This window comes from Vibrio penaeicida, assembly GCF_019977755.1.
In the GTDB taxonomy this organism is placed as follows: Bacteria; Pseudomonadota; Gammaproteobacteria; order Enterobacterales; family Vibrionaceae; genus Vibrio; species Vibrio penaeicida.
In genome coordinates this window covers 3685606-3743276 of the sequence record NZ_AP025144.1, presented here as the reverse complement: position 1 = coordinate 3743276, position 57671 = coordinate 3685606, and the positions used below count along the sequence as shown (strand labels likewise).

Annotated in this window: 39 protein-coding genes and 1 pseudogene (2 of these 40 only partly in view); 29 read left to right on the top strand and 11 right to left on the bottom strand. The window is 44.5% G+C overall.

The genetic code is table 11. From position 1 onward, the window contains the following. The 4 genes from LDO37_RS16815 to LDO37_RS16800 all read right to left on the bottom strand — a co-directional run. Positions 1-3885, bottom strand: the 5' portion of a protein-coding gene (locus LDO37_RS16815; protein WP_126609903.1) for a type I polyketide synthase. It extends 312 nt beyond the left edge of the window; only the first 3885 of its 4197 coding nucleotides appear in the window; the start codon lies at positions 3883-3885; the stop codon falls past the left edge of the window. A gap of 285 nt (positions 3886-4170) precedes the next feature. Beyond that, positions 4171-5901, bottom strand: a complete 1731-nt coding sequence (locus tag LDO37_RS16810; RefSeq protein WP_126609902.1) for an ABC transporter ATP-binding protein — start codon at positions 5899-5901, stop codon at positions 4171-4173. Next, positions 5901-7679 carry an ABC transporter ATP-binding protein gene (locus LDO37_RS16805; protein ID WP_185829941.1) on the bottom strand — a complete coding sequence of 593 codons (1779 nt, stop codon included), beginning with the start codon at positions 7677-7679 and terminating at the stop codon, positions 5901-5903. Before LDO37_RS16805 ends, LDO37_RS16810 begins: the two co-directional genes overlap by 1 nt. Before the next feature lie 224 nt (positions 7680-7903). Beyond that, complete coding sequence (locus tag LDO37_RS16800) at positions 7904-10042, bottom strand: TonB-dependent receptor (RefSeq protein WP_126609900.1); 2139 nt, start codon at positions 10040-10042, stop codon at positions 7904-7906. Between the two features lie 1082 nt (positions 10043-11124). Here LDO37_RS16800 and LDO37_RS16795 point away from each other — a divergent pair. The 15 genes from LDO37_RS16795 to rplI all read left to right on the top strand — a co-directional run bounded on the left by LDO37_RS16795 (position 11125) and on the right by rplI (position 36529). Further along, on the top strand, positions 11125-12108 hold the full coding sequence (locus LDO37_RS16795; protein ID WP_126610170.1) for a helix-turn-helix domain-containing protein: 984 nt from the start codon (positions 11125-11127) through the stop codon (positions 12106-12108). A gap of 31 nt (positions 12109-12139) precedes the next feature. Then, positions 12140-14023, top strand: a complete 1884-nt coding sequence (locus LDO37_RS16790) for a PfaD family polyunsaturated fatty acid/polyketide biosynthesis protein (protein ID WP_126610171.1) — start codon at positions 12140-12142, stop codon at positions 14021-14023. 5 nt (positions 14024-14028) lie between these two features. Next, on the top strand, positions 14029-22782 hold the full coding sequence (locus LDO37_RS16785) for a non-ribosomal peptide synthetase/type I polyketide synthase (RefSeq protein WP_126610172.1): 8754 nt from the start codon (positions 14029-14031) through the stop codon (positions 22780-22782). After that, a complete protein-coding gene (locus tag LDO37_RS16780) occupies positions 22782-26153 on the top strand; it encodes a non-ribosomal peptide synthetase (RefSeq protein ID WP_126610173.1) in 3372 nt (1123 codons plus the stop codon). The genes LDO37_RS16785 and LDO37_RS16780 overlap by 1 nt, the downstream gene beginning before the upstream one ends. After that, positions 26150-26920: a thioesterase II family protein gene (locus tag LDO37_RS16775; RefSeq protein ID WP_126610174.1), complete on the top strand. Its 771-nt coding sequence runs from the start codon at positions 26150-26152 to the stop codon at positions 26918-26920. Before LDO37_RS16780 ends, LDO37_RS16775 begins: the two co-directional genes overlap by 4 nt. Positions 26921-27286: 366 nt before the next feature. Then, positions 27287-28927, top strand: coding sequence for a chitinase (locus tag LDO37_RS16770; RefSeq protein WP_126610175.1), 1641 nt, complete (start codon positions 27287-27289; stop codon positions 28925-28927). A 212-nt stretch (positions 28928-29139) separates the two neighbouring features. Further along, a complete protein-coding gene (locus LDO37_RS16765) occupies positions 29140-29718 on the top strand; it encodes an aminodeoxychorismate/anthranilate synthase component II (RefSeq protein WP_126610176.1) in 579 nt (192 codons plus the stop codon). A gap of 349 nt (positions 29719-30067) precedes the next feature. After that, positions 30068-31282: an aspartate aminotransferase family protein gene (locus tag LDO37_RS16760; protein ID WP_104400150.1), complete on the top strand. Its 1215-nt coding sequence runs from the start codon at positions 30068-30070 to the stop codon at positions 31280-31282. Positions 31283-31376: 94 nt separating this feature from the next. Next, a complete protein-coding gene (astA, locus tag LDO37_RS16755; RefSeq protein WP_126610177.1) occupies positions 31377-32396 on the top strand; it encodes an arginine N-succinyltransferase in 1020 nt (339 codons plus the stop codon). 27 nt (positions 32397-32423) lie between these two features. Continuing rightward, a complete protein-coding gene (astD, locus tag LDO37_RS16750) occupies positions 32424-33884 on the top strand; it encodes a succinylglutamate-semialdehyde dehydrogenase (protein ID WP_126610178.1) in 1461 nt (486 codons plus the stop codon). 135 nt (positions 33885-34019) lie between these two features. After that, positions 34020-34811, top strand: coding sequence for a DUF1338 domain-containing protein (locus tag LDO37_RS16745; protein WP_126610179.1), 792 nt, complete (start codon positions 34020-34022; stop codon positions 34809-34811). A 260-nt stretch (positions 34812-35071) separates the two neighbouring features. Beyond that, a complete protein-coding gene (gene rpsF / locus LDO37_RS16740; RefSeq protein ID WP_126610180.1) occupies positions 35072-35488 on the top strand; it encodes a 30S ribosomal protein S6 in 417 nt (138 codons plus the stop codon). Positions 35489-35496: 8 nt separating this feature from the next. Next, positions 35497-35799 (top strand): primosomal replication protein N, encoded by a 303-nt coding sequence (gene priB, locus LDO37_RS16735; RefSeq protein WP_101114160.1) that lies wholly within the window; start codon positions 35497-35499, stop codon positions 35797-35799. A 16-nt stretch (positions 35800-35815) separates the two neighbouring features. After that, entirely contained in the window at positions 35816-36043 is a 228-nt protein-coding gene (gene rpsR, locus LDO37_RS16730; protein ID WP_000090471.1) for a 30S ribosomal protein S18, read from the top strand. 33 nt (positions 36044-36076) lie between these two features. Next, the gene (rplI, locus tag LDO37_RS16725) at positions 36077-36529 is read left to right on the top strand and encodes a 50S ribosomal protein L9 (RefSeq protein WP_104400154.1); all 453 of its coding nucleotides are present in this window, start codon (positions 36077-36079) and stop codon (positions 36527-36529) included. A gap of 77 nt (positions 36530-36606) precedes the next feature. Here the strand turns inward: rplI and LDO37_RS16720 are convergent, their stop codons facing one another. Next, positions 36607-37365 (bottom strand): DUF481 domain-containing protein, encoded by a 759-nt coding sequence (locus LDO37_RS16720; RefSeq protein WP_126610181.1) that lies wholly within the window; start codon positions 37363-37365, stop codon positions 36607-36609. 249 nt (positions 37366-37614) lie between these two features. Here LDO37_RS16720 and LDO37_RS16715 point away from each other — a divergent pair, with 249 nt between their 5' ends. From LDO37_RS16715 to LDO37_RS16705, 3 genes are read left to right on the top strand one after another with little or no spacing between them, the layout of a single operon-like run. After that, positions 37615-39018, top strand: a complete 1404-nt coding sequence (locus LDO37_RS16715) for a replicative DNA helicase (protein ID WP_104400165.1) — start codon at positions 37615-37617, stop codon at positions 39016-39018. A gap of 18 nt (positions 39019-39036) precedes the next feature. Then, positions 39037-40113: an alanine racemase gene (alr, locus tag LDO37_RS16710; protein WP_221768604.1), complete on the top strand. Its 1077-nt coding sequence runs from the start codon at positions 39037-39039 to the stop codon at positions 40111-40113. A gap of 3 nt (positions 40114-40116) precedes the next feature. Beyond that, positions 40117-41331 (top strand): BamA/TamA family outer membrane protein, encoded by a 1215-nt coding sequence (locus tag LDO37_RS16705; protein WP_185829953.1) that lies wholly within the window; start codon positions 40117-40119, stop codon positions 41329-41331. A gap of 87 nt (positions 41332-41418) precedes the next feature. Here LDO37_RS16705 and LDO37_RS16700 read toward each other — a convergent pair whose 3' ends face one another. Next, on the bottom strand, positions 41419-41844 hold the full coding sequence (locus LDO37_RS16700; RefSeq protein ID WP_126610183.1) for a secondary thiamine-phosphate synthase enzyme YjbQ: 426 nt from the start codon (positions 41842-41844) through the stop codon (positions 41419-41421). Between the two features lie 284 nt (positions 41845-42128). Between LDO37_RS16700 and pgi the strand changes: the two genes are divergently transcribed. Next, positions 42129-43781: a glucose-6-phosphate isomerase gene (gene pgi / locus LDO37_RS16695; protein WP_126610184.1), complete on the top strand. Its 1653-nt coding sequence runs from the start codon at positions 42129-42131 to the stop codon at positions 43779-43781. 127 nt (positions 43782-43908) lie between these two features. On the opposite strand, the gene LDO37_RS16690 is transcribed toward pgi, so the two are convergent. Together LDO37_RS16690 and zur are read right to left on the bottom strand one after the other, a co-directional pair. After that, complete coding sequence (locus LDO37_RS16690) at positions 43909-44370, bottom strand: chemotaxis protein CheX (protein ID WP_101114171.1); 462 nt, start codon at positions 44368-44370, stop codon at positions 43909-43911. A 13-nt stretch (positions 44371-44383) separates the two neighbouring features. After that, positions 44384-44842, bottom strand: a complete 459-nt coding sequence (gene zur, locus LDO37_RS16685) for a zinc uptake transcriptional repressor Zur (RefSeq protein WP_101114173.1) — start codon at positions 44840-44842, stop codon at positions 44384-44386. A gap of 367 nt (positions 44843-45209) precedes the next feature. On the opposite strand from zur, the gene LDO37_RS16680 reads away from it, so the two are divergent. The 4 genes from LDO37_RS16680 to LDO37_RS16665 all read left to right on the top strand — a co-directional run bounded on the left by LDO37_RS16680 (position 45210) and on the right by LDO37_RS16665 (position 46782). Continuing rightward, a complete protein-coding gene (locus tag LDO37_RS16680; protein ID WP_126610185.1) occupies positions 45210-45617 on the top strand; it encodes a structural protein P5 in 408 nt (135 codons plus the stop codon). Between the two features lie 42 nt (positions 45618-45659). Further along, complete coding sequence (locus tag LDO37_RS16675; protein WP_126610186.1) at positions 45660-45878, top strand: hypothetical protein; 219 nt, start codon at positions 45660-45662, stop codon at positions 45876-45878. A gap of 2 nt (positions 45879-45880) precedes the next feature. Next, positions 45881-46042, top strand: coding sequence for a hypothetical protein (locus tag LDO37_RS16670; RefSeq protein ID WP_185829954.1), 162 nt, complete (start codon positions 45881-45883; stop codon positions 46040-46042). A gap of 371 nt (positions 46043-46413) precedes the next feature. After that, on the top strand, positions 46414-46782 hold the full coding sequence (locus LDO37_RS16665; RefSeq protein ID WP_126610187.1) for a hypothetical protein: 369 nt from the start codon (positions 46414-46416) through the stop codon (positions 46780-46782). Positions 46783-47012: 230 nt separating this feature from the next. Here the strand turns inward: LDO37_RS16665 and LDO37_RS16660 are convergent. Together LDO37_RS16660 and LDO37_RS16655 are read right to left on the bottom strand one after the other, a co-directional pair. Beyond that, a pseudogene (locus tag LDO37_RS16660) lies at positions 47013-48079 on the bottom strand (site-specific integrase). A gap of 336 nt (positions 48080-48415) precedes the next feature. After that, complete coding sequence (locus LDO37_RS16655) at positions 48416-48673, bottom strand: pyocin activator PrtN family protein (RefSeq protein ID WP_224056062.1); 258 nt, start codon at positions 48671-48673, stop codon at positions 48416-48418. Between the two features lie 1236 nt (positions 48674-49909). Between LDO37_RS16655 and LDO37_RS16650 the strand changes: the two genes are divergently transcribed. The 3 genes from LDO37_RS16650 to LDO37_RS16640 all read left to right on the top strand — a co-directional run bounded on the left by LDO37_RS16650 (position 49910) and on the right by LDO37_RS16640 (position 51928). After that, positions 49910-50482: a hypothetical protein gene (locus LDO37_RS16650; RefSeq protein ID WP_126609653.1), complete on the top strand. Its 573-nt coding sequence runs from the start codon at positions 49910-49912 to the stop codon at positions 50480-50482. A 23-nt stretch (positions 50483-50505) separates the two neighbouring features. Further along, positions 50506-51477: a hypothetical protein gene (locus LDO37_RS16645; RefSeq protein WP_185829923.1), complete on the top strand. Its 972-nt coding sequence runs from the start codon at positions 50506-50508 to the stop codon at positions 51475-51477. An 82-nt stretch (positions 51478-51559) separates the two neighbouring features. Beyond that, on the top strand, positions 51560-51928 hold the full coding sequence (locus LDO37_RS16640) for a hypothetical protein (protein WP_126609651.1): 369 nt from the start codon (positions 51560-51562) through the stop codon (positions 51926-51928). A 114-nt stretch (positions 51929-52042) separates the two neighbouring features. Here LDO37_RS16640 and LDO37_RS16635 read toward each other — a convergent pair whose 3' ends face one another. Next, entirely contained in the window at positions 52043-53464 is a 1422-nt protein-coding gene (locus LDO37_RS16635; protein WP_126609650.1) for a zincin-like metallopeptidase domain-containing protein, read from the bottom strand. A gap of 274 nt (positions 53465-53738) precedes the next feature. Between LDO37_RS16635 and LDO37_RS16630 the strand changes: the two genes are divergently transcribed. The 3 genes in view from LDO37_RS16630 to LDO37_RS16620 are tightly spaced (at most 2 nt apart) and all read left to right on the top strand, a layout consistent with a single transcriptional unit that may run on beyond the window. After that, positions 53739-55328 (top strand): type I restriction-modification system subunit M, encoded by a 1590-nt coding sequence (locus LDO37_RS16630; protein ID WP_126609649.1) that lies wholly within the window; start codon positions 53739-53741, stop codon positions 55326-55328. Next, positions 55312-56583 carry a restriction endonuclease subunit S gene (locus LDO37_RS16625; protein ID WP_126609648.1) on the top strand — a complete coding sequence of 424 codons (1272 nt, stop codon included), beginning with the start codon at positions 55312-55314 and terminating at the stop codon, positions 56581-56583. The genes LDO37_RS16630 and LDO37_RS16625 overlap by 17 nt, the downstream gene beginning before the upstream one ends. A gap of 2 nt (positions 56584-56585) precedes the next feature. Continuing rightward, positions 56586-57671, top strand: partial view of a type I restriction endonuclease subunit R gene (locus LDO37_RS16620; protein ID WP_126609647.1) — the 5' portion only. It continues 2082 nt past the right edge of the window; 1086 of the gene's 3168 nt are visible here — the first part of the coding sequence; its start codon is at positions 56586-56588; the stop codon falls past the right edge of the window.

Here is a 57671-nt window from a genome sequence, read left to right as displayed (position 1 = left end):
GGCTATTTTGATGCTTTCTTTTGAAGCGCTGGGTTCAGCATCCGCATTGGTTAAACGCTCAGTTGAACTATCAGATGCTTCTTGCAGCAGCAAATCTAGAGAGTTTGGGGTCACAATGGCGTGTGAGATCCCTGAAGAAAGGACATCCCATAAGCTGGACAAGCCTTTTTGAACGGAAATGGCTTTCTTGCGATTTGATGTGAAAAGATCGTCGTTGTCATTCAATCCTCCCACTTGATCCCAGAAGTCCCATGCAATGACGTGCATCGGTATCTGAGAGCGTTGCTGTGCCAACATTTCGCAGTACAAATTGGAGGCGATGTAATCTGAACCACCGTATCCCGAAACTTCGGTGATGATAGAGCCGAAAATCGCCAAGAATTCTGGTTGATGTTTTTCAAATGCAGAGGCGAGTGCATCAGTACCTTGAACTTTCGCGTGGTGGTTCGGGCCCAAGTCGGTATCTGTTGTATCCGCAACCGTCTGCGACACATACCGACCCGCTAAGTTAAAGATACCGCCTACTTTATTGCCTTCTTGATCGAGCTGGCTGGCAAGTGCTGTCATGGCATTGACGTCATCGACATTGGCGGCGTGCAAACGTATCGTTGAGCCTGCAGCGATAATGCCTGCGAGATCGGCGTCTTGCTCAGGTGAATCGACCAATTCTGCTGAAATGTTTCTGCTGACCAAAACAAGGTGGACACCAAGCGGTGCGATGGTACGTGCAAGGCTACGCCCCAGAGCACCAAGCCCTCCAACGATGATGTAAGTTTTGCCCGCCGTGATTACGCCACCCGCGTCAGCGTTAGGTAGCGACAATGATGTAACTTGTCTGCGCCATAAAACCCCATCTCGTAAGCCGAGTGAATCGGCTTGCAGTCTCTCGTGGCGATTGCTGGCAGAGATTGCTCTTATTAGCTCTTGTTCATTTGGCGCATCGTTACAATCCAACCAAATGGCTTTAACTTTCGCGATTTCGAACGGCAAGCTACGAAGAATGCCGAGCGCTATTGATTGCTCTGCACATTGGGCTTCTTCTGAATGGACACTCGCCAGATTACGGGTAACCAAAGTGATGCTTTGGATGTTGTCGTTTGGCAGTAATTCTTGTGCAAGTTGGCGCAAGGTGTTTTCAGTATTTGGGTTCCAAGACAGCACCAAATGGCTTTTGCCAAGTGTGTTCAATTGACCCGATAGATTTTTGATATCAAGTGGTTTCTCGTCATCATCTATCCAAATAAGTGAGGTATCCCTCGCTTCATCACATTTGAACTCGTGAACTCGATGCCACTGGGGAACGTGCGTCCAACAGTTTGATTCGGTGCTTGCTGGTCCTTTGGAAACCGGTAAACAGTGCTCGACTTTAGAGAATGGGTAGCCGGGAAGAGGCACTTTGTTCCATACCTCAGAGCCAGTATTAAAGAGCGTTTCTATTGGAGCGCCGTTTACCCAAAGTTGAGTAATCGCAGTGAGGCAATCATTAGTTTGTGACTGCGCTGTGAGCATTAATGGCAGAGCGCCCGGAATATTACCGGGTCCAACCGCAAGGCGTTGCGCGTTTGGATAATCACGTTCGATAGCCTCAAGGTTATCCGCAAAAAGCACGGTGTGGCGAAGATGTTCTCGCCAGTATTGAGGCGTTGAAATCTTGGCTGGGTCGGCAAGATCTCCAGTCAAATTGCTGTATACAGGAATCGTCGGTTCGTTCAATGAGATGTGATTGAACAAGGATTCAAAGTCGCCAAGAATGGGCTCAAGAAGGTGTGAATGAAAACCATGAGACACCGACAGGCGGCGGAAGCGCCATCCTTGCTGATGTGCTGTTTCCTCAAAATGTTCAAGAGCGCTTTCTGTACCTGAGACAACCACTTGATTGGCTCCGTTGACGACTGCTAAGGAGAGATCGGGTGCGAGCTGTGCTTTGACACCTTCCGTTGAGGCATTGATTGCCAGCATGCCAGCATTCGGCAGTGATGCGACCAATCTGCCGCGAGCGGCAACCAAAGTCAGTGCATCTTTCAAGGAGAAAATGCCAGCGACGGTAGCCGCGACGTACTCTCCAATACTGTGTCCAAGCAATGCAACTGGATTTAGTCCACCCCCAATCAGCCATTGTGCGCTGGCATATTCAACGGCAAACAGAGCGACTTGTGTATTTTCGGTTGAGGAAAGCGTATTCAGGTCAGAATCAAAAATGAGGGGGCGAATGTCTTCATGCCCTTGGGAAATCAATATTTCAGCCGCTTCATCCAGAGTAGCTTTGAAGGTAGGGGCGTTTTGATACAGGTTTAACCCCATTCCAACAAATTGCGTTCCCTGACCAGGAAAGACAAATACGGCTTCGCTGCTTTTTCCGGTTTTGTTTACCGTGATCTGGTTTTTTAGCTTATTTGCTGCTTCTTCTGAATCCGAAGCGATGATTGCACAGCGTTCTGAGAAAGCGGTACGCCCCCACAATAAGCTCTTCGAAACATCCGATAAATTGTATTCTGTCGATGCCAGCTTTTCTGCCAACTCGTTTCTCATCGTGTCTAATGCGACGTCTGTTTTGGCCGAAAGAGGGATGATTGTGGCGTCTTGGTTTTGCTGGTTTTCGGCTTTTTGAGCAGGGCTTCGCGCCAAAATTTGATGCACATTGGTGCCACCAAACCCGAAAGAGCTCAGTGCCGCGAAGTCGTGGGTTTCTCCTGATACCGCAGTCGGTGTGAGCGATAAATGTGTACCACTCATGCCTAATTCTGGGTTTTCCCCATATTCTTTCAATCGAAGTGTTGGCGGGATAACCTGACGTTCTAATACGCCAATCACTTTGGTTAAGCCAGCAAGTCCGGCGGCGGCATTTAAGTGCCCCACATTCCCTTTAACAGAGCCAACATGGCAGTGGGTATTACGGTTGCCGTAGACGCGTCGTATTGATTCCGTCTCAATGGGGTCACCAAGTGGTGTGCCTGTGCCATGAGCTTCAATATAGGTGACGTTGTCAGAACTTACGCCACTTAAATCTAACGCTTCTTGAAGAACATCGGATTGTCCAGACACACTTGGTGCTGTAAAAGCGGCGCGGGCTGCACCATCATTGTTAGCGGCGCTGCCAGCAATAGTGGCGTAGATATAGTCGTGATCAGCCAGTGCGTCTTCTAAACGTTTTAGTACGAATACGGCTGCGCCATTGCCGCCGACAATCCCATTAGCGGATTGGCTGAAGGGCGACATGGTTGCATTAGGCGACATCACGCCGCCCGAGTCTGGGAAATAGCCGTCTTCTAAGCTCACGGATATCGAGGCTGCACCAGCCAAGGCCATATTAACTTCACCTTGCAAGAGAGCTTGAGTGGCCTGATGCACGCAAAGCAACCCGCTGGAACAGGCGCTTTGAGTCACAATGGCTGGACCGGTCAAGTTCAGCAAGTGGGCGACTCGAGTGGCGAGGTAATCTTTGTCGTTGCCAATTATCATGGCGAACATTTCGGCGGCGCTGTCGCTGAAGTCTCGCATGCCGACGTGTCTTAATACGTAATCGTTAAAACCACACGCAGCGTATACCCCTGTACGATCATCGGAAGAGCGATCACCATACCCTGCGTTTTCTAGAGCGTGCCATGCACATTCTAGAAAGACCCTATGCTGAGGGTCCATCAACGCCGCTTCGTTAGGAGAAAATCCAAAGAAATCAGCATCGAAAGCAAAACGTTCAGGCATAGAAAAACACGCTTTTATTACGTCATTCTCAGAGGTTTTTCTGACCAAGCCGTCGTTAGCCGATTCCAACATATTCCAGAAGACATCAACGTCTTTCGCTCCGGGGAAACGGGCGGATAACCCAATAATCGCTATTTGATCTAGGTTATCGGACAGGTTGTCGTTGGGGACGTTGTTTGTCATATCGATTCTGCTCCGAGTAAGGGGAAGGATTTCTATTAAGTAACGTTCGATTCTAATTCAGCTGTTTTATGTGGTGCTGCTCGTGAAGGGAGACTCTACTGCCTAAGCCGGAGAAATGAGTAAAGTTGGGGAGAGAACAGGAAAATCAGAAACAGGCAGGAAATAACCGGGTCAATGCAATGCGTGTAGCGATATGCTTGTGAAGAAGTGAAGAAAAGTTTTCGCCTGATTCTGAAAACAGAATCAGGCGAAATATTTACCCTTAAGTTGAGTACTCAAGCGCTTTTAGCTGATTAACCACGTGGCATTTTCTTGCTGTAAGGTCCACATTTGAGCGTAAATACCTTGATTCTGCATCAGCTCTGAATGGGTCCCTTGCTCGTGGATGCCCGATTTGTCCAAGACAATAATATTGTCGACGGATTGAATCGTTTTTAGCTTATGTGCCACAACAATAACCGTTTTGTTTTGGCTGAGAGTATGTATGGCTTGCTGAATAGATAATTCGTTTTCAGGATCTAGAGACGCTGTTGCTTCGTCTAGCAACAAGATAGGTGCATTTTTAAGTAACGCACGAGCAATGGCGATACGCTGTTTTTCACCGCCGCTGAGCCTTGCTCCCCCTTCGCCGACTCGACTAAAAATACCGTTGCTGAGACGGTCTATAAATTCCATACACTGTGCTTGCTCACACGCCTTAATCACCTCTGCATCTGTCGCGTTAGGTTTACCAATTCGAACATTATTAGCAATGGTATCGTCGTACAAATAGACATCCTGAAATACCTCACTCATACACGTATAAAGCGTGTGTAGGTTGAGTTCTCTGATGTCAGTACCACCGATGGTGACTTTGCCTTGTGTCACATCGTAAAAGCGGGCAATCAGGCTAAGTATTGTCGACTTGCCTGTTCCGCTGTAACCCACCAGAGCGGTAATCGAATTTTGTGGGAAATTCAGCTGGATGTTATTCAGAACATTGTCGTTTTGATAGCCAAACGTCACATTGTCAAACCTAACGTCGAAGGTGCTAGGAGGCGTGGAAATGGTGCCAGTGTCGATGGATTCAATGCTGAGTACTTGCTGAATACGCTTCAAAGATTCATTGAGGTAACGTAGGTGTAGAATATCAATCAGTAACGCCTTGAGAGGGCTAAATGCTAAATAGCCAATAACGAGGAAAACCAGCACCGTCAGGGAAGATAACCCCGATTCCGCGAAGCGCTCCAGTGAGCCCCATACCATGGCGAGATAAGCGAGATCGCAGAAAACAAAAGATATCAGCACCATAGGAGCACTTAGCATTTCTGTTCGGTAACACGCTTTGCGGTATTCATTCAAGCTATTCTCCAGACTTTTGAAACGTAATCCGGTTAGGTTGAATGCTTTTAGGTGCTTCATTCCCATGTAAAATTCTAAGAATTTGCTCGCCATCTCTCCGCGTAGCTTTATTTGTTTATGACCCAGCCATCCCACTAGACGATCCGAAGCAAAGACAAAAGGAAACAGTAGGAAGATACCCAGCAGCAGTATAGAAGCTAAGTAGAAATCGAGCCAAAACAGAAAGCCCATCAATATGATGGCTGAGAATACGCTGGTAACGACATTGGTGATGGCCTGAGAAAACAAAGATTCTACGACTCGGACATCCTGAGATATTACGGAAGAAAGAGTGCTGGGTTCATGCTTTACAAACACCCCCAAACTGATTCGGTATAAATGGGTGCCAATATCCATTCGCAACTTTTCTGACAACTTAAAGCTGAGACGATGGTTACTTAAATTGGCGTACCACGATACAAACAGTTGAACCACGAAAGATGCCGCCATGACTGCAACCAATAGCCATACGGTGGAAGTGTTGGTGGAGGGGGCGAGTAACTCTCGAAGAATAGCGACCAGCAGTACCACCGGAATAGACAGCAGTAATGCGTGGCAAAAGTGAAGGACGAGGGAAGAAGCAAAGTGTTTTTCGTGACCTTTAATTGCAAAAGTAATATTTTTTAGCAATTTCATTAGTTTTGTCCTCCACCGAGGCTGAACTCTCGAGCGCTTTGATGCGCTTCCCACATTGAAGCATACAGATTTGACGACTCTAACAATGAGGTATGAGTACCTGCAGCGACAGTTTTGCCCTGATCAAACACGACGATTTGAGCAGCGTTAACAATGGTTGAAAGACGATGCGCGATGACGATAACGGTCTTACCCGGAATGATCTGACTTAGCGCTTTTTGGATTGCGGATTCATTGAGTGCATCAGCAAACGCAGTGGCTTCATCTAGGATAAAAATTGGGGCGTCTTTTAAAATGATTCGAGCAAGTTGGATGCGCTGAGCCTGACCGCCACTAAGCCTTAATCCATCTTGACCGTACTGAGTATCATAGCCAGATGGAAGGCTTTGAATAAACTCGTGTGCTTGAGCTAACTTTGCCGCGCGCTCTATCTCTTCTCGTGAATGCCCTGCGCCCATATCAATGTTCGCCGCGATGGTATCAGCAAACAAGAAGTTGTCTTGAAATACAAACGATACGATATTCATAAGATCGTCGTATTGGATGTTCTGTATGTTGACGCCACCGATTTCAATCGCCCCTTGGGAAGCATCGTGAAAGCGGGCCAATAATTCTGCGCATGTACTTTTACCCGCACCACTAGGTCCAACTAAAGCTGTTACTTTTCCAGCAGGAATGGATAGGTTTATTCCTTTCAATGCGGAGTTCACTTCTTCATCCGAATCGCCTTTGTAGTCAAAATGCACATCTTTGTATGTGATGCTGTAGTCCTGAGGTACTTGGGTAGGTGCAAGAGCGTGGTGCATATCTTTCTGGTTGATAAGATTGCTAATCCGCTTAGTGCATTCAAGGGTGTCTGAAAGTGAAGATGCGAAACCCGAAAGACCCAAGACGGGCTTCAAGTAAGCCATCCCGACGATGAAGAATAATAATAGGACTGGCAGCTCGACGGAGTTTTCGAAGTACAACAACAAGCCAACCGTGACAATAGGCAATAAGCTATTTGAAATAAAAGAAGTTAAAGCGGAGTACATGGGAGCGACGCGTCGGTAACTCACTGATGAAAAGAGAGTCAGGTCTTCAACGGTATCTCGATAATTCGCAAATGACTTCGCCTCTTGCCCAAAGAGCTTCATGACGTTCAGTGCCCTTACGTATTCAACAATGACGCTGTCCATCTTTTCGACTTTTTGGTGAAACTCGCGCGTCATTTCAGCCGTACCTTTTGTCATGACGGCTAGCATCATCCACAACAAAAACAGAACAAATGGTGCAAGGCTTGCCAATGCTAATCGGTAATCTACCGTAAACATAAAGACCAAAACGACGATAGGTAAAACGATGGCTTTGACGAGGTCGGGGATATTGTGAGCGATAAACACTTCAAGCTTTTCAACGTCATCCACAAGAAGCTTTTTCAATGCACCTGACGTACGTTTTTGTAGGTTTCCAAGTGACATGGAACTCATTTTGTTGGCGATTAAAACGCGAAAGCGGAACAAAATTTCGTAAGCCGCCATATGAGCAGTGACTGCTGATAAGTAAAACGAGAAATAGGCAATGACCATTACCCATGCGGTAGAAGCGACCTGATTTCGCAGTTCATCCATAACTGGGCGTGTACTGCCAGTCATGGGTTTGATGATTTCCAGCATTAATAAGTAAGGCGCAATGCTGAGAATGCCGTAGATTGCGGCTAATACTGCGGCAGCAATCAGTAAAAATCGTTTTTGTAAGACGACTTGCTTAAAATGATTCATACCTGTTTCACGTTCCATTTCTTTCCTACAAATATGTCGTGGCATTGATATGGGTTGGGTGTTCATGCAAGTTCAAAATGCAGTGACAAAGGCACCAACCCACACGGGTAATCGATTCATTTGGGTGTCAAAATCGCTTACCCCTCAGTTAAAATGTTGCGATTAGAGCAATTCAATTTTTAACGTCGAGCTAAGCGATTTATCCCATACAAATGTGGAACAATTACTGGTCCGGATTGGTATCAGAAGCGGTATCTTGCGCCGATGCCCATTTCACGTGGTTTTCCAAATGTGATGATAGGGCCACCATACGGGTATGCAGTACCTGATGTTTTATAGCTGGTGTCAGTTAAGTTATTCACGTACGCATACACTTCGCCGTCATAAATTTCATAACCTACTTTCAGGTTTGCAACGGTATAACCGCCTTCCTCAAGTGTGTTCATTGAATCGAAGTACGTTTTTCCGTAATTCACTATGTCAGTTCGAGCATAGATACCAGAAGCGTGATTATATTGTGCGCCAATATTGAGGGAGTAAGCGGGAGTTCGTTCGATTTTATTGCCAGCTTTAACCTTCTGACCAGACGTATCTAAGAAATCACTACCGTATTCGGCTCTAGTTACACCTAGTGCAGCATTGAGCTGCAAGCTCTCATTAACAATATAATCGGCTTCTACTTCCAGACCATACGAGTGGGCTTTTTCCACATTGAAGGTTCTAAAACTCTTGTCCGCTAAGGAGAATGAAAACGCATGAATGTCTTTGATGTCCATATAGAATACGGCTGCAGACATCATTAAGCGCTCGTCCAGTAGAAGACCTTTTGTTCCTATTTCATAGCTTAATGATTGTTGCGGCTCGAACTTGTTTTTTTCTTCGTCAGCATTGTTTGCCATCATGTTGAAGCCACCAGGCATGTAGCCAGCGCTGATACTGGTGTAGGCAGACCAGTCTCTATTGAAGCGGTAATTAAGTGCGGCTTTAGGAAGAAACGCTGTCCAAGTTTCTTCAGAGTTCAGCTCAGAGAAAGGCTTTCCGAGAGTGACGTTGCCATTAACAACGGGCGTGAAATAGTAATCGAGATTGGTACTTTTCTTGATTCTCTGGTAGCGACTTCCAAGCAATAGCTCTAGATTGTCCGTGAATGGTATTGTTACCTGACCAAAAACTGCTTGTGTCTGACTATTGTTATCCGAGATATTAGTATAGTTCATGCCAGCGAACTGAGATCCAATACTATCGTAGTCGGTTTGCTCTTTTTCAAAGTACAGCCCTGTTACCCAACGTAAGCCAGATTCAAGTTGGTTTGACCAACGTAATTCTTGGGAGGTGGATTCAAGAGTCAAGTTTTCAAAAGAAAAGCCACCATCTAAGGATACTGGTCCAATTTTAGGAATAAACGTAGAATTTCCTATGCCATAGTCAATATCCGTGCGGTATTCAATCTTCGTTTTACGATGAGTGGTGATAGCTTCAAACTCGCCGTATTCACTCTGATAATTTAAGTTAAGCCCCAACGAATTGGTGTCGGTTTTAAAATATGAATCTTGGTCGTAATTCGTATTTTCGAAATCCGAACGCTTGGCGTTGTTAAAACCATCTACCGTACCAGCGGTGCCGCCATCCAAGATGCCTTCGCGACCTTTTTCATTCACCAGCAAGAGTCTGGCGCTGAAGTTTTCTGTTGGGGTGAGTAGTAGGTTCGCACCGAGTCGGTGGTTCTTTTTATGGTTGGCTTTATCATCCAAATTGGCATTGGTGTTTTTCATCCAGCCATCGTTATTGGTTAGTTCACCCCATAAACCAACAGAAAATAAGTCGGGGCTAACAGCTCCCGCTGTACTGAATGCCAATCGGTGTGAATTGTAGCTTCCAATCTCAGCGTCAGCCTGGCTCTCCCAATCTTGACCTGGTTGCTTGGTCACGACATTGATGACGCCACCAATGCTGTCTTTTCCATACAAAGTACCTTGAGGGCCGCGCAACACTTCAATACGTTCAATATTGACGAATGGGAAGTTGTACGCATAGCGGCTGCTGGTAGGAATGCCGTCTACGTATATCACCACTGGGTTGTTCCGCGTAAACATGGAAGCGTTAATACCTCTAACATTCACTTCTGCGCCAGTGATCCCCTGTACGGTATGCATGTTTGGGATTTGTCGAATAAGCTCGTTGACATCTGTAATGCCTCGCTCTTCAAGCATCACTTCGTCAATCACGGTAATGCTCTGCGCGACGTCATTAATATCTTCATTAAACTTATTGGCGGTAACAATGATCTTTTCTTGCGTTGGTGCTTCTTGAGCTTGGAGCTGCAAAGATAGGACGCAAGCCGCAGTAAGTAACGGGACTCTATATATAGAATGAATCTGCATTTTTTATTTCCTTTAAAGATTAGCGACTAGCAGAGTAATTTAGATTAAAAGCTCTAATTTGAGTGATGTGTTAAATCTGGCTTATAAGCCGCTTAATAATGTCTTGAATCTGTCTTTCATTTTTCAAAGTTAATTCGAAGTCAGGCTCTAGCTTCCAATTGACTGTATTGTTCTTCGATATTTAGCGCATGATGCGACAATAAAATCATTGAAAATAATACAACTATCCTTTATCAGACCACTTTATGAGGTGAGCCTGCCTTATAAGGATGTTTTGATTCTATTGGTTTTCTTATTTCTTGGGACGTAATCTGATATATCTAAAATTAAAATATATCGATGTTTTGTAGTATCTTTCTTGTTACACAAATGTATATTTGTTTAATTCCTCATTAACATGTTTCTAGTGCTGATAAAGTTTCATCTTCAGCTTATGTTTTACATTAAACATGTATTGCGTGTCATTGATCGCAATACATCATGTGAAATCGGGAAACATAGTAATGGGAATGAGAATGACTATCAACTAAATTATAACCAATTATTATTAGTCATGATTCTTGTATTGACATCAACTTAGGCTCCGTTTATAAATCTAAATGATTATCATTACGGATTTTATCAATTAAGTTAGAGAAATGGGCTATCATCGAAGCTTATGAAGTGTCGATACGTTTGTCTCTGGTGGCTATCACTATAGGGTTGAAACTGGGGATATATTCTAGCTAAAGGTATACCTCTGATTTAAATAATATTTAAGATTCAAAATTTAAGTATATCCGCTTAAAGAAAGGTGGAGTCTAGTGTGATATCGATCCGGATTTTTGAGTATTAGAATTTGCATATATTATTATTTAGTTAATGCGAATATAAGAAAATTGTCTTGTTTTAGGTCTAGTGGTTTACATGAATTTCAAATGACGCGCTTAAATGACGTCAATATTATTTATTCGATTGAATTCATTATTATTAAGTTAATTAAGAGACCTCTAAAGACCAATATATATCTTCGTCAGAGAATGTCGGGTACTGCTGTGACCATTTTCTTGTGATCAGGTGGGTGCCAACCTAAGGGTAAATAAATGTTATTTAATACGTATTTTTGTGATTGGCGCAAAGGTGACGTCATGCCTGTTGATATTGAAGAAAATAAGTCGACGAAAAGGCAGAAAAAAAGCTGCCTAAGAATAGATCAGCGCATACTCATGATAAAAACGGAGGGTGCACCCAATTATTTGGATTTTTTAGATATAGAACAAGACGATAGAGTTATTCTTGTTTATATTGCCTCCGAAAGAAGTGAATCAAATAATTATGCCTCTAAGCACCCGCTGAAAGTTTTTATTGATAAAAGTAAAAGCAAAGAGATTGAGCGACAACTGTCCTACATTGAAGACGATGACGTAGTCATAAGCCTTATCGTTGCCAAAGAGTATATCGAGCAATTAGTTTGCGTAAATTGCCTCAAAACTTTTTTTGGTGGGTTTGCCTGTTCAACAGAAAGTATCGCGTCATCGAGTTTTAATTTCCTCCCTCACGGTCATGTTTCGGCAATACTTCACCAACTCGTAGAGGCGAATTCGTATAACGAATTGCAGACCTTATTTGCACAAGCAAAAGTGTATGAGCTGCTTAGCCTAACGCTCGACAATATGGGTGCAGAACTGAATACGTGCAGTCTGTCTAAGGGCGATATTGCTCGCTTACATCAGGCACGTGATTTACTGGAACAAAACCTAATCTCGCCTCCCTCTCTGATTGATTTGGCTCATGAAGTTGGAATCAATGATTTTAAGCTCAAAAAGGGGTTTCGGGAGCTGTTCCAAATTACCCCTTACGCTTACCTACGCCATTACCGAATGACCGTCGCACAGAATATGCTCGCGCGTCATGACATGTCCGTTTCTGCTGTTGCCAATGCCGTTGGATATAACAATCTAGGGCATTTTGCCAAAGCATTTCGCAAACAGTTTGGTCTGAAGCCAAAGGATTTCAAGCAACAACAACGTATGTTGAAGTCGCCTAATCGAGAGATGCTTCAGATGAATTCTGCCTGTGAGAACTAAACATAATATGCAATTTTAAAGGGTCTAATTAATGAAAATTACTGCCGAAACACTTGGTAATCCGGCATTCCAAGAATATTTTTCTACACAATATGCATATTATTGTGGCTCCATGTACAAAGGTATTGCCAGTAAAGAGATGGTCGTTGCACTGGCTAATTCTGGTTTTCTAGGTTTTCTGGGTACAGGGGGGATGCGCTTAGAGGAAATCGAGAGTTCTTTAGACTATATATCCAATTCTCTTTCTATGTTTGAACCTTACGGTGCAAATATCTTACCTTCATATAACAACCCTGAGCTCGAAAATAAAACGATTGATTTATTGCTTAAGTACGATGTTCGTGTTGTTGAAGCTTCTTCATACGTAGAGCTTTCTCCTGCACTCGTTCGATACGCTTGCAATGGGCTAAGACGCGGTACTGATGGTCGAGTAATACGTAAAAACAGGGTCATCGCTAAATTATCAAGACCCGAAGTGGCTCGAAGCTTTATTGAGCCCGTGCCAGAGTCGGTACTTTCAAACCTAGTCGAAACTAAGCTAATCAGCCGTGAAGAAGCTGAGTTAGCCGCAACACTTCCTCTTGCTAGTGCAATATGCGTCGAATCTGACTCTGCTGGCCACACAGACAGCGGTATATCCTTTGCGCAATTCCCTGCGATTAAATCTTTGGCAACATCACTCACAAAAAGGAATGCCTCAGAAAAAATATTGGTTGGTTCCGCTGGAGGGCTTGGTTCTCCAGATGCAATCGCGGGTGCCTTTGCCATGGGAGCGGACTTTGTAGTAACGGGCTCGATTAACCAATGCTCTGCTGAAGCTAATATCAGCTACGAAGTGAAAGACATCTTACAAGCGCTCAGTGTTCAAGACACAACTTATGCCCCTTCTGGTGACCTTTTTGAAATGGGCGCTAAGGTACAAGTGGTCAAGAAAGGCAGCATGTTTGCACTAAGAGCGAATAGGCTTTATGAGCTTTATACCCAATACGACAGTCTTGATTCCCTCACTCCTAGCATTATAGATGAGCTTGAAACGCAATATTTCGGCAAGTCGATCTCGGACATTTGGGAAGAGACGAGCAACCACTACCAAAAAGCAAATCCCGAGGTCCTAAAATCGGCTGCAAACAATCCAAAAACCAAAATGGCATTGGTATTTAAGTGGTACTTCGTGCACACAACGCGAGTTGCACTTGAGGGCAAAAAGAATGGTCGAGGGGATTACCAGATCCACTGTGGACCTGCGATGGGTGCATTCAATGAGATCGTCAAAGGCAGCTCTTTAGAAAGTTGGCAAAAGCGCGGTGTCGCTGAAATTGGAAAATTTTTGATGGAAGGTGCTGCATCCGTCCTTAGCGATCTCTATGCAGAGCAATCAAGTAAAGCCTTTGAACAAACAAGAAAAAGTGCCACTCCAAAAAGTACAGCCAAAGTTGCTAAGACCGATGTTGAGGCGGCTATCAGCGAGCTTGAAGAAATAGTGGACGTTCAGCTGGATGCCTCTGACTGGGTGACGGTGACGCAGGAAATGATCAATCAATTTGCCGAAACCACATTGGATGAATATTGGCTTCATGTCGATCAAGAGCGTGCAAAGCAAGAGTCCCAATTCGGCGACACCATTGCTCATGGTTTGTTGGCACTTAGCCTCGTTAGCCATTTCCGCGAGCAGTGTTTTCCTGAATTCCCTAGTAACGCCACTGGCATGGTTTATGGCTTCGATAATGTCAGGTTCATCAACCCAGTGCCGGTCAATAGTCGCGTTAGAGGGGTATTTACTCTGAAGGAAATCGTAAAGAACCCAGATAACTCACTGACCACAAAAGCCAAATTTTCTATCGAAATACATGGGAATCCAGTACCAGCATTAATCGGTGACCTACTTGGCTACATCACATTTTCTTCCGGAGAGTAATTAAAATGAAGCCCGATATGCCCATTGCTGTGATTGGAATGACTTGTCGTTTCCCTGATGCCCCCAGCGTTAAAGCATTCAGAGAAAACCTTCTTTTTGGTCACGATTCTATTCATCCGTTAACACCTGAAGAAATAGAGCGTGAAGGGATAGATCCTTCATTGCTCGAAGATGATGATTTTATTAATGCCGGCACGCTCATTGAGAATGTCGCGAACTTTGATTACGGCTTCTTTTCTCTTTCGCCTAAAGAAGCTTCATTGATGGACCCTCAGCACCGGTTATTTTTGGCGGAATGCCGCAAGTTGTTAGACGTATCTAACCTGACGCGAGATGAAGATAACATTGGTATTTTTGCGGGGTGTCGTCAGAGTACGTACCAAGCCTTTCTTTCACCAATACGTCCTGAGCAAATAACCGAGTCTGAATCCTTCCAACAATTGATGGGTAACGACAAAGATTACCTTGCCACAAGAGCGTCGTATTTTCTTAACTTAAACGGTCCAGCGTTGACAGTGCAATCGGCTTGCTCAACTTCACTGGTCGCGGTGCATCAAGCCTGTCAGTCGTTGCGCAGTGGAGAATGTGACAGTGCCTTTGCAGGTGGGGTAGCCATTTCGTTCCCGCAAGGGGTTGGGTACCGAGCATCGGAAGGCATGATATTTTCGAATGATGGGAAATGCCGTCCTTTCAGCGAAGAGGGTACAGGCATCGTCGCTGGTAATGGCTTAGGTATTGTCGCGCTCAAACGTTTGGATGATGCAATCAAAGACGGTGACAAAATTCACGCGGTGTTAAAGGGCTCTGCGATTTCCAATGATGGAAAAGCCAAGCTGGGGTATACCGCACCCGGTAAGACTGGACAGAAAAAAGCCATAGAAATGGCTTTGAAAAAAAGTGGCGTCGATCCAAAAGATATCGGCTTACTGGAGGCGCACGGTACAGGGACTCCCCTTGGTGATCCGATTGAAGTCCAAGCCATTTCAGAAGTTTACAGCACGTTCGATGTGCCCAACCAAAACTGCGCCATTGGCTCAGTAAAAGGTAACGTAGGTCATCTCGATACCGCTGCTGGGGTCGCCAGTCTGATCAAATCGATTTTGTCAGTAAGAGACGGTTTGATATTGCCAAGCCTACATTGCAGACCGGAAAATCCACGTATTCAGTTTGATACAACCCCATTCTATTTAGCGCATGACTGCAGTGTTTGGCCTAACCGTTTTCAGTCTCGAATTGCAGCGGTAAGTTCTTTTGGTATTGGGGGTACCAACTGCCATATGATCGTAGAACAGCCACCAAAGCAAGAACCTGTGGTGAATTACACAAGCTCGGATGAATTTGAAATACTGGCGGTCAGTAACCATAAAGAAAGCAATGTGCTTGAACAGGCAAACCAATTTGTTTCTAGCCTTGAAAACGATCAACTTGCATCTCAATGTAAGACTGCTGCATTAAAGCGAACCCATTACCCCTCTAGAGTTGCACTTTACGGAAAAAGCAAAAAAGATTTTCGTAAAGCTCTGAAGAATGCCACCGTCCAAACGGTTAAAACGAACCCTACAGTCGCATGGGTTTTCTCGGGGCAGGGCAGCCAAAAACCAGGAATGGGAAAGGCATTTTATGAAAAGTATGCCGTATTCAGAGACGCGATTGATGATTGCGACCGCTTGTTTAGCGACGCAGGTATTGCCAACCTAAAAGAGGTCATGTTCGATGACCACCTCGCTGAAAAGCTCAATCAAACACTGTATACACAACCCGCTTTATTCGCTTGGCAGTATGCGATGGGTTTACTGCTGATTGATTGGGAGGTAGAGCCGGACTTTGTTGCAGGGCATTCTATTGGTGAGTTTGCGGCTTGTGTCATGGCTGAACATTTTTCCGTCGAGTCTGTTGTTCGATTGGTGGCGCACCGAGCGCGATTGATGCAAGAGCAAACCGATGAAGGTCGAATGTTAGCGATAAAGTTGCCTGAAGCGCAGTTACAAGAAGTGTTAAGTGCATACGAAGCCATTTCTATTGCCTCTATCAACAGCGCTGACCGTTTCACTCTCAGCGGCCGTGATAGCGATGTTTCACGTCTTATTCAAAGTTTGGATGCATCGCAGATTGCATACAAAGAACTGGACGTGCATCGAGCATTCCATTCCTCCACCATGGAAGCGATTCGTAACGACTTTCTCCAATTTACGTTGCAGCAAGAAGCGACTGCAGAAGAAGAGAGTGCAGAAGAAGAGAGTGACGTCTGCATGTACTCCACACTGACTGGAGAAGAAGTCCAGTTCGGCGACCTTACGCTCGACTATTGGTTTCAGCAATTGCGCAGTCCAGTACTCTTTCATCCCACATTAGAATCCATTGCCAAGGAAGAGCCTGATCTTGTGGTCGAGATAAGCCCAGATGGCAGCTTCTTATCGCTACTCAAACACTCTGACGTTTTTGACAGTGAGTGTGTGGTTGGCAAAGTGGGTTATGAGCATAGCCACGAATTGGTCGCGCAGTTGTTCAGTTTGGGTTACGAGCAACCTTTAGAAGCATACTACGAAAACACAGCTGTCCCGTTCTCTGAAATGCCGCCGTTGGTTTTTTCGGATACGCATTGTTGGGCATCCACTCCGATCCATTATCCTGCGGCAAGGCAGCACAGTGGCTATGGGAAACAACAAAAAGAGCCAGCCCAAAGCATGGAGTTCTGGGGATGGCAATGGCAGCCCATTACTAACGATGTCGCACCAAAACCTGAATTTGATGATGAGCGTAAACTTCGTTGGGCGATCATCGGAAACAACAAATGGGCTGACAGCTTAAATGTTGAGATAAGTGCTTTAGGTCATCAATGTGACATTTACGATACCGTTCAGAGCGTGCAAGAGTGTGATCGGATAGTGGATACCCGATCTTTAACCTTGGACTGGGCGTTAGAGGCATCAGCACAAACGCTGACGGCTGCAAGAGAACAGCTCGTTCAGCTAGGGCAATATGGTGAACAGCACCCGAAGTGCCGCATCATCACCTTGCTATCAAGTTCAGCTCAAAAAGTAAGTGCTGGGAATAGCCCACATAGTGATAACTTGCTTTGGCCTTTCCAAAACTTAAATCGCAGTTTAGCAAACGAAAAGCCGCAGCTCGCTCTTCATTGTTTGGATATTCATGAGTGCGCGGTGGATAGCGCATTGGTGTCCATACTGTCGAACCTTGATGAGCCTAGCCCTATCTTGAGCTTGAAAAATAATCAGCTCTACACTTTAGACGTTGTCAGCAAAGAGGTGGGATCACCTCAACAACCTATGGAGTGGCGCAGTGAACACTTTACGGTGATAGCCGGTTTGGGCGCCGTGGGGCTTGGGCTTGCGGAATGGTTGGTTGAGAAAGGCTGCGATAAGCTCGTTATTATTGTGCGACAGGCTTTAAACGAACAACAGGAAGCCTTAATTCAATCCCTGCAAACCCGAGAAGTGACGGTGCATGTACTGCAAGCCAGTCTTGTGGAAGAGCACGCTTTGAGCACTGCGTTCGACGCATTGGACGTGACTGTAAGTCGTGTGTTCCATACCGCGCATGCGGGGACGCATAAATTGCATCCTCTGGACGACAGCAGTGCGTTCGAGGGCTCTTTGCCTGTCAAACTTATCGGCAGTATGAACCTACACCGCGTGTTTGAGAATCAACCTCTTGAACTGTTTTGTATGTTTACGTCATTAAGTAGCATGATGGCTATTTCAGGTACCAGCGGTTACGCGACGGCAAATGCTTGGCAGGATTCATACGCAGCGTATTTGCGCCAACATGGTGTGCCTGCTCTCACAGTCTCATGGAGTCAGCTACAGCTATCAAGAGACGCCCAATATGTTGCCAGTGTTAATGACACTGGCATGGTAGCACTCTCAAAAGAACAGACGTTTTCCGTGATGGAGCAACTGATTCAGCACAATGAGTCGGGGCTTACTCCTATTCTTTATGATGCCAACGTATTAGGGCAAGTCGTCAGTAAACTTCCGGCGACATCTGTATATCTCAAAGATATCTTTACCATTGAATCAACCGATGCAGCGACACCCGCGGCAACGGATGGGAATAACCTGATCAGCCTAGACAACCTCAGTACTGAAGAAGCCAAAAAAACGGTTGCTGAATTTTTGCATCAATTGATTTGTCAGCGGCTTCAATACAGTTCCGATCAACTGGATCCCGATGGCTCGCTGACTGGCCAAGGTGTGGACTCACTGATCTTTTTAGATATTGTTCAGGTGATCAACAAAACCTTCAGTATGGATCTGCCACCGACTGCTGGCTACGAGCACGGTACGATAACGGCACTAAGCCAATACATCGCTTCACAACTTAAAAAAGACGATATTGAATTCTCTCAAAGCACCACCAGCGGGGCCGAGAGTACCATTGTTGCGGATCCTGCCGCAGCATACGAACCCTTCCCTTTAACCGATTTGCAGCAAGCTTTTTGGTTAGGGCGTTGCAATGATCTGAACTTAGGCAGCGTGTCTTGTCATGAATATCTGGAACTTCAGTTCGATGAGCTGGATATAGACAAATTAGAGACTGCTTGGAATCGACTGATTGCTCGACATGACATGATGCGTTGTGTGATCACTGGAGATGGTCTTCAACGAATATTGCCGCACAGCGACCAAACGCACTACCAAGTTGGAGTTACAGACTTGAGTAACGCTTCAGTTGAGGAACGAGAAAGCCACTTGGCAAATACGCGCCAACGCATGAGTTATCAGGTCTTTAATCCACAAACATGGCCTCTGTTTGAGCTGAGTGTTTCAAAATGGGATGGAGGTATCCGTGTTCATTTGGATATGGACCTATTGGTGTTCGATATCCAAAGTTTACGTGTGATTTTTGGTGAATTGGATACGCTCTTGCTAAATCCAGATACTGAGTTCCAACCGCTAACCTTGAGTTTCCGCGATTACATCATGGTAGAGAAGGCGCGCGAAGTTGAACCTCGCTGGTTAAGCGCCAAAGAGTATTGGCAAAATAAACTTAACGACATTCCACCTGCGCCAGAATTGCCAATGATTCGTGAAGAATCCACTTCCGAGCAGATGTCGTTTAGGACACTGGATCACGTACTTGAACGTGATACTTGGGAGGTCTTCAAGCAAAGAGCGCGTGATTTCGGGATAACACCTAGCGGAGCGATGCTGGCTGCGTATACGTATGCCATCGCGTCTTACGCCAAAAGCTCTGAATTCACACTCAATATTACGTACTTCAACCGAAAAAATGTGCATCCTCAAGTCATGGATATATGTGGTGATTTCACTTCGTTGATGTTGCTCCCCGTTTCTGTCGATGCCACCGAAACGTTTATTGACGCCGCCAAACGCACGCAAGAATCGTTATGGAAAGCACTTGAGCACCGCGACTACAACGGTATCCGCGTGATGCGAGATTTGGGACGTCATATGGGTGAAGGTGCCGATGCGATTCAAATGCCCGTTGTATTTACGTCGATGATCGGCATGGACTTTAATGATCCATCTCAACCTGGATGGGAATTGCAGCGCCATCAAATCTTCGAGGTTAACCAGACGCCTCAAGTGTGGTTAGACTATCAGGCGAGGGAATCCAATGGGGCATTGTTCACACAGTGGTTCATTGCTGATGAGTTCTTTGAAAAGTCAATGATTGAAGGGCTCTTCGAAACGTACACTTCAATATTGGACAAGCTAGCAAAAGAGGAAGAATTCTGGACAGCACAAGTCCCTGATTTGCGTAGTGATCAGGCGAAAGCCATTTCTAGCTCGCTGAATCGAGTGGTCGACACTCAATTACCAACACTCATGCCTGAACCGTTTCATAAAAGCGCGGGGCAGATGGCTCAAAGGCCGGCATTACTCACCCACGATTCATCGCTCAGTTACCAAGAAGTGCAAGCCCGAGTCAATCAACTTGCCAACCACCTTATCCATATGGGTCTATCGGCGTCGGAACCTGTCGCGGTCGTCATGCCAAAAAGTGTTGAAGCCGTGATTACCGCACTGGCGATTCAAACGGCTGGTGGTTGCTATACGCCTATCAACGCCGATTTTGATAATCAGCGTCTAGAGCAGATCCTGATTGATCTCGAACCGTTTGCGATTCTTACTTTGGCGGATATTGAGTTGTCGGTGCCTTGTTCTGTGAGCAACGTACAGCGATTGAATCTGACAGATGAATCAACAGAGAAACCGATAGCACGCCAAACAAGTGATCAGCTGTCGTACATTATCTACACATCAGGCAGTACAGGGATTCCTAAAGGGGTCATGCTGGACCATGAAGCCCCTCTAAATACGTTGCAGCAACTGGCGAATATTCTAGATCTTGGTCCTGATGACCGTACCTTATCGATGTGTGCTTTCCACCACGATATGTCGGTGTTTGACTTGTTTGCGATGTTTGGGAGTGGTGGTTCCGTTGTTCTACCAGAAAGAGACAGAGCTTACGATGCCATGCATTGGCTATCGCTCATGCATGAACACAAGCCAAGCATTTTAAATGCTGTGCCAGCGTTCATCACTATGCTGCTTGACGCCATTGAACAACAAAATTCGGTCCCACCTTCACCTCGTCATATCATGATGGGAGGAGATTGGATTCCCGTAGAGTTAGTTCGTCGAATCCAAAAAGTTTGGCCGGAGGTCGACATTCACTCTATCGGAGGACCGACAGAGACGGCCATCGTGTCTACTCATTACCGAATTCAAAATATCGAAGAGGATTCGTCGCGTATTCCATATGGACGCCCTCTGCCAAATCAGACGTGTGTGTTGCTCAACTCGGCTGGAATTGAGTGTCCACCAAATGTTGTGGGCGAAATTTGTATGGGAGGGATGGCTCGCTCATTGGGTTATCTCAAAGATGCAGAACGCACAGCAGAAAAGTATCGACCACATCCTCTAACGGGTGAACCTCTGTTCTACACCGGTGACATGGGCGTGTTAAGACCAGATGGTCAATTGGATATCCTTGGCCGTATAGACAACCAAATAAAAATTAATGGCTTACGAGTCGAGCCGGGAGAAATTGAAGCCGCGATTGAACAACATCCACAGGTTAGTGAAGCGGTTGTTGTTTACGCGGGTGAGCCCACACGTCAGCTACACGGATTTGTGAAATCAATCGAAGTCACAAGTACAGTCACTGACCAAGATTGGTATACAGCTTCCGGTGATGGGCACAATGCGATTGAACACCTCCCAGAGAATTTTGATTTGGCCGACTACGCTGAACATTATTTCGACATGGAACAGTTGGCTACATGGGTAATGCTACGTACGATCCAAGCTGTAGACTTCTTCAAAACGGAGGGGGATACAGCTTCGTTTGTAACACTTGTGGATGCACTGAAGGTTTCCCCCCATTACCAAAAGCTTTTCGAAAGCTGGGTTCGAGTACTGACAGAGGATGGTTATCTTGTCCTTGAAAAGGGTGAGTACAAGGCGACGCACCGCATTAAGGACGCGGAAGAATATGATCGCCAATTCGCTAAGATTGTTGCTCACACAGAGACGGGACCTGAGCATACTCAACGTATTTGGTCGTTAATATCGCGTTGTATTGAACGAAGTGGCGCCCTGCTCGATGGAAGTTTCAACCCGCTGGAATTAATGTTTGAGGACGGTAAAACCGATTTTGCTGAAAGTTGGTACCGAGAAAACCCCGTTTCCACGCATTTCAACCGTGTTGCAGGTAAAGTCGCAGGAGGCTTTTTAAGCAATCGCTCAGGACCGTTGCGCATTCTAGAGTTTGGCGCAGGTATCGGAAGCGTGACCCACGAAATATTGGCCAACATGCCTAGCTCCGATTTCATCTATGACTTTACCGATTTATCCACTTACTTTTTGGATAACGCCGCGGATGTCTTTAAGGCATACCCTCAGCTCAATTATGGCTTGTATAACATCAATGAAGAGCCAAGTTTGCAGGGGTATCAGTATGGTGAATATGACCTCGTCATCGGTGCCAACGTATTGCACGATGCCGAAGACCTGAATGCCGCAAGCCGACGTCTACGTGCCTTGCTCAAGCCCGATGGTGCACTCTTACTTGTCGAAGGAACAAATAACCCTCGTTTCCAGTTGGTAAGTCTAGGGTTTGTTGAAGGTTTGACGCATTACGCTGATGAAAGGCTGGAAACTTGCTTACCGATGATTTCGGCACCGAGTTGGCAACAAGTCATGAATCGCGCTGGCTTTGCGAAAGCAACGTGCTTCCCTAAAGCGGGGCATGACACCGAAGCGATGAACTATCACGTGTTGCTTGGGCAAAACAGCGGCAGTGACTGTTCGCTGGATGTTCAATCAATCCAAAGCTTGTTAAAGAACCAGTTGCCTGCACATATGCAGCCTGCGCATTGGCACCATTTGTTGGAGCTGCCACTTACGCTTAACGGTAAGGTTGATCGCCAAAAACTCGCAACTGAAATCAAACCATCAGGTCACCATGAATCGCTTGAATCAGGCGGTTTGGCACTGACGACAGATAAGGAGCATTTGTTGGCAAGTGCTTGGTCTGACACTCTTAACATCCCTGTAGAAACGGCGGACGCCAACTTCTTCATGTTAGGGGGAGATAGCTTATTGTTGACTCGTCTTAGCGGTTTATTGCAAGACAAACACGGCATTTATCTCGATTTGGCGACGCTTGTCAAAACGCCCCGATTATGTGATCAGGCTGTGTTGATGGGGGATTTACCTGTAGAGCTCGATATTGAAGAAGAAGCATTCGAAGAGGGGGTGATTTGATGGATACACTCAAAACACTATCCAACCAAGCTCAGTCTCCCCAAGAACCGCTTCCCCAAGCGCAGTCTCTTCAAGAGCTGCGCGAAGAGGCTCAAAAGCGTCAAATCCGACTTTGGGTTGAGAAAGGTCAATTACGCTTTAAAGCCCCGAAAGGGGCTATGGACGCCAATTTACTTGAAGCGATGAAAGCGCATAAAAGTGCCTTAATATCAGCGCTGAGTTCTGGAAGGCAAGCACCGCAAATAGCCTCAAATCCTCAGGAGCGCTATGAACCATTTCCATTAACGGATTTGCAACAAGCTTATTGGGTCGGAGAGCATGGCGGGTATGTCCAGTCGGCAATTGCGTGCTACGTCCACCATGTAGAGTTTAAAGATCTGTCGGAGGAGCGTGTTCAGTCTGCGCTGCATCAGTTGCAAAGTGCGCACGAAGTTCTCCGTACACGTTTTAAAGAAGACGGTACTCAGCAGATCATGCCCGTCGGTGAGTTGCCTATCCATCTTCAATGTCATTCACTTCGGTCGATGAGTCAGGAAGATGCCGAGGCTAAGTGTGTGGAGCTTGCAGACAATTTTCCTGAGCAAGTGTTGCCATCATTGCAAGATGGCCCACCCATGGCAGCCGCACTCTTACATTTGCCAGAAGGTGATAGATTAATATTTGCCGTGCGATTGATCGTGATGGACGGCCCCTCACTTGCGCGACTCTTTCACGACTTATTGTCTGCGTTGTCTGGTCAACCCTTACTGACGAAACCTCAGCTTAGTTACCGAGACTATGTGCTGGCGTTACGCGCGCTAGACACAACGGAGGCAGAGTCATATTGGTCTAAGGCGTTGGAATCCTTACCCGAAGCACCACAGTTGCCAATGAGAGGAGAAATGCCTAAACAATCGAAATTCGTTCGGTTGGGCGGCAGTTTGGGGCTTGAGGGTTGGACTCAAATCAAGAAAAAGGCACAAGCGCACGGTACGACCCCGAACGCTGTCATGTTCGCGCTCTATGCTTCTGTGCTCCGATTGTGGTCCCAAGACGAACGTTTCGTTATCAACATGCTGACTAACTTTCGTCCCTTTGATCATGCAGAAATGGGCTTGGTCGTCGGAAACCACAGTAATACCATTTTGATGACCAGTGACGGTCAGGGGCATTTCATCGAACAGGCGAAAGCCGTTCAAGCCATGTTTGCTGAGCGGTTGCCGCACGCGTCATTGTCTGGGGTTTCTCTACTAAGGCGATTACAACAAACCCGCGACCCAAACCAGCCTGCGGTGCCTTTTGTTTTTACGAGTGGGATATCGCAACAAGCCGCCGAAGGCATGCCGAACAAATTAAAAGAGATGTTCCGTCCAATATCCAGTGAACTCCGTACGCCACAAGTTTGGCTGGACCACCAAGTTGTCGAAGATCAGGATGGTCTTTTGTACTACTGGGATTACGTAGACGGCGTATTTGAAAAAGGGTTACCAGAGGCGCTATTCGAACGTTTTGAATGGGCACTGTCGGAATTACTTAATAACGAACGAGCTTGGCTAAGTGTTAATCCAGCCGCTCTTAAGGAGAGCGATCTAAAACCTTTAGTCGAGCTGCCTGAGATTTCTGCAGAAAGTAACTTGGGGCAGGCGTTTTTGAATCAGGTTCAGCGATCGAGTAACGCTGTCGCGCTGATTGATTCGCAAGGGCGTGAAATGACCTATCTAGAGCTGGCGGAAAAAGCTCTATCGGTTGCTCAAGGCTTGGTTTTATCGGGGGTAAAGCAAGGTGACCTAGTGGGGGTTTCCTTACCCAAAGGTTCTCAACAAATCATCAGTGTCATCGGTATTGTACTCGCTGGAGGAGCATGGTTGCCGATGGACATTCGCTTACCTGATGCCCGTCGGAAGGCGATCATTGAGCAGAGTGGTCTTCAATTGATTATAGGAGAACAAACCGGTGATTTAAGCGTTGATGATTTGCTCGAATATCCTGAACTTGAGAAGCCGAATATAAGCTCAAAAGAAGCGTTGGCTTATGTCATTTACACATCCGGGTCTACTGGCCAGCCGAAGGGGGTTGCCACTTCTCATGAAGCGGTTTTAAACACCCTCTATGAGATTAACCGCCGCTTTTCCATCCATTCGGAAGATAAGGTATTGGCACTGTCTGCGCTGAACTTTGACCTCAGTGTGTACGATATTTGGGGTACGCTCATTACAGGAGCATCTATCGTCATTCCTCCCGATGCGGAAGTTCCAGATCCGATGATCATACTTGAGCAGTGTAAGCGAAACGGAGTCACCGTTTGGAACTCCGTCCCCGCGTTGCTCGAAATGGCGTTCTTACAAGGAAAAGAGTTCAGTCAGCAAGCGTTAACCAGCCTTAAAGTTATCATGCTGAGTGGTGACTGGATTCCAATGCCTCTTGCGAAGCAAGTATTGAATTATCTGCCGAAAACGCACTTTTACTCTCTCGGTGGTGCGACTGAGGCATCAATATGGTCAAACTATTTTTCTGTTACAGAAATCAGGGACGATTGGCGTTCAATTCCCTATGGTTATGGTCTTGCAGGTCAACAGTTACATGTGCTCGATAAGGATGGTACTCCTTGCTTACCTTGGGTTGTGGGACAAATCTACATTGAAGGATTGGGGCTCGCTGACGGTTATTACAATGATGTTCTGCGCACTCAATCCAGTTTTATTACGCACAAAAGTGGCCGACGACTCTATTCAACTGGCGATCTTGGAAGATGGCGTGATGATGGCTCGGTAGAGTTTCTTGGGCGATTGGATTTTCAACTTAAGCTCCGCGGGCATCGAATAGAAGCTGGCGATGTGGAATCTCACCTGCTTGCTCAAGATCCAATCAAGAGTGCTGTAGTGATGGTGGTCCAAAGTAATAATGACCAACCTGTGCTGGTGGCACTGTGCACGGGAGATGGTTTTGATGCTGAGGAGATACGCCATACCTTACGTGGTGAGCTACCAGCTTATATGGTGCCAAGCCACGTGTTCCGAATCGATGCGATGCCATTGAATGTGAATGGAAAACGCGACCAAACCGCATTACGAAAACTGGCTGAGCAAGCACTGACATCGGCGACAAACTGCAGTGAAACGTGCACCGAGAGCGCGACTCTAGATGATGAGGATCTTGCTCCGCTCGCAACCCTCTGGGCAGAAATTTTAGGTTCTAAGCCCTGTAACACTGAGGCGAACTTCTTCCTAGAAGGCGGAACGTCCATGCTGGGGGTTCAATTGATCAGAGAGATAAAGCTCAAGTTCGACATAAGCTTACCCTTGGCAACTCTATTTGAAAATCCAACATTGAGCGCCGTTTGGCGTGCTATTGAAATTGCTCGTAGTGAGCACAGTACAAAGGTGAATCCATGACCTGTTTACCCTTTCCGGACGTCAAAACCAATCCGGAAATTGATTTGTTTTGCTTACCCTATGCTGGCGGCAGCTCCGCTGTATTCAGTAAGTGGGACGCTATGTTTCCCGACTGGATCTCAGTCAGACCTGTTGAATTGCCAGGACGAGGTTCGCGTCTGAACTCTTCATTGATGACATGCCCAACTGAACTCAGCATACAATTAGCTGATGAATTGGCTGAACGCATTGAACGACCATGGGCTATTTTTGGGCATAGCCTTGGGGCAGCTTTGGGTTATCGCATCGCTCACATCATAGAAAGCGAACACCCGTTACTTGGTTTTTTCCCATCAGGAAGGCATGCTCCAACTTGCCCCGACCCAGCTCCGTTGAGGGCGCACCTGAGTGATGAAGCGTTAATTGAAGAGGTGCGTTCACTTAATGGTGCACCTCCAGAGTTGTTGGAAAACAGGGAGTTTATGAACATGGTCCTACCGATTATTCGTGCGGACTTTGAACTCAGCGAACGAGGTTCATTACTCCCTCCGCTTGGCTCCATGAAGTGCGGGATGCAGGTGTTCGGTTCCACAGATGATCCGGAAGTACCCATTGCGTCACTCAAAAATTGGAAGGATGTTGCTGGCGCTGATTTTAGCCAGAAAATCTTGCCTGGCGATCATTTCTTCCTACATCATGAATCTCAGTGTCTTTCGATGCGCGACTTTATCTGCGACTTACTATCCAAAGCTTTAGCTGAATCAAAGAGCACGGTTTCGGCGATATAGAAGCAGATTATCTGTCTGCACTTGACCAACTGAGTCACATGAAAGACGTTGAGTTAGGTGCAGATAGATCATTGGTTGTGTTCTCGACTTTGCCCCGCTTCTCGCTTTCATTTTTCGAGTAAAAAGTTAGCTCTTCAGCATGTGGTTCAAACTGTGATCTTGCCATATAAATTAAGTTGTTTACCAAACCTGTGATTTTCTTGATTAGTTACTCAATTCCAATGTAGCAAGTTGGTGTGCGGTTTTCATATGGTAGAAGTGACTCGGAATAATCAATTGTACTTATACATTTCACTGCGATTAACTAAATAGGTGACTTATCATTCTGTCGATTCCCTACATTTTTATGGAGCGAGAGGAATAAGAATGAATACAAAACGTTACCTTTCAGTATTGATTGGCGGTTTATTGTCGGCAAATGCATTCGCGGCAATGAACATCCAACCGGACCCTACAAATCCTACTGGCTACATCATTTCACGTGCAGACATTCAAGCGGTTGAAAACTCAATCACTGTCGATCCAATGTATGACATCTGGTCTAAAGCATTGGAGACGCGTCCAAATACGGTAGTTGAAGCTATCCTACCGGGACTAGCAAGCAACCCAGAAAACGTTAAGCGTGTAGAGCGCGTATTCCCTCAAGCTGAGTGGGATTTCCTAACGGGTATGGCTGCTCCAGAATACACTTACACGCGTTTCTTGCGTGCGATTGGTAAATTCCCTGCGTTCTGTGGCGAGTACACAGATGGTCGTGATTCTGATGCGATTTGTAAGAAATCCATCGTAACGGCATTTGCTCACTTTGCTCAAGAAACCGGTGGTCACATTGCAATCGACAATGTTTCTGACAACCCTCTTGCGCTAGAAGAGTGGCAGCAGGCTTTGGTTCACGTACGTGAAATGGGCTGGGCTGAAGGTCAAGAAGGCTACACAACGGGTTGTGGTCAAAACGATTGGCAAAACGCGCGTTGGCCGTGTGAAGCGGGTCAGGGATACTTTGGTCGTGGTGCTAAACAGCTTTCTTACCACTTTAACTACGGCGCATTCTCTGAAGTAATGTTTGACGGTGATGCGACAGTATTATTGAAAAACCCAGCTCTAGTAGCGGATTCATGGTTGAACCTAGCTTCTGCAATCTGGTTCTTCCTGACTCCTCAAGCACCAAAACCAGCAATGTTGCATGTTATTGACCGTACTTGGGCTCCGTCTCAGCGTGAAGCAGCAGCAGGTATTGGCTATGGCTTTGGTACAACCATCAACGTTATTAATGGCGGCATTGAGTGTGGTGAGCAGAACAAGACAAAAGGTCAGCCTGTAAACCGTATTCGTTACTGGGAAGGTCTTGCAGCGCATTACCAAATTCCAGTTGAAGCTGATGAGAAAAACACATGTTATCAGCAGACTCCATACGGAAGCTTGAACTTAAATGGTGCCACTGATGTGCTTTACACCAACTGGGATGGTAACTGGAAATACCATGCCGATCGCCCTGGCGGTTTCTCATTTGAGTGTGAGCTAGTCGGTTTCCAAACGGCGTACTCAGCACTTGTACCGGGTGACTATGAGAAGTGTGTAACGAACTTCTATGGCTCACATGCGACGTGGCCTCAAGTACGTGTAACAGATAAGCCAATTCCGGTTGAACCAGGAACGGGCGTAGAGCCACCAGTAAATGGTGTTGCGGGTTGGGAAGCCACTAAGGTTTACAACAAAAACGATAAAGCAGCTCGTAAAGGTGTGGTTTACCAAGCGAAGAACTGGACACAAGGGCACGATCCTGCACTAGGTGATCCTTGGGTAGTCGCTGACGGAACAACTACGCCGCCAACGACTCCTCCTACAAACTCAGGTGGTTTCATTCAATGGGAAGCAGGTGTAAGTCAGGTTGCTGATGGCGACAAGGTGACTCACGCTGGTAAATGTTTTATTGCCAAAAATGGTCCAGGTATGTGGGAAACGCCACTGACCTCTAACCATTTCTGGGATGAGATCGCGTGTAAGTAATCTTGCCTGAATCTTTTAAAGCCTCAGCGTTTGCTGAGGCTTTTTTTTATTCTTAGAAAGTAAGGGGCAATCGCGGCCTGTTAATGTCGCTTTACAGCTTGAATATTGACAATTTCATCTTATGAACAATTTTCACTTGCCTTTCATCGCCTCTGCTGCACAATACCGCCCTTAAGTTACATAGCCAATCATCCATGTATACGACGTTCCCTATGCTGTTAATCATCGATAATTACGACTCTTTTACCTACAACCTATACCAGTACTTCTGTGAGCTGGGTGCGGATGTAAAAGTTGTGCGTAATGATGAAATCACTTTAGACGAAATCGAGTTACTGGCGCCGTCGCATTTGGTTATCTCCCCTGGCCCTTGTACCCCGAACGAAGCAGGAATTTCCTTGAGTGCAATAGAGCACTTTGCAGGAAAGTTACCTATTTTAGGTGTATGTCTTGGTCATCAAGCTATTGCTCAAGTTTTTGGTGGTAATGTTGTTCGAGCCAAAAAAGTAATGCATGGGAAAACGTCCCCAATTCAACATATCGATATTGGCTTGTTCGAGCAGTTGAATCTGCCGTTAACAGTGACACGTTATCACTCTCTTGTGGTTGAAACCAAAAGCCTTCCCGATTGTTTTGAAGTGACAGCATGGACACAGTCATCGGATGGGAAGTTTGATGAAATTATGGGCTTTCAACATAAGACGTTACCGATTGAAGGCGTTCAATTTCACCCGGAATCCATCAAAACGGAACAAGGCCACGAGTTACTGGCGAACTTTTTGCGACGATAAACCCTGCTTAGGGTCACTTTTCCTAACATTTTTCTGAATTATTTTTCTATCCGCAGTCTATGCAAAACTATTCGCAATACGATTCTCTTGTTTGCGTAACCCTACTATCTATATATGGTTAACCTCAGCTTATTTTACCCATAAGTATAAATTGCTTCATAAAAGCGGTTTGCTCGTGCATAAATAATCATGCGAGAGCTGGGGTGGCGTGTTGTTTGCTCAGTAAAAAGAACAAATCACTATTGAAATAGTTAAATTAATGTAAATACAATGTTTGAGCAGTAGAAAATGCCATTAGGTATTTGAACTTACTAATGCTGATTACATTGGGATCGAAATGGAGTATGTGATGACAATGGAAAATAAAGTAGAACGCAGCTGGTTTAACGACGTAATGGTACCTTGTTATAACCCGATGGAAATCATTCCGGTTCGAGGAGAGGGTGCCCGAGTTTGGGACCAAGCCGACAAAGAATATATCGACTTTGCTGGTGGTATTGCTGTGAGCTGCTTAGGGCATTGTCATCCAGCGATGGTTTCTGCACTAACAGAACAAGCGAATAAAATTTGGCATTTAAGTAATGTCATGACGAACGAGCCTGCGCTTCGCCTAGCAAAAAAACTGACCGAAGTCAGCTTTGCTGAAAAAGTGTTTTTTGCCAATTCAGGTGCAGAAGCAAACGAAGCCGCGCTGAAATTAGCGCGCCGTTGGGCAGTGGATACGCATGGTGAAGAAAAGTCCGAAATCATCGCATTCAAACAAGGCTTCCATGGCCGCACCTTCTTCACTGTAACAGTGGGTGGTCAAGCGGCGTATTCTGATGGATTCGGTCCTAAACCAGGTGATGTCACTCACTTGCCTTACAACGATGTAGAAGCGTTGGAAGCGCACATTTCATCAGAGCGTACTTGCGCCATCATGATGGAGCCATTACAGGGTGAAGGTGGAATTATTTCGCCAACCCCTGAATTTGTGGAAGCGGTTCGCACCTTGTGTGACAAGCACAACGTATTGCTTATCCTCGATGAAGTACAGACGGGCAACGGTCGTACGGGTGACTTTTACGCTTACCAAGGTCTTGGTATCACGCCAGATATTCTTAGCACGGCGAAATCACTGGGTGGTGGTTTCCCTGTCGGTGCGATGCTTACAACAACAGAATTGTCTAAGCACATGAAAGTCGGCACGCACGGTTCAACGTATGGTGGTAACCCGTTGGCTTGTGCCGTAGCGGAAGCCGTGGTTGACGTTGTAAGCCAACCAGACGTTTTAGCGGGCGTAAAAGAGCGCGAAGCGCTATTCCGTGAAGGTTTGACTAGAATTAACAATAAGTACCCGATTTTCTCTGAAGTTCGTGGTAAAGGTTTGCTGCTTGGTGCAGCGCTGAACGAAGAGTGGCAAGGTCGCGCTCGTGATGTGCTTGTAGCAGCAGGAAATGAAGGGCTGATGGTTCTGGTTGCTGGTGCCAACGTCGTTCGATTCACACCATCTTTAGTGATTTCAAAAGAAGAAATCGAAGAAGGATTAGCGAGACTAGAAAAAGCCATCGCAAGCTTAGTTTAGGTTAAGTCGCTCGGTTCGAGTCAAGGTCGGGTGTTTATCACCCGACCTTTTCACTTCGAATGGGGTCTTACCATAGCATCTGGAGGGAGTTGTGATGCTTGTAGTACGTCCGATTACAAAACAAGATTATGAGGCACTGCATACGTGTGCCGTCGAATCAGGACATGGATTTACTTCTCTTCCTGTCAACGAAGAATTACTGACTAATCGAATAGATCACTCTGTTTACAGCTTTGATAAGCCTGAAGTTAAAGAGCCCGGAGATGAAGGGTATTTGATGGTTGGTTTTGACAGCGAAACGGGGGAAGTCGCTGGGACAACTGGCATCGAGGCTTCGATTGGCTGGGATGTACCGTTTTATACCTATCACATCAGTAAAGTGGTGCATTCCTCACCCAAGCTTGGCGTCAATAATGTAGTGAAGCTGCTGACATTTGGTAATAACTACACGGGTTGCAGTGAGATTTGTACCCTGTTTTTACGCCCCCAATTCCGTAAAGGACTCAATGGGCGGCTCATGTCCAAGTGTCGTTTCTTAATGATGGCGGAACACCCGCATCGATTCTCCGAAACTGTCTTTGCAGAAATGCGCGGTGTTTCCGATGACGAAGGTAATTCGCCATTTTGGCAATGGCTGCAAGAACACTTCTTCTCTATTGAATTCACCATGGCGGACTATCTCACGGGGATAGGAAAGAAAGGCTTCATTGCCGATCTTATGCCCAAGCTACCAATTTACATCAATTTACTGTCGCCAGAAGCGCAGGCTGTGATTGGTAAAGTACATGACAACACACGTCCAGCGCTTCGTTTACTGGAGCAAGAAGGGTTCTCGTGTCGTGGTTATGTCGACATCTTTGATGCGGGTCCATCGGTCGAGTGTGACTTGCGAAATATTGACTCGGTACGTCGCTCTTTCAGAGCCAAAGTGAGTGTTCAAGAACATTCCAGTGCCCAACAATATTTGATGTGTAATTCGTCATTTGAAGATTTTAGAGCCGTTGCAGGCGCAGCGGCATACGACAAAGCGTCGGACACCGTTTTACTGACACAAGACATTGCCAATGCATTGGAAGTCAAAGACGGCGAATACGTGCGTTTGCTCGCACAGTAACGTGAACATGAAAAAAGGAAAAGCAGTATGAGCACGCACTGGATAAATGGATCTTGGGTTGATGGTTCAGGTGAAGAGCTGGCGTCAACTAGTCCCTACAATGGGGAAACGATTTGGCAAGGTAAAGGCGCAACAGAAGAGCAGGTTGAATCCGCAGTAAGCGCTGCCCGTTCTGCTTTCTTGCAGTGGAAGAAATTGCCTTTTGTCGAACGCGAAACCGTCGTACTGAAATTTGCAGAGTTGGTGAAAGAAAACAGCGAAGAAATCGCAACCATCATCGCGAAAGAAACCGGAAAGCCAATTTGGGAAACCCGAACAGAAGCGGGTGCTATGGCAGGGAAAATTGCCATTTCCATTCGTGCTTATCACGATCGTACTGGTGAAGCGCAAAGAGAAGCCGCAGGCAACCAAATTGTACTTCGACATCGCCCATTGGGTGTGATGGCGGTCTTTGGCCCTTATAACTTCCCGGGTCACTTGCCTAATGGACATATCGTGCCTGCACTATTGTCTGGTAATACCGTAGTGTTCAAACCATCGGAGCAAACCCCTTGGACGGGCGAGTTTGCGATGAAGCTTTGGCAGCAAGCAGGGCTACCTGATGGCGTGATAAATCTAGTGCAAGGTGCTAAAGAAACGGGCATTGCATTAGCAAATTCCAAGCAAATCGACGGCGTGTTGTTTACTGGTAGCGCGAATACGGGTCATGTACTGCATCGCCAATTTGCAGGTCAGCCAGATAAAATGCTGGCACTGGAAATGGGCGGCAACAACCCAATGGTCATAGCCGACCATTTTGGTGATGTTGACGCCACGGTATACACCATCATTCAATCCGCATTCATTAGTGCTGGTCAACGTTGTACTTGTGCGCGTCGTTTGTACGTACCTGTTGGGGAAAGCGGCGACCAATTGGTTGATAAGCTGGTGTCAGCAACGGCAAAAATCCGTGTCGACGAACCTTTCGCGGAACCTGCACCTTTTATGGGACCACAAATCTCCATTCAAGCGGCTGAAGGGATTTTAAATGCTCAATCTCACCTTCAAGGTCTCGGTGGTGTCAGCCTGATAGAAGCGGAATCAAAAGGCGAAGCGTTCGTTACGCCGGGCATCATTGACGTGACCCAAATCGCCGACCTGCCAGATGAAGAGTACTTCGGACCGTTATTACAGGTGATTCGCTACGAAGGCTTAGAGTCTGCGGTCGAGATGGCAAACGACACTCGTTTTGGCTTATCTGCTGGATTGGTTTCCACGATGGACAGTGATTGGGATTACTTCGTTGAGCACATCCGTGCCGGCATTGTAAACCGCAACCGCCAACTGACGGGAGCAAGCGGAGATGCACCATTTGGTGGACCAGGTGCGTCTGGTAACCTTAGACCAAGCGCTTACTATGCCGCAGATTACTGTGCTTACCCAATGGCTTCAATGGAAGGGCAAGAAACCTTGTTACCAGCCACCCTAAGCCCAGGTGTTGAGCTGTAAAATTAGATAAACAAGGGGCTATATTTCTATAGCCCCTTACTGTTCAAGTTAAAATAATAACAGGCAGTTAGCTAAAACTCCGTCACAGGCTTCAGTCACCTCTACCTGTCTTGGTAGTTCTAAAAAGGAGGCGTTATGTCGCCGGATACTTTGTTTGCTTCACTTTGGAACGATTACATCACCCGCCTTTGTCCTTCTGCTCAAAAGGTCCATGATTTACTGCAGGAAGATGAAGCTCTCATCAATGACCACATTGCGCTAAGAACGTTTGGTGTAGCGCCATTAGGAATAGAGACGTTGGCCAAACCCTTTTTGGAACTCGGGTACAAAGCGGCTGGCGACTATGTCTTTGAATCCAAAAAGTTGGTAGCAAAACACTTTGAACATCCAGATCCTAAGCAGCCCAAAGTGTTTATTAGTGAATTGGAAGTAGAAAAATGCTCTCCTGAACTGCAAGACATTGTCGCGAGATTGCTTGAGCAAGTGGATACTGCTCAGCTAGCAGGCAGTGAATTCCTGCACAGTGGGAGAATGTGGGATATCAACCATACCGACTATCGAGCGCTGGCGGCGGAAAGTGAATATGCGGCTTGGTTAGCGGCTCATGGATATGGTGCAAACCATTTTACTGTTAGTGTGAATCAGTTAAATCAATTTGAAGACGTTATTGATGTGAACAGCCACCTCAAAGAATCCGGCTTTACCATCAATGAATTTGGCGGCGAAGTGAAAGGCTCCCCAGACGTGTTGTTAGAGCAATCTTCTACCATGGCGGATAAAGTCCCCGTTACTTTTGTAGGAAGTTCGGAGGTTGTTCCTGGAGGCTTCTATGAATTTGCCAAGCGCTATCCAATGAAAAATGGTGAGCTCTACTCGGGTTTCGTTACCGCTTCTGCTGATAAAATTTTCGAAAGTACCGATAGCTAGCAACCACGCGTAATACACTGAAATATCATGGCATCGGCACCGTTGTCCGGTGCCTTTGGGGTATGATCTTAGCGCCTGCTGGATATAAAAGTTTGAGTCTTACAAATATCTCTTCTAACACTCTAAATTCCCCTTGCTCTTAGCGGTGTTTTTCTATACTATTTGCCGTCCTTAAAACTCGGTCATTTTTCTTTAGTTCCTTGCTTCCTCTGGACGACCGAGCCATTCGTGGAAGCTAATAATCCGTAAGGAGCAACCAAATGCGTCATTACGAAATCGTATTCATGGTTCACCCTGATCAAAGCGAGCAAGTTGCTGGCATGATCGAGCGTTACACTGGTTCTATCACAGAAGCTGGCGGTACTATCCACCGTCTAGAAGACTGGGGTCGTCGTCAAATGGCTTACCCAATCAACAAGCTTCACAAAGCTCACTACGTTCTTATGAACGTTGAAGCTGGTCAAGAAGTGATTGACGAGCTAGAAACTGCTTTCCGTTTCAACGATGCAGTTCTACGTAACATGATCATGCGCACTAAAGGCGCTGTGACTGAACAATCTATTATGCTTAAGCAAAAAGAAGAGCGTGCAGAGCGTGCTCCTCGTCGTGAAGAGCGTACAGAGCGTACAGAGCGTACAGAACGCACAGAAGCTAAACCAGAAGCAGCTGCTGAGTAATTCATTGCATGACCAATCGAATGGAGCTAAGTGGCACAGTCGCTAAAGCACCGATTCGAAGCCACAGCCCTGCAGGCGTCGCCCATTGCCGATTTTGGCTAGAGCATCGTTCTACAGTGCTAGAAGCGGATTACCCCAGACAAGTTTATTGTCGTATGCCGGTAATCATTAGCGGGCAAAGGTCGCAAGAGTTAACTCAAGAACTCGTTATAGGCAGTCACATTAAGGTAAGTGGTTTTGTCGCTTATCAAACCAGCCGAAATGGCAATGGGAAATTAGTGTTACATGCCGAAAATATCACATATATTTAAGATCAGGAGATAGCCCATGGCTCGTTTCTTCCGTCGTCGTAAATTCTGCCGTTTCACTGCAGAAGGCGTACAAGAGATTGATTACAAAGACGTAGCAACTCTTAAAAACTACATCACTGAAGCTGGTAAAATCGTACCTAGCCGTATCACTGGTACAAGCGCTAAGTATCAGCGTCAGCTAGCTCGCGCTATCAAGCGTGCTCGCTACCTAGCACTACTGCCGTACACTGACAAGCATCAGTAATCGGCACCGTCTATTTAGAAAGAGGATTAAACAATGCAAGTTATTCTACTTGATAAAATCGGTAACCTAGGTGGTCTTGGCGATCAAGTAAATGTTAAATCTGGTTACGCTCGTAACTTCCTTATCCCACAAGGTAAGGCTGTAATGGCAACTAAATCTAACGTTGAAATGTTCGAAGCTCGTCGCGCTGAACTAGAAGCAAAAGTTGCTGAGCAACTACAAGCTTCTGAAGCTCGTGCTGAGAAAGTTAACGCTCTTGAAGCAGTTGTTATTGCTTCTAAAGCTGGTGACGAAGGTAAACTATTCGGTTCTATCGGTACTCGTGACATCGCTGACGCTATCACAGCGGCAGGTGTTGAAGTAGCTAAGAGCGAAGTTCGCCTACCTGAAGGTGCTCTACGTAACACTGGTGAGTTTGAAATTAACGTACAACTTCACTCTGAAGTGTTCGCTAAGATCAACCTACAAGTTGTTGCTGCTGAGTAATTCAGTACCAAGCGATTTGAGAAAAGCTGGCTTAAAGCCAGCTTTTTTTATATCTAAGAGTCAATACTTTGTACAAATCAAAACTTGACCAGCAGATTCGCCGACACCACGGTATCCGTGTTACTTAAATCATTGGGAACGCGATCGAGATACTGCCTAGAGTGAGAAAGCTTTAGCGCGATGTCTTCTGTAATGGCGTTGGTAATACTGATTTCGTTATCGAAGCGTGTGTTGGATTTTCCGCTTACGATTAATAAGTCAGCACTGAGCGACAGTGCCGGCAACACTTTCCAGTCACCTTTGAAATGCCCTCGAAAGATAAACTCATCCACGTTGTCTGGGAAAATTAAGTCATCGTCATCCAACTCATCCAGATTAGGCTTTTGATGTCGATAACCTGGACCCAATTCCAAAGAGAGCTTTAAGTCATCCGTATAGGTAAACTGATAACCGAGCCCGCTCGACCAAGTGTAATCTTTAAAATACGCACTGTATTTTGAGTCGATGCCTTTGAAGTTGGCGTAAAGGTAAGTACGAGGTGCGAGCTTGTAGTCACTTTGAACTTGGTAGGTAGACTGTTTCTTGTCTTCCTTATCGTTTTTATTCAGTTTATAGAACTTCCATTCACCTGAATGTCGATGTCTTCCTTGTGTGTAAACCCCTTCCAAGCGGCTATTTAGGGATTCCGAATTGGAGTTACCACTGTGCGCTTGGTATCCGAATTCCACCTCTGTTTTCAAGGGAGATGAAGGCGACGTATCCGTGTCGGTACTTTCCTCTGCATAAAGGCTGGCATTAAATACCGCCAGACTAAGCACAAGCAAATTTTTCGACACCCAATACCTCTCTCATATTCTTATTTTATTCAACCATACACTTGGCTATATAGCGGCACGGCGCATGACATATGAGATTGTATTAATAGCCTTAAAGTCTCGGGTCAGGACTGTGTTAATTTCGTAAATTCTTCAAATCGGTGCCTTGTCTGAAAGTCAATTCATTCTCGCTGAACCGAGCATCTTGAGGTTACTTGGTTATAGAACTTAGCTATAATGAACGATCACGATAAGCTGTTGAGAACACCCATGCCAGATACCCGAGATAATCGTAATAAGAAGCCAATAGATAGCCAAGTTGACGCTATCAAAGTACCGCCGCATTCGTTAGAAGCAGAGCAATCTGTTATCGGTGGTCTGCTTTTAGATAATGAACGTTGGGATTCGGTTGCTGAAAGGGTAGTGGCGAAGGACTTTTATAGCCGACCACATAGAATGATTTTTGAAGGGGTGAAAACCCTTTTAGAAGAAAACAAACCACTCGATCTAATCACCTTATCGGAATTCCTAGAGCAACGAGAAACCCTCGATGATGTGGGCGGTTTTGCTTATCTAGCTGATCTGGCGAAAAACACGCCAAGTGCCGCGAATATTAATGCTTATGCCGATATTGTTGCGGAGCGTGCACTGGTTCGAAACCTAATCGGTGTGGCGAATGAAATAGCTGATGCCGGTTACGATCCACAAGGACGCAGCTCCGAAGACCTTCTTGATTTGGCTGAGAGTAAAGTTTTCGCCATTGCAGAAGACAGAACCAATGAGAATGAAGGTCCTCAGAATGTCGATAACATTCTAGAGAAAACTCTGGAACGTATCGAAATCCTTTACAAAACACCACAAAATGGTGTTACGGGTGTTGATACGGGCTTCAACGACCTCAACAAGAAGACGGCAGGTTTACAGGGGTCGGATCTAATTATTGTTGCGGCACGCCCATCGATGGGTAAAACAACCTTTGCGATGAACTTGTGTGAAAACGCCGCCATGGTATCTGATAAGCCCGTGCTTATTTTCTCGTTAGAGATGCCCTCTGAGCAAATCATGATGCGTATGTTGGCATCCCTTTCTCGCGTCGACCAAACAAAAATCCGTACTGGTCAGCTAGACGATGAAGATTGGGCGCGTATTTCTTCTACCATGGGTATTCTCATGGAAAAGAAAAACATGTACATCGATGATAGCTCTGGTCTTACTCCTACTGAAGTTCGTTCTCGTGCACGTCGTATCGCTCGTGAACATGGTGGCTTGTCACTTATCATGGTCGACTACCTTCAGCTGATGCGTGTACCCGCTCTATCGGATAACCGTACATTGGAAATTGCAGAAATTTCCCGTTCTTTGAAAGCACTAGCAAAAGAACTGAATGTTCCTGTTGTTGCTTTGTCGCAGCTTAACCGTTCTTTGGAGCAACGAGCAGATAAACGCCCAGTAAACTCGGATCTACGTGAATCAGGTTCTATCGAGCAGGATGCCGATTTGATCATGTTCATCTACCGTGACGAAGTGTACAACCCAGACAGCACGCTCAAAGGTATTGCCGAGATCATTTTGGGTAAACAACGTAATGGTCCTATCGGTTCCGTGCGACTGACGTTCCAAGGTCAATTCTCTCGCTTCGACAACTACGCAGGTCCTGCGTTTGATGATGAGTAATCTTCCCCTATGAGCTATATGAAAGCGGCGTCCGCATGCATCGATCTTTCTGCATTGAAGCACAACCTGAAAATGGTGAAGCAGCATGCGCCCAACAGTAAAGTTATGTCGGTGGTTAAAGCCAATGCTTATGGGCATGGCTTACTGAAAATAGCGCAAGCGGCCGTTGATGCTGATGCTTTTGGTGTGGCAAGAATAGAAGAAGCCCTGCAGTTGCGTGCAGGGGGGATTGTGAAACCCATATTGTTGCTTGAAGGTTTTTATTCCTCGCGTGACTTACCGATATTGGTGACCAATAACATTCAAACAGTCGTGCATTGTGAAGAGCAGCTTGAAGCGTTAGAACAAGCAACGTTAGAAAACCCCGTCAAAGTCTGGCTCAAAGTAGACACAGGGATGCACCGCTTAGGTGTTCGCCCTGAAGTGTACTCTGAATACGTTGAGCGTTTGAAAGCGTGCGACAATGTAGCTAAACCGCTGCGTTACATTAGCCATTTCGGGTGCGCAGATGAACTAGAAAACCCAGCGACTCAAGAACAAATCGACAGTTTTTTATTGCTGACTGAAGGCTGCAAAGGAGAAAGAACCTTAGCTGCGTCGTCAGGGTTGTTGGCTTGGAAAGACAGCCATCTCGACTGGGTTCGCCCAGGCATTATCATGTATGGTGTGTCCCCGTTTGCGGATAAAAGCGCAAATGAGTTGGGCTTTAAACCAGTAATGACACTGAAATCGCACTTGATTGCGGTTCGCGACCTCAAAAAGGGTGAACCCGTTGGCTACGGTGCGATTTGGCATAGTGAACGTGACACCAAAATTGGTGTAATAGCGATTGGCTATGGTGATGGATACCCAAGAACTGCGCCTGCTGGTACACCGGTATTGGTGAATGGTCGACGTGTATCGGTGGTTGGGCGAGTCTCCATGGACATGCTGACCGTCGATTTAGGAGCGGATTGCCAAGATAAAGTCGGCGATGAGGTTATTCTGTGGGGGCAAGAATTGCCTTCAGAAGAGGTCGCGCAACACATTGGCACAATCGCTTACGAATTGGTGACAAAGCTGACATCGCGTGTTGCCATGGAGTACATGGACTGAGTTATGCCAAAGCGTCTGATTATTTCAAGCCTACTTGCTTCTTCCTTCTGCGCGCCAGGTGTTGTCTCCGCCTATGAGTGGCTTCCACCTTGGATGCCAGACACCGCCGCTGTTCCTTTTGCTTTTTCATCCAGTACGTTGGGAAATACCATCGGTGTGGCGGGTCTACTGAAAGGCCTTGGTCAACCACAAGCAGGGTTGATTGGGGCAGGGCTGATATCCGATAAAGGCAGCAACATGACCTTTATTGGCTACAACAACTTTCAAGTTGGCAACGCATGGCTACTCGGTTTTGATGCCTACAATGCCAGCTATTCCGACTACATATACCATCTAGGCAGTGCGGGCGATAATGACTCTCAGTACAGCCAGAAAACCGTCACGGATGCAAAGGAAGCGCAATACCACTTCACGATGCGCTACATCATTCCTTGGGGCGCAGCCGCCTTCAAAGGAGCAAGAGCGGCGTATGAACCCAAAAGACGTATTCAAGGGGCATCTCCTGCAACCAGTGGGATTTCCACCATTAAGTTTGAGCCGTTTTTATCCGAACGCAGCTTAAGTAGCTCAAATGATTCGGCACCCGATTCGACATGGGGTGTAAACCTCGGATTTGAATGGGACAACCGTAATGACGTTCGAAACCCAAGCTTAGGGGCTAAGCTGAAATTGAACATTGCTCACGCTCCCGATTCGGGTAACGACAATACATGGACCAAAGTTGAAATTGAGCAAAGCCACTACTTTAGCCTTGGCAAAGTAGACGACGTATTTTCTCGCCAAGTTTTGGCGTTTGATATGTATGTCGCCGATACCCCTACGTGGAATCGCTGTGGTTCCGGAACGTGTGAAAGACCACCAGAATATGCAGGCGTTTCCTTGGGGGGCTTGTACCATCTTCGCGGTTACTCGGCGAATCGTTACCATGGCAGAAGTGCAGTGCACTACAGCTTAGAGTATCGAGTTATGCCTGAATGGCAACCCTTACAAAGTTGGCCAATTTTTAATTGGTATGACGTGCCATGGTGGCAGTGGGTGGCTTTCGTTGATGCAGGTAGAGTGGCGGATGAATTCAGTATTCAAGAACTGCATCGCGATATGAAATACAACTTAGGCGGTGGAATTCGCTTCCAAGTAGAAGGCATTGTGGTTCGAACAGAAATGGCATTTGGTGATGAAGAAAACATGTTCCGTGTGATGATCAATCAGCCGTTTTAGACTATCGTGATGAATATGCTGAATAAGTCTAAATGATATGAAGAGGTGCCGAAGTGCACCTCTTTTTAATCTGAAAATAATGGGTAACTATTCACATTGTCCTTGAAGCGTGGCGATAATTCTTCGAGCGCCACCATGATCGCGATGCTCTCCTAAGTACACCCCTTGCCAAGTTCCTAACGCTAATCGCCCATTACTAATTGGAATGCTCACGCTTGAACCTAAAGTGGACGCCTTGATATGTGCAGGCATATCATCATCACCTTCATAAGTATGTAAGTAGTAAGGCGCTCGTTCCGGCACAAATTTATTAAAGTGTTGTTCCATATCAGTACGAACGGTTGGATCTGCATTTTCATTCAAAGTTAAGCTTGCGGACGTATGTTGAATAAAAAGATGTAAAAGACCTATCGAGTACTGGTCAATTTGTGGTAAATGTTGTTCAATTTCATCAGTAATAAGATGAAAGCCTCGGCGTTTTGCGGTGAGACAAAAGGTAGTTTGATGCCACATAGGTTATGCCTTGTTGTTTCTAATCACTAATTGTTATAAACAATCGCATTAATAGTTGATTCCGATTAGGTACAATTGAGATTACGTGATAAACCTCAATGTCAGCGATAACGGGTTGCGCCATAATCCGGAATCTGAAAATTTATTACGTTTTTTTGTGTCGATTGGATATAACAAACACAAAAAGTACGATTCTTTATTTCGCTTAATCTGGAATTCACTCAGCATCATATAAATTAATCTGGCTGAAGAGAACATAATCGAACGAACATTGGACAATTACCATGTTAAAAAATATTGACCCTACCAAGACCCAAGCTTGGAATGCATTAACTGCGCACTTCGAATCGGCACAAGATATGGATCTGAAAGCCTTGTTTGCTGAAGATGCTCAACGTTTCGATAAATTATCTACACGTTTCGGATCGGATATTCTTGTTGATTACTCAAAGAACCTTATTAACGAGGAAACGCTTAAGCACCTATTTGCTTTAGCGAAAGAAACCGAATTAAAAACTGCCATTGATGCGATGTTCAGTGGCGAAGCGATAAACCAAACGGAAGACCGTGCAGTGCTTCATACGGCACTCCGTAATCGCAGTAACAAGCCAGTTTTAGTCGACGGTGAAGATGTCATGCCAGCGGTAAACGCTGTGCTGGAAAAAATGCAATCATTTACCAACCGTGTAATCGACGGTGAATGGAAAGGTTTCACAGGTAAAGCGATCACCGATATTGTAAACATCGGAATTGGTGGGTCAGATCTCGGCCCTTACATGGTGACCGAAGCGCTGGCGCCATACAAAAATCACCTGAACCTGCACTTCGTTTCTAACGTAGATGGCACGCACATCGTTGAAACGTTGAAAAAAGTGAATCCAGAAACAACCTTGTTCCTAATTGCGTCTAAAACATTTACTACGCAAGAAACCATGACAAACGCTCACTCAGCGCGTGACTGGTTCCTTGAAGCTGCAAGTGATGAAGCGCACGTAGCAAAACACTTTGCCGCTCTTTCTACTAACGCAACTGCAGTGTCTGAGTTTGGTATTGATACCGACAACATGTTCGAATTCTGGGATTGGGTCGGCGGTCGTTACTCACTATGGTCTGCAATTGGTTTGTCTATTGCACTATCCGTTGGCTACGACAACTTTGTGGAGTTGCTGGATGGCGCACACGAGATGGACAACCACTTCGCAAGCACGGATTTGGAAAGCAATATCCCAGTTATCCTCGCTTTAATTGGTGTGTGGTACAACAACTTCCACGGTGCAGAATCGGAAGCGATTTTGCCATACGATCAATACATGCATCGTTTTGCCGCATACTTCCAGCAAGGCAATATGGAATCCAACGGCAAATACGTCGATCGCGATGGTAATGCCGTGACCTATCAAACAGGTCCAGTTATTTGGGGTGAACCTGGTACCAATGGTCAGCACGCGTTTTATCAGCTTATCCACCAAGGTACAAAGTTGATCCCTTGTGATTTCATTGCTCCTGCTCTAAGCCATAATCCAGCGAGCGATCACCACCAGAAACTCATGTCTAACTTCTTTGCGCAAACTGAAGCACTTGCATTTGGTAAGTCTGAAGAAGCGGTGAGAGCTGAGTTTGAAAGCGCAGGTAAGAGTGAAGAAGAAGTAGCGTCGCTTGTACCATTCAAAGTATTTGAAGGTAACCGCCCTACTAACTCGATTTTGGTTAAGCAAATTACGCCGAAGACTCTGGGCAATCTGATTGCAATGTACGAGCACAAGATCTTTGCACAAGGTGTTATCTGGAATATCTTTAGCTTTGATCAGTGGGGTGTAGAGCTTGGTAAGCAGCTAGCGAATCAGATTTTGCCTGAACTGGCAGACCAATCTGAAATTAGCTCTCATGATAGTTCAACCAACGGTTTGATTAACGCGTTCAAAGCTTACAAAGCTTAAGCGTATTGAAATGCCGCATATGAGTTAAAAATAAAGGTCAGCAATTGCTGACCTTTTTTCATTCCAATGACAAATAAAAAAAGCTGTCGCATTCGCAACAGCTTTTCTCTTGTTCGGCTCTGTCTTCTTATTCGAAGCAGATCTCGATAAATGCGTTACCCCACTCAGAGGTAAATGGCATGATGATGATCGCGCCTTCACATTTGTGACGAATGGTGTGACCTTTACCCGAAACAACGACGGGTGTTGCCATGTCGAAGTCAAAACCACTTTCTGAAAGAATGCGTTTTGCACCACCTGTAACCATATTAGTGATTTCACCCACCATATCGGTTACTTCTTCGTTTAGACCATTCGGACGTTCGCCTAGCATGTTTTGCATGATTTCCAATGCCAGAGACTCGTCAAAAGTAATCGACATTGAACCTCGGCTTTGGTCTCCGACCATACCAATCAAACCAGACACATCACCACGAGCGATTTCATCTTTCTTAACTCGAGGTTTCTGAGGCTTTAGCTCCAGTGAAGCCATAGTTTTCAGTACATTCATTAGTGAAGCTAAAAACGGGTTTACAAATTCAGCGCGCATAACGTTCTATCTTTTATTTGTCCGTAAAGTCTGAAAAACAACTTTTGCAAGTACCGTGAGTTTCAATAACGTGATTGGTTAACTGAAACCCCTGTTTTTCACTATTTTTTGCCAACAAGGCTACAAGTTGGTCATCCTGATGTTCAGCTACATTCCCGCACTTATCGCAAATAAGCAGGTGAGAGAAATGCTTGTGAGTACCAAAAGAGCAACACGAGATAAAGCTATTCGTGGACTCAACTCGATGGATAAAACCTTGTTCCAATAAGAAATCCAACGCTCTATAGACCGTTGGTGGTTTTGCCTGAGGTTCACTTTCTTTCAGCCTATCTAACAAATCATAAGCGCTAGATGCACTTTTGCTTGCAAAAATTAGCTCGAACACTCTTTTACGCTGTGGTGTAAGCCTAACCCCACGGCTTTGGCAGATGCCTTCAATTTGTTCTAACAACGACAACTCCAATTGGCTCATCCATTTTGGTGCACATTATTAATAATATACCATTTATCTAGCAAGTTAGGCAGTAAAGGGCGTTTTTTTTAACCCTATGCAAAAGAAGCCAACCAATCAAGCGATGAATAGAATGCAAAAAACATTTTGTGATTGTAAGTCACTTCCAACATCAGGAATTGTGCACACTGCAACAATGTGTCACATATTTGGCATGCATGCGGTAAGTGTCTTGAACGCGTTTCTACCAGACTTTCACCAAAAACCGCAACAACTTTATGGAGAAGTGTTAAACAAGGTGTGATTTGGCGTTAATTATGGAGTAAATCTGAATTCGTCGTCATGGCGCCTCTATACCTATGAAAATACCCAAAACCATTTCGTCACCATGAGCAGCGAGCCGCGCGGAATACGCAATAACAACCCGCTCAACATTGAGTACAACAAAAACAACCAGTGGACAGGTCAAACAGGCGTTGAAGTGCTTGGGCGCTTTGCCACCTTCTCCCACATGAAATACGGCATCCGAGCGAGTGCCAAGCTCATTAAGAACTACATGACCCGTTACGGCTTAGTCACCGTGTTCGACATCATCAACCGATGGGCACCCGACCACGAAAACCCAACCAACGTTTACGCCGACACGGTCGCGGCGAGAATGGGCGTAGAAGTGCATCAACCCCTCACACATGCTCACATTCCAGACCTTGTCTACGAAATGATTAAGTTTGAGTGCGGCGTGTACGTTGACCGCGCCCTCGTGATGGAAGGCAGCCGATTAGCGGGGGCGGTGTAATTTCCGGTTTATTAATTCTCACAATTAGCAAAGGAGGACAAAATGAAAAAGCTTATCAAAGAGAAATTGAATATCGATATTGACCAGCCATCCACAAAAAAGGGTTTAGCGTTACTTGGCGCGGGAGCTGCTTTGGTATCTGGTCACCCTGAACTCATCACCGCGAGCGTATCGGCAGACGGTGTTCAATTCGGTGGCATTATTGGCGCAAGTGCTCCAATTGTATTTGGTCTTTGGGAAACCCTGCGCAATGAGTTCTAGTAATGGCAGAGTATCAAACACTAATAGTTGCGGTTGCCAGTGCTTTATCTAGCGGTGTAGGTGTCGGCATTGCACTCAAAACAGATATTAAGTGGATACGCTTAATGATGGAAAAGATGGATGAGAGGCTAACTAGGTTAGAAGTCAAAAATAGAGCGCTATGATGTTGCCTGTCTCTTTGAAGTAAATAGCCTCAAGTGGGTGTGGGAAAAATGAACATTTTTGTTCAGTTCTACATTTTTTTCTGATAGTCTCGCTGACCCAAATAAGTAACCAAAACCGGAATTTTGAAACCAAAATCGGTGATAACGATTGAAATGTTGTACTGAGTCGGGTTTAACTATTTTTTTACAAAAAGGTTCTGGTATTTTACGAGTTTATATGAGATTAGTAGCTAAGCAGACGAACGAAATTGTTTGTGTAGCTCGAAATTTAGTCTATTTTTTTAAGTAAGGCATGTATTTGTTATTTACTTAAGTGCATATTGGTCTTAGAATCTGCCGCCATTACGTCAATTGGATTGAACAGGTTTTATATGTCAAAAAATGCGCTTCTCGATAAATTAATTACAAAGCTATACGACGGTGTTATTGAAATTGCTGAATACACGTGTCAGACCTTGAACAAAAAGGATAACGTGGCTGCTTTAGCTAAGAATGACCCATCTTTTGACGAGCTTCGTAAGATCTGTTCAAGCTTACTTGTATCGTTGAATCAGTATAAAGATGTTGACCCTGCTTTTTTACAGGCAGAAGAAGTAGTGTCGATTTTGCATGAAATCATAGATGCAATTTCAGATGAAGATCATTCAACACTAGTAGATTGCACATGCCATTTAGAGCAGTTTTTAGCAATCAATGTTCGTAAGGGCGCACAGCCAGCTGTCGAAGCTCTAGCTGTATAGATTTTTGAGTAATACTAAGATTAATAAAATTTTAAAGTGGGTAAAATCACAATGGAGTCAGATATGAAAGACGAAATCAAAATGATTAGGGACCTCAAGGAGATGAACCTATTGGTTGATCGTTTGGCTGTATTAATGCGTGAAGCTCTAGAAGGATCTAAAGCGCAAGATAAAGCTGCATAGATTACATTGATCGTAGGAATGAAAAGCTCCCCAATGGGGAGCTTTTTTTATTTTGGTGTTTTATGTAATTTATGAGGGTGCAACTGAGTATAAACTTGCCATAAAATGTTCAAGTTTCTATGTCCTGTAACCTGTGCCACTTCCTCGATTGAATAGCCTTTCTCAAATAATCGACTTGCCCCCTCTCGCCTTAAATCGCGGTAACGTAAATCTTCAATACCAAGTGAATTTCTTACTCTTTGAAATCCGGCTGTAACACTGCGCGAGTTGTACGGGAAAATTAAAGCGCTGTTTCTCGGTTGTCTCATCGCGATATCGAATGACCCTGCGAGTAACGGAACAATCATGTGATTGCCTTGTTTCTTTCTTGGATCTTTTCGGTCACGAACAAGAACAGTTTTATGCTCTTCGTTGATATCTTCCCATCGTAAGCTGCAGACCTCACCAATACGCATACAAGTCAAGATACTGAAATCCAGAATATCGATAAAAGGAATTCGGATTTTCCCGTTTGAGCGAAAGTCTTGGCGAGCTTTTAGCCCCTCTTTAAGCCTATCCAATTCCGAATCAGTAGGGCGTCGGGTACGCTTTTCGCTTTTACCTATCAACCCCATGTCTATCAATACGGGAACAGCTTCCTCAAATACAGAAAAGTTGGCGTTGATATCAAATACAGGGACCGCTTTCTTCATGACCGAACGAAGGTAAGCAATATCATGATAAATAGTGACGGGTTTTGCTCCTGCACCCTTACGGTTTCTGCAGTGCTTTATGATGTCGCTAGATTTTAGTCTGTTGCTCTCAATATTAGCTATGTCACAGTCTCGCAGCATGCGGATCACATATTGTTTTGTGCGACCCGTTCTATCCCATAAATCCCTGTCATTCATGTACATATCCAGTAGTACGTATAACGGTACGGATTTTTGAACTTCTGGTGTAGGCGATTCAAGCTCGTCAACCCTTTTGAGTGCATAGGTTCTAGCGAGATCTTTTTTCCTGAATGTTTTGGATTCTCTATGTATAATCGCCGAATTCTTTTTAACGATGATGTCTGCTGTAAAGCGCAATTCTCCGCTTTTTAGCTGGCGTTTTTTATGCTGAATGATGCCATTGTCCTACTCTTTTGATGCGTACTATATACGTACTGATAAGAGAAATCGGGAGCAATTCTAGTAAATTAGTGTATATACATACAGTATCCAGATTAGTAGTAAACCATGATAAAACCTGAAAACTCTAGCAAATACGCACTTTCTCGCTTTTCTGTTGCACCCATGCTCGATTGGACTGATTTTGTTTTTAACTAATTGAAATTAAAAGATAAAATATTTTTATTTTTGAAATGGGATCTCCAGTGGGATCACGGAAAGGTCAAAATGTGCAGAAAAGAGGGTGCAAACTCCATCAAATTGACGAAGCCGCACCGCAATTAAATATAAAAGCAGCACTAACAATACTGATACGTTTTCCATAACGATCTAGCCTCATTCGTGCGTTGATCTATGTACTTCACTAATTCACTCAGATGAACCACGTAAGGCGATTTCTGAGATAGTCCGACCCTAAAGCAAGGAAAAGGCAATTCATTGCACTTAGCCTTTCTTTTAGCCGTATTCACAGCAACCCCCAAATATGGTTCAGCCAATTCTTCAACTGGGATCAGTGTTCGATTACCGAACTGAGCCAAAAGAAGGTGGTGAGTCATAGTTAAAGTAGTATCGTGCTTATTTTTCATAGTTGGCCTCAGCATTGAAGTGAGGCTAGGTGTGTTAAGTAAAACTCAACACGTGAAAGCCAAGTCCTTATACTTTCAAATAAGACTCTGTTCTTTTTGAGCGTTATTAGCTTTACAGTCTCTAATAACGTGTAGGTTTCTTCTTGCTCTAACCTTATGGCAAAACCAAAGAGCTAAAGCGTTACATTTGAAGTTACCCGCTTCTCAAAGAACATAGCCGACAACTAAATCCTACCAATACAATCTAAAACAGTCTATTCGTTAGTTCTCAAACGCTGATCTAGCAGTGACTAGAGGTTCTTATTAGCTCGGTATAATAAAAAATAATCTAACGACAAGCCTTGTGAAAAAAGGGTTAGGAGGTGAAAAATCCCTAGATGTCAAGAAAAATACAAAATAAAGCTTGCGTTTGTTGTTTTATTTTGATATCCTATGAGAACACTAAATCTTGTGAGGAAAATTTAAAGGCTAAGTGTTGCAAATGGAGTGCAGCGATTTTAGCAAGGTCAACGGAAAATGACTTAACTGTAGCGAAACCTTTCGCAATATATGGCTAATCTACGGGCATCGCCGCTTCGTGTTAGCCGCCAAAGATAGTCGAACTGACCAGTGCGTGTCACTCGACAAAAGACAAAAGCAGCCCCTTGAGGGTAGCTCTAAAAAATGATTGTAAGTGCCACTTGAACAGGAGTGACGTTTAACAGAAATAAACAGTAAATAAACGCTGATGACAGGCTTAATCGGCTGTCGGAACGATATCTTGGGATCTGTGTATTTTCGCTTTGTGTGAAGAGAAACATAAACAAGTTTCGTTTATTGCTATCACGTTTGTTGAGTTTCAGTGTGTTTTATCACTGAAAGGTGCTGTGGTATTTCGTTAAAACGCCATTTTTGGACTAACGATCTTTTTTGCTTTGGCGACTAATTTACAGGAGAAATGCTATGCCACTATTAACATCTACTCATACTAATCACACCATTCACTCGTCTGTGCCTAGCACTTACGGGGTTTTGTTGTGCCTATCATTTAACCTCTTTTTAGGTCTTTGTTTCTTCTTTCTTATGACGCACTTTCCATAAGTGCTCTCCACCTGAGTTCTGAATAGAACGCTACCGCTTAAATAAATCAAAACATTTGAAATTTAAACACTCTATCGGGTGGGGCTTTTTACACCCTAAAAAACTTAAATCTATAAGGAAAACAATATGAAACATTTAAACAAAGATCATCAAGACATTAAAAACTCAACCATCTATACACCGAAAGAGGTGACTGATTTTCTAGCGAAAGAGATCTACTCAAAGCTGAATGTCAGTAAGGTTTTTGACCCTGCTATTGGGACGGGAAACCTTGTTAAGGGCTTCAAAGAGAATGGGGCTTATGTCGTAGGTAACGATGTTGACTCCGTACCGAACTGTGCCGATGAGTTTTACAACGAAGACTTCGAGCACTTTAACCAACCGATTGATGGTGTGGATTTAGTTGTGATGAATCCTCCGTTCAATGGACACCCAAAACGCAAGCTCTATCCAGAGATATTCATCGACAAAGTGTTTGAGCTATTTGGTTCAGCAATGCCTTTAATCGCCATTGTACCGACTGGATGGCGCACTAACCAAGCTGTTGGAAGCAAGCGTTGGCGCAAGATCCGTGATACGCAAAAAATCAGTTCGATTGTCACGCTACCGCTGGATGTTTTTGAGGGCATTAAGTTTCACACAGAAATTGTGATTTTTAATGTCGATGGATTAAAGCCGCATTACTTTTTAGATATTTAACAAGCAATTAAGAGGAAATTGATATGACAAATTTAAACAAAAAACGCACGCAAACTAACCAGAAGGAAAGCACTATGAAATATGAAATGTATGAAACGAAACTGGACACCAACTTGAAAAAGGCGAGTGGAAGAAGAGCACTGAAACGAGTTTTTGGTAAGGGACCTATCGCTTACTCTGACTTCGCAGACTTAATAGCTATGGATATGCTGCATTCTTCAACTGATTTCGACAATGTGATTGAAAATCTAACGGTTCTAGGCTTGGAAAAAAGCTGGATTGAAAGTAGTTCGCCAGTTGTTTTTTTAGAAAATCGTGAGTTAGCCCAGACCCTCTTTGAGGCAAAAATTGATGTATCAGGGGCAGTAGCCCTAGAGCCTCCTTTCAAACAATTTGCCGTAGCCTTTCCAACAGAAACGCTGGTGAATGGGTATGAAATTAAAAGTTGCTTGGTCTCCATAATGACCTGTAGGGAGATTTTTGAAACTCATCATTATATTGGCGATGTAGAGGATTTATGCGATGAAAATCGAGATCTGGATGACGTTTGTTTTGTCGTCAATTTTAAAGATAGCGCTGGACGTGGAGCAATAGCGCTACGAACCCTACCTGATTTAGATGATTCTTCGTTTGTTACTGGTGAAAGCGCTGATGTGATAGACACAGTGCTGAAAATAGCTTTCACGCTATGTATTTACAATTCAGCGACAGAAGGAGAAAAGCTAGTTCAAGGATACCCTGACTCGGCTGTGAAACTGCCAAAAGGCAAAACCAAAATGAGTTATCAAGGTGCAACGTTGAAAGCGACTACCGCTAAAAAGTCTGCTTCTGGGTCGGCTTCACCTCGAAAAATTAAACATCGTATTCCGTACTTTAGAAATCTAAAAGCTCCACGATTTTACCAAGGCAAACATAAAGATGCGTTGCCAGGTTCTCGCTGGGTATGGGTTCGAGAAGTAGACATTAACAACAGTATGAATACCTTGCTTCACTGATAAGCAAGGCACTGAAAATAAACAACTTAATTCAAAAGTCTGAAATATGACAAATCAATGCACATAACATAGGAGAAAACATATGAGTGTATTAAATATAGCAAAAAACCTAACCGCACTAAGCCCAAACTATGAAAATGATAGAAGGCTACTTCTTACATCTTTGAGGTACTGTTCTGAGGTCGGTATGTTCCCTCAACACGAAGCAGAGATCGAAGCAGTTCAAGGCTTTTTTATGCTTGAGCAAGATCTTGATGTAGAAGAAATCGAGTATTGCGCTGAAGAGCTTAATGATCTTGCTGATTATATTGAGTTGCTGGTTGAAGGAAATAAAATTGATGATTTGACTTGCCTTGGTCAAACTATCACGGCAATAACGAGTTTACGAGCTGCATCTAACCTGTTGATCTTTATACTCGATTATTATGATGGTGATGTCACTATTCACTAATCATTACCTTGACGGAAATACACGCTACTGGGAGGAATAAACAAAGTAGACTTCAAATGGATGAGAACACGACAAGAAAGCCCGATTTGGGCTTTTTGTGTTTTTACTCTTTCACTAAAGAGATAATCGAGATCCATTTCTGGGTTTTTGCATTGTGAGGTTATCTGGTTCGATATCCAATATCGAATCACAGAATAACTCTTGCTTCACCTCTAGTTCTTGCAGCTTATGCTCTATAGATTTTGCGGCTGGGCCATACACATTGACTTTCTTTTCATCGGTATAAATTTCTAACCCTTTAGTTAAATGGTTAAAACCAACAATTCTCTGATTTTTAAGCGGAATCAATAAACCAAATGAGCGTGATTGTGTGTCAATGAACTGGCTGAGTTCGTCATTGTAGGCACTGTTAAGCGTCACTCGTTGGTCTAGCTGGTTAGGAACAAAATAAGCAGCTTTTTGTTGTAGCTTTAACTTGTGCTCTGCGACTGTATCACTGATGTACTGTTGCGCCTCTTTCGCTTGTTTACATACGCTGAGTAGCACTTTTTTATTATCTGAAAAGTGGCTCGACCATCCTTCTAAGTAGCGAGCGTGGGAATGAAACGTTTCTAGGCCCTCATCTAAGCACATAAACATTGTTGCTGTCTCAGCGATCAATTCCTCTTTTGAGTATGATGTACTGCCAAAGAAGCCTGACATATCACGCCCCAAATGCTTCGAAGTCGAGTGAGAAATTTCGTGCAAAATCACCGCAAAATAGGCTTTATCAGAGCAGAACTTATGCCTAGGAGGGATCACAATTTCGTGTTTACTTGGCGAATAATAAGCACGATCTTCATTCTTTTCTATGACAGGTACACCCATCGCATCAATGATGAGCTGGGCTTTCTCAACAAACTCCTGATCTCGCATTTCTTCACTCATTTGTTGCGATTCAAGTTCGGCTTGTTTGGCAAAATAACTGCGCTCGTCAATGTATGACTGAGGTAGAAGGTGTTTGATGCGCTCAATAGGAAATACTTTATATGGTTTAAGCCCCTTGCGTTTGAGGTAGCCCTTATCGTGCATTTCCTTAAAACTCATTCCTTTAGTTTCATTCTCAAATTTAGCCTTGCTGATCACCTCACCGTCTTTCTTGTAAGTCTCAAGGTATTTTACGACTTGTGCATCTAGTTTTAACCCTTTCAATGGTTTATCAGGATCGAATGTTTCTGACTTAGGAGGTAGTTGATCTTTGTGCTGCTCTAATAGTGCAGCGGCTTGCTTGAATGTGGCGTAAATTGGCACTTTGGTAGCGGATTCTTCCTGAGCTTGTAGCAACATTATGATGTTAACCCCGTTGTAGTTATTGTCGTGAAAGTTTCGGGGAAGAGCGTTTAATGCGGATCGATAAAAGCTCACATTGATGTCATTTTCTGAAGATGGTTTTTCGCCTTTCGGTTTTGAAAAGTAATCGAATAGACGGTTTAGTATTTCGTTCTGTTGGTCTGTTTTTGCTGTAGTGCGTCCTGCACTCGATCTTGGCTTTTTCATAAGTAACTCCTTTTCTTCGGCCGTTACTTATGTCGTATCACTGATTTTGAATTATCCAAGTTATTGAAAATATAGCGTTAATTTTATCCCTAGATTTCGGCTTTTTGAGGGAATAGTAGAAGCGAAATTTCTATTGCCAATTTAGTTAAAAGTGATGTCTATCAACTTGATATGAGTGTGATTTCAATAGAAAAATCAGGGTGTTTCTGATAGTATTTGGCCCAAAATTTAACCAATAAAATATTCTTAACAGAATCCTATAGGGTGTGCGTAAGTGGCTAAACAGTCTCCAAAAAAAGCAGCAGCAAAAAAGAAAGAAAAATCATTTGAAGAAACACTCTGGGATGCAGCAAATAAGCTGCGTGGTAGTGTTGAATCGTCAGAATACAAACACATCGTATTGAGCCTGATTTTCCTCAAGTTCATCAGTGATACATTTGAGAAACAGCGCCAAAAGCTGATTGATTCAGGGCTGGAAAAGCACGTTGATATGGTTCCAGCCTACACCAAAGACAATGTGTTTTATTTACCAGAAAACAGTCGTTGGAGCTTTGTTCAGCAAAACGCTAAACAAGAAGATATTGCTCTAAAGATCGATACCGCTCTAAGCACCATCGAGAAAACTAACAAAGCACTACAAGGTGCATTGCCTGACAACTATTTCTCTCGCCTTGGTTTAGATGTCAGTAAGTTATCTGCACTGATCGATGTGATTAACAACATCGACACCTTAGCGAATCCGCACGAAGATGTGGTAGGTCGAGTCTACGAATATTTCTTGTCTAAATTTGCGATTGCAGAGGGTAAGGGTAAAGGCGAATTCTACACACCAAAGAGCATTGTTAACTTAATCGCAGAATTGATTGAGCCATACAAAGGTAAAATCTATGACCCTTGTTGTGGTTCGGGCGGTATGTTTGTTCAGTCAATGAAGTTCATTGAGAACCACAAAGGCAACAAGAAAGACATTTCTGTGTATGGTCAAGAGTACACAGGCGCAACCTACAAACTAGCGAAAATGAACCTCGCTATTCGTGGTATCTCTGCCAACCTTGGTGCAGCCGCAAAAGATACCTTTGCCAATGATCAGCACGAAACTCTTAAAGCTGATTTTATTATGGCAAACCCACCATTTAACCAAAAAGATTGGCGAGCTTCCGATGAGCTGGTTGATGACCATCGTTGGGATGGCTACGAAACACCGCCAAGCAGCAACGCTAACTATGGCTGGATTTTACATATGGTTTCCAAGCTGTCTGAAAACGGTGTTGCAGGTTTTATTCTGTCAAACGGTGCGCTCTCAGGTGATGGAACGGAAAAAGCGATTCGCAAAAAGCTGATTGAAAATAATCTAGTTGAAGCGGTAATTATTCTTCCTCGCAGTATGTTCTACACCACCGATATCAGTGTCACTTTGTGGATACTCAACAAAAACAAAAAAGCACATACTGTTCCGCACGAAGATGTCACTCGCAACTATCGTGACCGTGAAGACGAAATCTTGTTTATGGATCTGCGTCAACGTGGCGAACCGTTCGAGAAAAAGTTTGTTCAGTTCTCTGAGCAAGACATTCAAGATTTTGCTAAGACGCTTCACACTTGGCAGCAAGTGGGGGCGGAAGATAAGTACAAGGATATTGCTGAATATTGTTACTCGGCAAAGAAAGCCGAAGTTGCAGCCAAAGATTACTCACTTGTTCCTAGTAAGTACATTGAGTTTATTAACCGAGATGAGAACGTTGACTTTGATGAAAAGATGAACAATCTCAGGAGTGACTTTAGTTCTCTTCTTGCAAAAGAAGAACAATCGAAGAATGACTTACTAAATGTTTTCAAAGAGCTGGGCTATGAGATCAAATTATAAGAAATTAGGACAGTTTATTCGAGTTGTTGATACTAGGAACAAAGAAAACCGTAAGGATAACCTTCTTGGTGTATCAACCCAAAAGGTGTTTATTGACTCTGTTGCTAACACTGTAGGAACTGACTTTAAAAAGTACAAAATCGTAAAAAAACATCAATTCACCTACGTTCCTGATACATCTCGTAGGGGAGATAAAATGGGTATCGCAATGCTTGAGTCGTTAGATCAGGCATTGGTATCCCAAGCTTACACTGTATTTGAGGTTAAAGATTCAAATCAGCTAGACCCAGAGTATTTGATGATGTGGTTTAGGCGACCTGAATTTGATCGCTATGCTCGATTTAAGTCTCACGGTTCAGTTCGTGAAATTTTCGATTGGCAAGAAATGTGTGATGTTGAGCTACCAATCCCATCTATCGAAAAACAGCGTGAAATCGTGCGTGAATACAATGTGGTGAATGACCGTATTGCACTCAACGAACAACTAACTCAAAAGCTAGAAGATACCGCCCAAGCTATTTACAAACAGTGGTTTGTTGATTTTGAGTTTCCGATCTCAAAAGAGTACGCAGAGTCCATCGGTAAGTCTGAACTAGAAGGCAAACCTTATAAGTCTTTTGGTGGAGAGATGAGATACTGCGCTCTACTAGAAAAAGAAATTCCACAAGTCTGGAATAGCCATTCACTTAAGGAACTTGCATTAATAAAGGGTGGTAAAAGGCTGCCTAAAGGTAAAGAGCTGGTCTCTGAAAAGACCGCTCATCCTTATATCAAAGTTGCCGACTTAGGAAATAAGAAGTTCTGTGTATTGGGTAAAAAATTTGAATACCTTGAAAAAGATGTCCAAGCGCAGATATCAAGATATACCGTAAAAAAAGATGATTTGGTTATCTCTATCGTGGGAACCATAGGCATTACGAAGGTTATTGATGGTTCTTTAGATGGTGCTAATTTAACAGAGAATTGTGTCAAAATTGTTGAGTTAGAAAAAGTAACAACTAGCTTTCTATATCACTTTTTAATGTCGAATGAAGGAAAGAACCAGCTTGATGAAAGGGTTGTTGGTGCAGTTCAAGCGAAGTTACCTATATATAATATCGAAACTTTTAAACTAGCAGTGCCTCCTCAAGAAGTGATGAGCATATTTCAGGATAATGTAGTAAAAATAGATACTTATATACAACAGAAACAAAATGAAATAGCAAGGTTAGTTGAACTAAAAGAAATGCTTCTATCAAGCGTTAGTAAGGTTTAATAATGAAATTCACAGAAGAACGGCTAGAACAAGCCATCATTGAACTGCTAGGGAAAGAAGGCTATCCACATACTCGTGGTGAGGCGATTGAGCGAGCACCTGAAGATGTGCTGATTAAGTCCGATCTTCGTGAATTTCTAGCTAAACGTTACCAAGCGGAAGGTATTACAGCCTATGAGATAGAGCAAATTATCCATAAGCTTGAGTATCTTCCAGCTTCAGATCTCTACGATACCAACAAAGCCATAATGAAGTTTGTTTCTGATGGTTTTTTGTTAAAGCGTGAAGATGCAAGTCAGAAAGATTTATACATTCAGCTTCTAGACTACGTTGGCATAGAGAACAACCGCTATCGCATCGTTAACCAAATGGAGATACAAGGCTATGAGCTGCGTATTCCTGACGGGATTCTTTACATCAATGGCTTACCTCTTGTGGTGTTTGAATTTAAGAGTGCCATTCGTGAAGAAGCGACTATCTATGATGCGTATAAGCAGCTAACCACTCGTTATGATCGAGATATCCCTGAACTATTCAAATACAACGCACTGTGTGTGATTAGTGATGGTGTGAACAGCAAAATGGGGTCGTACTTTGCCCCTTATGAGTTCTTTTACTCTTGGCGTAAAATTACGGGTGAAGAGAAGCTAGACAAAGACGGTATTAATTCATTGTTTACGATGATCAGCGGCTTGTTTAATAAGAAACGCCTTACTGATGTGATACGTCACTTTATCTACTTACCTGACACCTCAAGCAAACAAGAAAAGATTGTTTGTCGTTATCCTCAGTATTACGCAGCAACAAAGCTTTTTGCCAATATCAAACAGCATATGAAGTGCTTTGATGAGCACGGAAAGTTGGTGAGTGGTGATGGTAAGGGTGGTACGTATTTCGGTGCGACTGGTTGTGGTAAAAGCTACACAATGTTGTTCTTATCTCGTCTACTGATGAAAGATGTCGAGTTGGGCAGCCCAACTATTATTCTCATCACTGATCGTACCGATCTGGATGATCAGCTTTCAGGTCAGTTCACCAATGCAAAAGGTTACGTGGGTGATCAAAACATCATTAGTGTAGAGAGTCGT

Bases quoted from the DNA above. Each gene is read 5' to 3' on its own strand.
- LDO37_RS16645 (WP_185829923.1), top strand. From the start codon at position 50,506: ATGACAAATTTAAACAAAAAACGCACGCAAACTAACCAGAAGGAAAGC.
- LDO37_RS16655 (WP_224056062.1), bottom strand. From the start codon at position 48,673: ATGACTCACCACCTTCTTTTGGCTCAGTTCGGTAATCGAACACTGATC.
- LDO37_RS16625 (WP_126609648.1), top strand. From the start codon at position 55,312: ATGAGATCAAATTATAAGAAATTAGGACAGTTTATTCGAGTTGTTGAT.
- LDO37_RS16680 (WP_126610185.1), top strand. From the start codon at position 45,210: ATGAGCAGCGAGCCGCGCGGAATACGCAATAACAACCCGCTCAACATT.
- LDO37_RS16790 (WP_126610171.1), top strand. From the start codon at position 12,140: ATGAAAATTACTGCCGAAACACTTGGTAATCCGGCATTCCAAGAATAT.
- LDO37_RS16805 (WP_185829941.1), bottom strand. From the start codon at position 7,679: ATGGAACGTGAAACAGGTATGAATCATTTTAAGCAAGTCGTCTTACAA.
- LDO37_RS16705 (WP_185829953.1), top strand. From the start codon at position 40,117: ATGCCAAAGCGTCTGATTATTTCAAGCCTACTTGCTTCTTCCTTCTGC.
- LDO37_RS16715 (WP_104400165.1), top strand. From the start codon at position 37,615: ATGCCAGATACCCGAGATAATCGTAATAAGAAGCCAATAGATAGCCAA.
- LDO37_RS16770 (WP_126610175.1), top strand. From the start codon at position 27,287: ATGAATACAAAACGTTACCTTTCAGTATTGATTGGCGGTTTATTGTCG.
- rpsR (WP_000090471.1), top strand. From the start codon at position 35,816: ATGGCTCGTTTCTTCCGTCGTCGTAAATTCTGCCGTTTCACTGCAGAA.
- rpsF (WP_126610180.1), top strand. From the start codon at position 35,072: ATGCGTCATTACGAAATCGTATTCATGGTTCACCCTGATCAAAGCGAG.
- LDO37_RS16775 (WP_126610174.1), top strand. From the start codon at position 26,150: ATGACCTGTTTACCCTTTCCGGACGTCAAAACCAATCCGGAAATTGAT.
- priB (WP_101114160.1), top strand. From the start codon at position 35,497: ATGACCAATCGAATGGAGCTAAGTGGCACAGTCGCTAAAGCACCGATT.
- LDO37_RS16665 (WP_126610187.1), top strand. From the start codon at position 46,414: ATGTCAAAAAATGCGCTTCTCGATAAATTAATTACAAAGCTATACGAC.
- LDO37_RS16635 (WP_126609650.1), bottom strand. From the start codon at position 53,464: ATGAAAAAGCCAAGATCGAGTGCAGGACGCACTACAGCAAAAACAGAC.
- LDO37_RS16760 (WP_104400150.1), top strand. From the start codon at position 30,068: ATGACAATGGAAAATAAAGTAGAACGCAGCTGGTTTAACGACGTAATG.
- LDO37_RS16780 (WP_126610173.1), top strand. From the start codon at position 22,782: ATGGATACACTCAAAACACTATCCAACCAAGCTCAGTCTCCCCAAGAA.
- LDO37_RS16745 (WP_126610179.1), top strand. From the start codon at position 34,020: ATGTCGCCGGATACTTTGTTTGCTTCACTTTGGAACGATTACATCACC.
- LDO37_RS16800 (WP_126609900.1), bottom strand. From the start codon at position 10,042: ATGCAGATTCATTCTATATATAGAGTCCCGTTACTTACTGCGGCTTGC.
- astD (WP_126610178.1), top strand. From the start codon at position 32,424: ATGAGCACGCACTGGATAAATGGATCTTGGGTTGATGGTTCAGGTGAA.
- LDO37_RS16690 (WP_101114171.1), bottom strand. From the start codon at position 44,370: ATGCGCGCTGAATTTGTAAACCCGTTTTTAGCTTCACTAATGAATGTA.
- alr (WP_221768604.1), top strand. From the start codon at position 39,037: ATGAAAGCGGCGTCCGCATGCATCGATCTTTCTGCATTGAAGCACAAC.
- zur (WP_101114173.1), bottom strand. From the start codon at position 44,842: ATGAGCCAATTGGAGTTGTCGTTGTTAGAACAAATTGAAGGCATCTGC.
- rplI (WP_104400154.1), top strand. From the start codon at position 36,077: ATGCAAGTTATTCTACTTGATAAAATCGGTAACCTAGGTGGTCTTGGC.
- LDO37_RS16675 (WP_126610186.1), top strand. From the start codon at position 45,660: ATGAAAAAGCTTATCAAAGAGAAATTGAATATCGATATTGACCAGCCA.
- LDO37_RS16700 (WP_126610183.1), bottom strand. From the start codon at position 41,844: ATGTGGCATCAAACTACCTTTTGTCTCACCGCAAAACGCCGAGGCTTT.
- LDO37_RS16650 (WP_126609653.1), top strand. From the start codon at position 49,910: ATGAAACATTTAAACAAAGATCATCAAGACATTAAAAACTCAACCATC.
- pgi (WP_126610184.1), top strand. From the start codon at position 42,129: ATGTTAAAAAATATTGACCCTACCAAGACCCAAGCTTGGAATGCATTA.
- LDO37_RS16765 (WP_126610176.1), top strand. From the start codon at position 29,140: ATGCTGTTAATCATCGATAATTACGACTCTTTTACCTACAACCTATAC.
- LDO37_RS16670 (WP_185829954.1), top strand. From the start codon at position 45,881: ATGGCAGAGTATCAAACACTAATAGTTGCGGTTGCCAGTGCTTTATCT.
- LDO37_RS16795 (WP_126610170.1), top strand. From the start codon at position 11,125: ATGTTATTTAATACGTATTTTTGTGATTGGCGCAAAGGTGACGTCATG.
- LDO37_RS16640 (WP_126609651.1), top strand. From the start codon at position 51,560: ATGAGTGTATTAAATATAGCAAAAAACCTAACCGCACTAAGCCCAAAC.
- astA (WP_126610177.1), top strand. From the start codon at position 31,377: ATGCTTGTAGTACGTCCGATTACAAAACAAGATTATGAGGCACTGCAT.
- LDO37_RS16810 (WP_126609902.1), bottom strand. From the start codon at position 5,901: ATGAAATTGCTAAAAAATATTACTTTTGCAATTAAAGGTCACGAAAAA.
- LDO37_RS16785 (WP_126610172.1), top strand. From the start codon at position 14,029: ATGAAGCCCGATATGCCCATTGCTGTGATTGGAATGACTTGTCGTTTC.